The following is a 57,671-nucleotide window of genomic DNA, read 5'->3' as shown; positions in this document are numbered from 1 at the left end:
AAAATAACATCGCCTGTGCCGGTAAACCGTCGCGCCCTGCCCGCCCTGTTTCCTGGTAATAAGATTCGATATTTTTAGGGATCTCATAATGCACCACAAAGCGCACATTAGGTTTATCAATACCCATACCAAAGGCCACCGTGGCAACGACAATATCCACTTCATCCTTGATAAACAGATCCTGTACCGACTGGCGTTCCTGCAGAGGTAAACCGGCGTGATAACAACGTGCTTTTAAACCTTTAGCGCTTAACTTTTCACTTAATTCTTCAGTACGGCGGCGGCTGGTACAGTAAATAATGCCGCTTTCATTTTTGTGCTCAGACAAATAATTAAACAGCTGAGTCAACGGCCGGTACTTTTCAATCAATAGATATTCAATATTCGGTCGATCAAAACTGTGCACCGCAACCAGAGGATCGCGGAGCTGCAGACGCGCGAGAATATCTTTCTGGGTAGCATGATCCGCAGTTGCAGTTAATGCTGCCAGCGGAATATCAGGAAAACGTTCTTTTAACTGTCCGAGCAGCGCATATTCAGGGCGGAAATCATGCCCCCACTGAGAAATACAGTGCGCTTCATCAATAGCAAACAGATTAATCTCGAGGTTTTCCAGACGGTTCATAAAATCTGGACGAAGCAGACGTTCAGGGGCAACATAGACAATTTTCAGTTGTCCGTTATGCATATCATTGAGTATCTGATTTTGTTCCTGATAAGAAAGACTGGAGTTCAGATATGCGGCGGCCACACCACAGGAACGCAGCGTATCAACCTGATCTTTCATTAATGAAATAAGCGGTGAGATAACAAAACATATACCGGGACGGACCAGAGCCGGTATCTGAAAGCACAGACTTTTTCCGCCGCCCGTCGGCATCACTACCAGAGCATCATCTCCAGCACACAGCCGGCTGATAATATCTTCCTGGCCTTCTCGAAAGGTATTGTAACCAAACACATCAAACAGGATCTGTTTCGCGTTGGGGCAAGATTGTTGATTCACGATACTTCTGCCTGCATTAATACAAATATTGAAAGCATGCATTGTATGTCAGACGGTTAAAAAAATCAGCTTAATAAGCAATCTGGCTGCGTCCTGCCACTTTCGCTTATAAAGCAGAAAAATCTTTGCTGAACACTTCCACCTTCTCCCAGTCTGTTAACTCAATATCCCGGCTTTTATCTGTACTGCCGCCGGTTATTTTCATAATCAGCTGGATAAGCAGCGTCTGCCACCAGTTGTAACGGGAATATAATAATGCTCCCGCAAAGACCCCTTTTAATCTCGGATGCCATAAAGATAACTGGTCAAATTTAGCCATATAAGCATTATTTGCCGGATTCGCTTTTTCAGGTTTACGCGCAGTCAAACAAACCAGAAAAAAAGCATTCGGTAACAAATCTAGATGAGCTTTGTGTGCATTGACAAAATTAAGTAAATTTTTGCGAAAATTGCCATAGCGGACCGAGGCTCCAACCAGTACTTTGTCATACCGACTGAAATCAACCTGCGGATTTTCATCCACATTGCATAAAGTAATATCACCCTCAATTAAGTTAGTGATCCGTTCGATTATTTTCAGCGTCTGCCCGTCAACAGACGAATAGATAACCAGGGTTTTGCTTGCCATTTAATTTTTCCCAACATGCCAGTCTGAATATAGGACTGTTTTAATTATTATTAACAATTTGATTTTTATAGAATAAAAGCTGTGTGTTATGTCAATTTTTCCAAAATACAGGCGTAAACAGTACTAATAGCGTAAATATCTCCAGACGCCCGAACAGCATGGCGATAATCATAATCCACTTCGATGCATCACTCACTTCATCAAAGTGCAGTGCAACCTCTCCAAGCCCGGGACCAAGATTATTCAGCATAGCAACAACAGCCGAAAAAGCGCTTAATTCATCCATACCTGTCATTAACAGTGCCAGCATACAGACAATAAAGACCAGAGCATAAGTTGAAAAGAAGCCCCACACCGCTTCAATCACACGATCCGGCAGCGCTTTATTACCTAATTTAATTTTATATACGGCTTTCGGGTGCACCAGACGTTTTAATTCCCGCATGCCCTGTAAATTCAGTAATAACACCCGGATCACCTTTAAACCGCCTCCGGTGGAGCCCGCACAGCCCCCGATAAAACTAGATATAACTAACAAAACAGGTAAAAACAGAGGCCAGTCAGAGAAAGAGGTAGTAGTAAAACCGGCAGTCGTAGAAATGGAAACCGCTTGAAACAGCGCCTGGGAAAACGACTGTTCAATCGAATCGTAAACATCATTACCGATCAGCCCGAGAAAGCAAACCGCTGTTAACAGCAGTTGAATAAAAATAAATGCACGTACTTCCGGATCCTGCCGGTAGATATTAAAAGAAAATTTTCTCGCTGAAAATGCACTGAAGTGCAGTGCGTAATTCACTCCGGAAATAATCAGAAAAACTACGGTTATCAGATTAATAACATTACTGTCAAAGTACCCCATGCTGGCATCATGGGTTGAGAAACCGCCGATAGAAACGGTCGAAAAACTATGCCCCAGTGCATCAAACAAACTCATACCGGCCAGCCAGAATGCCATCATACAGGCGACCGTCAGACACAAATAAACATACCACAGCGCTTTTGCTGTTTCCGCTATTCTCGGGGTCATTTTAGAGTCTTTTACCGGGCCGGGAGTTTCTGCTCTATATAACTGCATACCACCTATACCCAGCATAGGCAGCACAGCAACAGCTAAAACAATGATCCCCATGCCGCCGAACCACTGCAGCATCTGCCGGTAGAAGAGAATAGATTTCGGCAGAGTGTCCAGATTTTGAATAACCGTCGCGCCGGTAGTAGTCAGCCCTGAGAATGATTCAAAAAATGCGGAAGCACTGTTCATTTCAATACTGGAGCTCATCAGAAACGGGATCGCTCCAACGCTGCCCAGGGCGGCCCAGAACAGCACAACAATTAAAAACCCCTCTCTGGCTTTTAAATCTTTTTTTATATGCCTGTTGGGCATCCATAAAACAAATCCGATTAACAGGGTAACCGAGAAGGCGGCGAGAAAATCATTACCGCCGCTGTCGTTATAAAATGACGCGATCAGCACAGGCGGCAGCATAGTCAGGCTGAATAACCCGATTAACATACCAACAATTCTAATTATTGAACGAAAAGCCACCTGTTTATCTCACTTTAACCGGCTTTGTTAGGGATTTTTTTCGCAAAAACTTTTCCTTGTGTCAGCGATTCCAGCTGCTGAGTAAATTCTTCGGTTAGCTGCAGATCGACTTCAACGACTGCAGATATAAACTGTAGATAATCAATCTGCACAATACGTCCAGATAATCTTACTAACAAGCTTTCTATCAGCGCCATTTGAGCATAGTCACAGTGCAGCTGATAGTGTTGATAAAAACGCTTTTCAATTGTCTGCATCTGTTTAACCAGCTGCTGTATGCCGTTTGAATAAGCACGTACTAATCCGCCGGTTCCAAGTTTAATGCCGCCGGAATAACGCACCACCACAGCCATAATTTCCCCAGCACCGCAGCCTTGTAAAACAGCCAGCATAGGTTTCCCCGCAGTACCTTTCGGTTCACCATCATCACTGCAGCCTATGTTAACACTATCTTTCGGGCTGCCGCCTATATAAGCCCAGCAATGATGCCGAGCTTCTTTATGCTGCTCTCGAATTCTGTGCAGATAAGCCAGTGCCTGCTCTTTTCCTGTGACCGGCTGCAGATAGGTAATAAAACGGCTTTTTTTAATATCTTCTTGAAAGATCAGCGCTTCCTGTAAAACAGGGTAAGGTTCAGTCACACACATTCCACAAACAATAAAAAAAAGAGTGTAGCAAAATAAATTCTCGCATATCGTTTTATTATACCATTTAGTGCAGGCAAACCAGGCTGCCTGTCAGGTTAAAATCCACCAGCAGTCAAATATAACCGTTATCAGAGCGAATGTTCAAACAGAACCAGCAGTGTTTGTGCCTGATCAGTTTTTATAAAATCCGGATACAATCTCTGCAGTGTATCGCGATAAACCTTAATAACTTTCATATCAAAGGGTTCAATACTATGGTTTTGTAAATCAGCTTTGGTCTGCAGCGCAGTTTCTTCAAAATCCACATCCTGCCAGGCACTGTTATTACTGCTCACTAACAACAGAAAGTGATAATAGCGGCAGTAGCTTTCCTGCATATGTCCAACAAAAACACTCAGCAAAGCATCGTCAGCAACGATATAGATTTCCTGGTGCTTTGTTAAAACAGCCAGGCTTTGTAACTCGTCCAGTCCTTGTTCTAACAGGGCTTTTATATCCTGAGGTTCATTCAAAAAATATTCAGCCTGCACAAACGGATAAACCTTTGATGCATAAAAAACAATCTCTGCAGCTGTTAACAGCTTGTTCTGTCGCCGCAGATAACAAACCGTATTACATAACAGGCTTGGAAGAGCAAACAGGTGAACAATATTATTACGGTAATAGGTCAACTCTGCAGCCTGCGGCAAAGAACACAACACTGAAGTGCCGCACTGCTCGAATTTATTCATGATTAGGGCCTGCTGATAGACATCAGCAGCACTCTGCTGTTTATAGGTCACCAGACTACCTGAATTGTTTAAAGTCAGCAGCTGCAGATGTTTGTTTATATATTCAAACAACTGCGGTTTCTCTACCTGGTAGTTATTACAGGTCAATAAAATTGATGCACACAGAGGCAGAGCATTAACAGAGGCAGCCTGATTAATGCCGGCCATCACTTTCTGCGCAACTTGATCTACCTGTTCTTTAAACTGCTGCTGATCAATACCCATGTCTCTCCAGTTTGGAATCTGTTGATCAAAGTGCTGCTTAATATTGACAGGCTCACCAAAATTAACAAAGGCCCGGCCGAAATTACCGAGCTTTTTAACTATGCCTAATACCTGCCAGATACTCTCTTTCTCTTTTTTCTGCCCCGTCAGCTCTTTTGTGTAAGTGCTCACTTCCATAATATGATCATAACCAATATAGACAGGTATAATTAAAACATTACGTTCAGGCTGATTTATATAAGTTTGTAAAGACATGGCAAGTAAACCCGTTTTTGGCGGTAATAAACGCCCTGTCCGGCTTCGTCCGCCTTCGCTAAAAAATTCAATGGGGTAACCCTGTTTAAAAAGCATCGCAAAGTAGGCTTTAAAAACCTCGGCATAAAGCGGCGAGTCTTTAAAAGTACGTCGTAAGAAGAAAGCGCCGCTGCGCCTAAAAACACCTCCAGCAGGAAAAAAGTTAAGATTTACTCCGGCGGCAACATGAGGAGGAACAAGCCCCTGTTCAAATAACAGATAGGAAAGCAGCAGATAATCCATATGACTTCGGTGACAGGGCATATAGATAATTTCAGCTCCGCTTTGGCAGGCCTGCCGGACTGCCTGCGCATGATTCACTTCAATGCCCTGATAAATATAATTCCATACCCAGCCTAATACACAGCGAAAAACACGTAAAAAAGGATAGGAAAAATCAGCACTGATCTCCTGCAGGTATTCGCGGCACTGCTGCTCAATTTGTGATTCACTTGACTGTCTCTGTTCCGCAGTCTGCTGTATAACTTTGCGCAAAGCCGGCTGCTGGAGCACAGTTTCAACCATCTCTTTTCGGCCCGGCAGCTTAGGCCCGATACTGGTGCGCTTCTGCTGACTGAAATAGGTCATCGCAATTTTTGCAAGCTTATGCGCTAACTGCGAGTCAAAATGACTGTCTCCGCCTGTCTGATTTTTTTCCCTTTCACAAAGAGAGGCAATTGAAATCGGGCGGTTAAATCGAACCAGGTGATCTTTGCCGTTTTTCAATACAACTAAAGATTTATGCAGGATGCCGATCTGACGCTGTTCAGACAGATCAAACTTTGCTGTTTTTCCCTTTTTTCCCGGATTTCTCCCCCAGTAAAAAGACACTGGAAGCAGCTGAATATCTAACTCACTGTTTCTCTTATGCAGATTTAATAACTGCTGGTACTGCGCTAAATAAGGCGTTTCCTGAAGCTGCGGTAGCCGAGGTGAAAACCAGGACCAGTTATGAATAAATATAATCGCGTTTAAACTTTGTCCTGCGGCCTCTATCGGCAGAAAAGGATCCGGCAAACCAGCCTGCAGACAGGCCGTCTGTAGACCAAGCAGATCACTCGCACTATTCTGCTCCACAACATAAATAATCGGGCGATGCAGATCCAGCTGTAATTCAGAAATCGGGTGTAGAGGCACATAAGCACTGCAGACCCAGTATCTATTAATAAAATGAGAAAAAGCAGAGCCTTTTGCTAACACAGAAACCCCTTAAATAAAAACCAGAGACACTAAAATGGGAAGTGTTTTAGAAGCAGTAATATTAGCATGAATAGACTTATGCAAACAGCAGTGTCAATTTAACCAGGCAAAAAGCACATAAACTGGCTGTACGGCGCGAAGGATGCTCTTTCTTACAGGGTGATTATAAGCAGGCACTCATAGCGAAACGACTTTATTATCAAAATTCAGGTCACTTGCTGTTAAAGAGCAAGTGACCTTGCTCCTGCCTTTTGCTAAAATAGCCCTCCGATACAGTGCAGCAGGTTTGTCATTTCATGAAAAAAAACACCGGATTAAAACGCATTATTTTAGCAGGCGGTTTTTCGCTTCAAGGGCTGAAAAGCGCCTTTAAACATGAAGCGGCATTTCGTCAGGAAACATTTCTCGCTTTAGTTTTAATTCCGCTGGCCTGGATCCTGGATGTTTCTCAAATTGAACGCATTTTATTAATCGCCCCGGTTGTACTGGTGATGATCATTGAAATCATTAATTCTGCAGTTGAAGCTGTTGTTGATCGCATCGGCAGTGAGCATCATGAACTTTCAGGCAGGGCAAAAGATATGGGGTCAGCGGCTGTATTAATAGCTCTGCTTTTAACCGCGTATATTTGGCTTGAAATCCTCTTTTTATAAGTTCAATTAACAAATTCTGGATTTAAATATGGCAGATAAAGCACCTTTCCCAGCTAAAAAAAATAAAACGATATCTCCGATTAAAAGTGTCCCGCACTCATTTGAAGCCGAGCAGGCGATAATCGGTGGTTTATTACTTAATAACGAAGCCTGGAACGATGTTGCAGAACGGGTGGTTGAACGTGACTTTTATCATCGTGCCCATCGTCAGATATTCTCAACCATTGAACACCTCAGCAGTGAAGATATACCGGTTGATTTAGTTACCCTTTCAGAGCATCTGGAAAATAATCAAGAGCTGGAAGGGGTTGGCGGTATTGCTTACCTTGCAGAGCTTTTACAAAATACCCCAAGTGCCGCTAATATCAATAACTACTCGGATATCGTGCGTGAACGCGCCATTGTCCGCGAATTGATCGGTGTTGCCAATGAAATTGCTGAAGCAGGTTATGAAACAGAAGGTCGTGACAGTTCCGAGCTGCTCGATTTTGCAGAAACTAAAGTATTCCAAATAGCTGAAGCACGCAGTGATAAAAGCGAAGGCCCGCAGGCGATTAAAGATATTTTAAAAGAAACTGTCGCCAGAATTGATGATTTATGTAAAAACCCGCGCGATGGTATTACCGGTTTATCTTCGGGTTATAACGATTTAGACCAGATGACTACCGGTTTCCAGCCGGGTGATTTAATCATCGTCGCTGCACGTCCGTCCATGGGTAAAACAACCTTTGCCATGAATCTTGCCGAGCATGCAGCATTAAATTCAGATAAACCAACGATTATATTTTCTCTGGAGATGCCTGCCGATCAGATCATGAACCGTATGCTGGCATCACTTGGGCGAATTGATCAGGGTAAAATCCGTACCGGTCAGCTTGATGAGAACGACTGGGCTTCTCTATCGTCAACTATGTCGATTCTATTAAACCAGGGTAAGATGTTTATCGATGACAGCTCGGGTCTTACACCGACGGAATTACGTTCCCGAGCCCGTCGTATCGCCCGGGATAACGGCGGTATCAGCATGATCATGGTCGATTACCTGCAGCTGATGCGCGTACCTTCATTAAGTGAAAACCGTACTCTGGAAATCTCGGAAATATCGCGCTCATTAAAAGCATTAGCAAAAGAGCTTCGCTGCCCGGTGATTGCACTTTCTCAGTTAAACCGTGGTCTTGAGCAGCGTGCCGATAAACGCCCGATTAACTCGGATTTACGTGAATCAGGCGCGATTGAGCAGGATGCCGATCTAATTATGTTTATCTATCGAGATGAAGTTTATAACGAAGACAGTAACGATAAAGGTATTGCGGAAATAATTATCGGTAAACAGCGTAATGGTCCAATTGGTAAGGTACGTTTAACCTTCCAGGGGCGTTACTCGCGCTTTGATGACTATACCGGTGCTGCATATCACGGTGATGAGTAAAATGAGACACAACTTAATAAAAATAAATAGAGTCTGCTAATGGATATCACACGTGCGGTTATTAACCTGAAAGCGCTGCAGCAGAACCTTCAAGTATTACAGAAGACAGCTCCTCACAGCAAAGTACTGGCAGTGGTAAAGGCGGATGCCTACGGGCACGGCATGGTCAGAGTTGCACAAAGTCTTCCGGGTATTTTTGCCTGTGGTGTTGCGCGTCTCAATGAGGCATTAATTCTGCGTGAATCGGGTTTTAAAAAACCGGTGGTATTACTGGAGGGTTTTTTCCAGAGAGCTGACCTGCCGATTCTGATAGAAAAAGATCTGCACTGTGTGGTGCATTCGCAGGAGCAGGTTGATGCGATTATACAAGCGGATCTGGACAAACCGCTGCCGGTCTGGCTGAAGCTTGACTGCGGCATGCATCGTTTAGGTTTTCATAGTGAGCAGTTTGACGATATTTATCAGCAGCTGCTGCAGAGTAAAAACGTCCTGAAGCCGATCAACCTGATCACCCATTTTAACTGTGCCGATGAACTAGATAACCCGATAACCACAACACAGATAGCACTGTTTAAAAAACATATAAAACCGCATAGCGGTTTAAACTCTTTAGCAAATTCAGCGGCCGCGCTTGCCTGGCCGGAAGCCCGCCAGGATGTTATTCGCCCAGGGATCGCTTTATACGGGGTATCTCCCTTTGAAAATCAAAGCGCACAGGATTTTCAGTTAACAGCGGTTATGACCTTGAAATCGCAGTTAATCGCAGTGCGCAGGCACCAGGCGGGAGAAAGTGTCGGTTACGGAGCAAACTGGACAGCTTCAAAAGACACTATGCTGGGAGTCGTTGCCGTAGGTTATGGTGATGGTTACCCGCGTATGGCGCCTGAAGGAACACCAGTACTGGTAAATGGACGGCAGGTACCGATTGTCGGCCGGGTCTCTATGGATATGTTAACCGTTGATTTAGGGGCTGATGCACTGGACCAGGTAGGTGATGATGTTACTCTGTGGGGCGAAGGCCTGCCGGCTGAGCAGGTTGCTTTGCATATCGGCACCATTGCTTATGAGCTAGTCACTAAATTAACTTCACGTGTTGCACTGCAGTACATCAACTAAGAGACAAACAGATGGAGACTCACCTGTATCCTGAAGCCATTAGACTCTTTACTTATAAAATCCCTTTCTTAAAACCTTTAAACTTTAAAGGTTTTAAACTGGAATATCGTGAAGGCCTCATTTTACAGTTGTATGAAAATGGAAAGTTCAGCCTTGCTGAAATAGCGCCACTGCCTGGTTTCAGCCGCGAAACTCTAACGCAGGCTAAAGAGCAGATTATCGCCCTGCTTGAGCGAGGATTAGAAAACTTAAGCGAAGAGAGTGAGTTATACCCGAGTGTGCAGTTTGCTTTAGATTGTGTGACACAGAAAATCCCCTGTTCACAGCAGGCTGTAAATATGGATAAGGTTCCATTACTGCAGGGGGATAATCAGGCAGTTATCACACAGTATATTGCTCTAAAGTCTCCTAATCTGATTAAACTCAAAACAGCAAGGCAGACCCCTGAAGTAGATATTCTATTATTCAATGAATTAACTGCTCTTAATCCGCTGTTATTGATCCGCTGTGATGCCAATCAAGCCTGGACAATCGATCAGGCAGACCTTTTTCTCAGCAAAATAAACAGGGCACAGCTGGATTATATAGAAGAACCAACGGCTGATTATGACAAGAATTTACAATTAGCAGGACATTACCAGGTGGGCCTGGCGCTTGATGAAACCCTGCAGAACCCTGATTTTTGCTACCAGTATAAAAGCTGTATTAAAGCCTTAGTTATCAAACCAAGCTTGATCGGATCATTACAGCGCATGCAGGCCTTAATAAATAATGCTCAGCAGGATCAGCTAAAGGTGAGTATCAGCTCCTCTTTTGAGTCAGTCGTAGGTCTGCAGCAGCTGGCTTGTTTAGGTTTATATTGGCAGAAAAGTGCAGATATTTCATTAGGCTTAGATACACTTAAATATTTTGCTGCCGGGCCGCTAACTAAACAGGAAAATCTGTTTGAAGATATCTCTCAGCTGAAGTGTTTATGGAGCAGTCTTTGAATTCCAACCCGTTTCACTTACATACGGCACAGCCAGAAAATATCACCATACAGCCGGAGTATTTATGGACCAGCAGTTAAATTATTGTCCACTTCGTTTACAGGCTATTGCACAGCCTGAAAATACAGCCATACAGTTAGACAGTCAAACAGTGAGCTTCAGGGATCTGGATATACGGGTCTCGAGCATAGTAAAGCAGCTGGTTTTATTAAAACTGCAGAGAGGTGATCGTTTAGCCTGCATTGCCCCAAATTCACTTAAGCTTATTTTACTGCAGCTGGCCTGTATCCGTAATGGTGTTATTTTCAGTCCGATCAATCCACGCTTCAGCAAGCAGGAAATAGAATCACGCCTTAAGGTGCTTAACACTGAATATGTCTGGGTGGATCAAAGGCCTGATTCCTGTACTTTAACCGGCCTGACTCTTAGTTTTTCAGCAGATGAACAGCAGTCTAGTACTTTAAAACCACTCAGTATAGAAGCATCGCAAGTCTGCAATATCATTTTTACTTCCGGCAGCAGCGGCCTGGCAAAAGCGGTTATGCACAGTTTCAGTAATCATTATTACAGCGCAGCTGCTTCACAACAGGTCATACCGCTGCACAAAGGCGACAGAAACTTACTGTCATTACCGCTCTTTCATATCAGCGGCTATGCTGCGGTTATGCGCACTATGCTGGCCGGCGGGACTTTAGTTATCAGCGCAGAAAAATTAACTCTTGATTTACTTCAGAAGCAGCAGATCACCCACCTTTCATTAGTGGCGGCCCAGCTTTTTCGTTTATTAGAAACAGCACAATTCAGGCAGAACAAGCTGAATATAAAACACCTGCTGCTTGGTGGAAGCGCTTTTCCAGAACGTCTATTAAATCAGACCAGAGAACGGGGTTTTACCTATCATTTAAGTTATGGTTTGAGCGAAATGAGCTCTCAAGTCGCGACTTCAACAAACAGCCAGAGCCTAAAAATATTAGCAGATAAGCAGATAAAGATAATCAATGGGGAAATTAACCTGCGTGGTAAAAGTCGTTTTTTAGGTTATTTTAATAACACCTTAACTGACAGCCTGATACCTGAAGAACAGTGGTTTGCCAGTCGAGATTTAGGCATTCTTAGAGATAACACCCTGCAGATAACCGGCCGTAAAGATCGTTTATTTATCTCCGGCGGTGAAAATATCCAGCCGGAGGAGATTGAAAGTCTCTTATTAAGCTTTCAGGGAGTCAGACAGGCTTATATTGTTGCTGTTGAAGATCCGTTATTCGGTCAGCGCCCCGTGGCATTTATCGACTGGGTTAATGATCACCAGCAGGAAGAACAGCTGAATAATTACATTAAAAACAAATTAAGTGCATTTAAACGCCCCGTTCATTACTTCCTGTTAACTCAGCACAACGGCCTTAAGGTATCCTTAAAAGAGTTACAAAAGACTGCCGAAGCATCGCTACAGCCTTAGGCTCAACTAAGACTTCGTTTCAGTTTTTTTTCGTAAACCAATTTTTCACTTGCGCTGATTAACTCCTGCAGATCAACATGCAGCATTGGTGAATATTCAATAATGCCGGTATCCAAAATCAGTTTATATTCATTACTGCTGTGCTGATTGTATTTCTGCACATTATGATCCAGTCGGGCAAAGTGTCCGCGATCACTAATCCGATAATCACTTTCATTTAACAACACCGCAAATTCATCCCCTCCGACACGCGCAATTAAATCCGTATCGCGGAAGGTATCCTTAAGAATAGTTGTTACATCCCTTAAAAGCTGATCACCAGCTCTCTCGCCATACTGGTAATTTAACTTTTTCATGCCGAAGATATCAAAATAAAGAGCAAAAAATGGTTTTTTAGTACGCTCTGATAAGCGAAAGTAATTTGCACCTATATTCAAAAGGCCGCGCATATTCAATAAACCGGTTAATTCATCGTTAATAATTAATTCACGAGTTTTATCTAATAAACTTTTTTTATCACTGATATCTGTGGTTATTTCGATAATCCCGTTAAATTCTCCTGACTTAAGCAGAAGCGGCGCGTAAGAAACAACAAAAGTACCCACTTCGCCGTTAGCTTTATATTTAATCGTCTCAATCTGGTGATGAAGTCTATCATTTTTGGTTTTCCGCAGCGGGCATTCTTCAGGATTACACTGCAGACAGGTAAACATACTTTCACAATCGGCGCCCGACATCTGTTTTTGACTAAATCCACTAAGCAGTTCAAAAGCCTGATTAACCTCTGAAATTTGTTTCTCTGCATTAAATAAACGTACCCCCATCGGCACAAGGTTTAATAACTGCTGCTGGAAAAAAAGTGACTCAGTCAGCGTATTTTTAAGCGACTTTTTCTCTGTATTCTCGTTAATAAAACCTAGCAGCCCGGTAATACTCTGGTGCTGATTTTGTAAAACAAATAATGAGGTAACAAAATTAGAAGTATGCAGCCCTTCTATAACTTCATTCTCAGTTTTACTGCTTCCACCGGTTTCCATCAGTTCCTGTGCAGATATCTGTATACACTCAGGCTCTTTTTCAAAAGCATCACCGCCATCATAAAAATTTGTATCAGGCGGCAGATTAAAGTGCTGCAGAAAAGCGCTGTTAACATACTGGTAATGATTTTTTTTATCTTTAGAGAAAACAGGAAAAGGCAGTGTATCAATCATGCCTTTATAAAAAGAAGCAATATACTGATCATGTCCTGACTTTCGATAATAAAAAACAGCACTCAGGAGCAGGGATAGAAACAAGGTGATAAATAATAGAATACGATTGTTATTAATAGAAGTCGTCACTAAGTTCGGAGTATAAATCAGCAGCAGCCCGACAAGATCGCCGTTAATATTTTTTAGCGGTAAAAAACTGACAAAACCGTCTGTACTGTTTATTTCAGCTTCAAAAGACAATGCCTGCATTTTAAATAAAGAAATTAACTGGCTGTCTGTAAAAACACTTTTTATCTGCAAAGACTGCTGCTTATCTAAATACATATTATATTTTTTGGTTTTACGTGTTTGTTTGTGCACATAATAGTCAGCAGATAAGATTGATTCCTGATACAGGCTCCATTTGTTACTCACATCGGACAGCGGCCGTTTTGCAAAAAGATAGCGGCTGCGGCTCCCGTGCTCAGCCAGAAGAAAACTTTGTACACTCTTTAACGGCAGGCTAACTTCAGCGACGGCTATCAGATCATGATAATCATTAAAAACAGGAAAGAAGAAACGATAAACATAAACACCATCCAGCAGTGCAAGTCCGAAATAAGCACTTTTTTCCGTTATTACTTTCTGCAGACCAGCATTATACTCAGGATCGCTGAGCATCGCTTTAGAAGGTGAATCCAAGCTTAACAGAGAGCGTCCATCGGGCAGGTAAAGGTGCTGATTGGGAAAATACTGACGGCTTGTTTGAAACTTTAAATGTAGAATATTGCGCAGCTGCTGGCGATAATGTTTCAGCATCTTCGGATCATTTAATGAGAACTCAATCTTTTCCAGTAAAAGAATCACTTCAGGATTGTTATATTGAAGCTCAAATAACAACACTGCATCCTTTTTGCTCTGCTGCAGAATCGTTGCATATGAGCTGCTGATCTGTTTCTGATTCTGCTTTATCTGTACTGCCTTACCATTCTTATCAAGTATTAAAACAGCTAAGCTGAATAACAAAATCAGCCCAAAAAAACCGCTAATATAATCAAAAACAGCAGACCGTTCAGCATTTACCATAAATGACACCTATGAAAATCAAAAAGTAATGGTTGTATTTAATTTGTTGAAATGCGGGATCAAAAAAACTTTACCCGCTAAGTGTAGTTAAATCAAAAAAAGAATCCGCGACAAAATAGGCATTTATTCGATAATTCGGTAGAATAATTCATTGTTTATCTGCAGGTTTTACCTTTATGAATCCTTACAAACTGAAAATTAGCTTCTGTCATCCAAAATACTGGCTTGCCTGGTCAGGTATTCTGGCACTATTTTTGAGCTCTCTACTACCCTATAGCGCTATACTCTGGCTAGGCAGACAACTTGGCAGGCTCTCCTCTTTTATCGTCAAATCTAGAGGGAAAATAGCACGTCGGAATATTCAGTTATGTTTTCCTGAACTGTCAGAAGCTGAAGTTGAACAAAAAGTACGCCTTAACTTTGAAAATACCGGTATCGCATTACTGGAGATGGGCATGGCCTGGTTCTGGCCTTCCTGGCGTGTTAAAGGTCTACTGAAAGTAACAGGTTTAGAGCATGTCGAACAGGCAAATAGTAACGGCAAGGGCATTATTTTTCTTGGCGCACATTTTTTGACATTAGAGATAGGTGCCCGCGCTCTCGGTCTAGCACAGCCCTGCTCTGCGGTTTATCGCAAACACAGCAACCCGGTGTTAGATTTCTGGTTTTACTGGGGAAGAATGCGTGAGCATAACGCGATGTTAGACCGTACTGATTTTAAATCTATGCTGCGTACGCTGAAAAAAGGCGAAGCATTATGGTATGCACCGGATCATGATTACGGCCCGCATAAAAGCTGTGTATTTGCACCTTTCTTTGCCGTAGAAAATACCAATACCGTCGCAGGAACCAGTAACCTCGCACGCACAAAAAACAGCTGCGTGATCCCGGTATTCTTAAAGCGCCTGCCGGGAGAAGCGGGATATGAGCTTATTTTCTATCCGCAGCTCCAGGATTTTCCAAGTAAAGATCTTGAACAGGATACCAAACGAACCAACCAGCAGATTGAAAAAATGGTCAGTGAGTGTGACGATCAGTATATGTGGATGCACAGCCGCTTTAAAACCCGCCCACAGGGCGAGCCGTCGCTTTATCAATAAATATATCAGCAGAAAGGTGATAAGCACCTTTCTGCTCAATTAATTAAGCAAAAAACTTATCCCAGATATGCACGATATCCCGCCTTTCCTGCTTAAATAATTTACCATCCACGATACGGGTCTGTTTATTAAGCGATAACCTATGGGCTGCATCACGAATATGACAGTAGGCTTCTGTTAATAGTTTTTCCTGGGCTTCGCTTAATAGTCCCAGCTCTTTACAGGTTTCAAAAATTCGCAGATTATCCGACCACTTACATAACTCCTGTGGAAAATGGTATGCATTTGCCAACACTAAATACTGAGCAATAAACTCGATATCAACCATGCCGCCAGGCGACTGTTTTAAATCAAACTGATTCTCGTCTGCCCGGTTTAAATGTCTGCGCATTTTTGCCCGCATATCACTGACCTCAGTTGCCAGCTCGGTATTATTTCGAATCTGAGAAAGCACTGACTGACGAACCTGATTAAATTCAGTCAGCAGTTTCTGATCAGAAAATACCGCTCGGGAACGAACCAGCGCCTGATGCTCCCAAGTCCATGCATCCTTTTCTAAATACCTCTTATAGCCGTCGATACTTGCCACCAGCAGTCCAGACTCTCCCGACGGCCGTAAACGCATATCAATTTCATATAAAGTACCGGAATTAGTACGCGCACTGAACAGGTGAATAATCCGCTGTGCTAGACGAAAATAAAAGAGCTGATTATTAATCACTCTTGGACCATTTGTTTCGCCTTGAATATCCTGGTCATGCAGGAATACAACATCAAGGTCAGAACTGTAGCTAAGCTCAAAACCACCCATTTTTCCATAACCAATAACCGCAAAACCTTTGCGCTCCTGACCTGCGACATTGCTCGGCAATCCGTACTTTTCAACCATATGATGCCATGCAGTCTGCACCACATAATCCATTAATGCTTCACTCAAACAGGTCAGGTGATCGCTTACCTGCGGCAGCTGAATACCCCCGGCAATATCAGCAGCAGCAATATACAAAAACTGCATCTGCTGAAACTGACGCAGTGCTTCCATCTGCTGTTCCATATCCTCTTCCGGAACACGCAGCATAAACTGGCGTAAATCACGTTTGTAATTATGCAGCTCAGTCGGGTTATAAAGATGCTGCGGATCGATCAATTCATCTAACAAAATCGGGTGTCGGGCAAGCTGTGAGGCAACACGCGGACTGGCGCTGCATAACTTTAATAACTGCTTAAGCGCGCCCAGATTCTCATTCAACAGCTCTAAGTAGGCGGTTCGGCGCATAATATTTAATAACAGATTACTGACTCTGTTCATCAGAGCGCCTGGATCTGGATAAGCACAGATTAATTTAATGATCCGCGGTACTAATTTATCCAGTGTTTCCTGACCACGAGGACCGATCGGCCTCTTGTTGAGATCTTCTTTAAAACCCAGCAGCTCCCGGGCAAACTTCTCCGCAGCAGGTACTTCTAGACCTTTTTCCTGCAGCAGACGCACAGCTTCCTGCTGGTCTAGGTTTAATGCCCATAATTCACATAAATCTTGTTCAGGAGCCTCATTTTCATCTCTTTTGTCTCCTGCTACCCAGTTAAATTCCTGATGCACATCAAACATCACCTGCTTTAATTTCTGGTAAAAACTCTGCCAGTCAGCAAAACCCAGTACAGAAATTAAACGTAATTTGTCCAGTTCATTTTCCGGCAGGGTCTGCGTCTGTTTATCTCCAATCTGCTGCAGTACATTTTCCACTGAACGTAAAAAATGATAGGAATCAAGCAGTTTTTTTACCCGCTCCGGCGGCAGGGCGCCAATCTCACCAATCACTTTAAGCGTCTGCTGCAGCCCGCGGCACTGCAGTTCAACCGTTCGCCCGCCGCGTATCAGCTGAAATGCCTGCGCAACAAATTCTATTTCTCGAATCCCGCCCATGCCTAATTTAATATTATCTTTAAGACCTTTACGGCGTACTTCAGCACTGATCATAGCTTTCATTTTACGTAATGATTCAACCGCACTGAAATCGATATAGCGACGATAAACAAAAGGTTTAAGCAGATCCTGCAGCGCTTTTTTATAGGGGCCCTCTTCGCCTATTACACGTGCTTTGACCATGGCATAACGTTCCCATTCACGGCCGTGGCTCTGATAGTAATCTTCAATTGCATTAAAGCTGCTGACCAGAGGCCCGGAATCACCAAAGGGCCTTAAGCGCATATCTACCCGATAAACAAAACCATCAACCGTTATCTGATGCAGTGCAGCAATGATCCGCTGGCCCAGCTTGATAAAAAAGACCTGATTATCAATACTGCGCCGACCGCCCAGTGTTTGTCCGCGATCAGGATAAGCAAAGATCAAATCAATATCCGATGAAAAGTTTAACTCCCGCCCGCCTAGTTTGCCCATCGCAAAAATATACAGAGTCTGCCTTACTCCATCAGCGTTCATTGGAGTCCCCTGCTCACTGCACTGTTTTTCATATAACCAGTTCATACACTGCAAAATCAGCTGATCCGCAAGATAAGAGGTATGTTCAAAACTTTCCTCTAAACTCGCTTTGCCAAGCAGTTCCCGCCAGGCAATAATCACCATATGCCTGCGCCGGAATACACGCAGTGTTTTATGTAAGGCAGTTTCATCAGCACTATTAAACAGGGCCTCTCGTAGTTCCGCCTTGATCTGCGCACAGCGCTGATCAAGCTCAAGCTGGCCGCTGTTTAATAGTTCCAGAAGTAATTCAGGCTGCCGGGAGAATGCATCAACAATAAAATCACTAAGACCTAATACAGTTTTTAAATCACTAATCTGCAGATCGTTCAAAGACGTTAAATCAAGCTGCTGCCTGATATTCTCAAAATGAGACAATGCGTTATCACTTAACAAAGACATAAAAAAATACCTGCATAATACAAAAAATAGAAAGGGTGCTTAAACTTATCAGTTGTGTGAAGGATGATCAGTAATAAATCAAATTAGGTATTGAAAAACAGCGCCTCATCCGCAATATATATATAAGCACAAATAAATAAAATGAACAGGTAAAAGAAATAAAACCAAATCACTTGACATATAATGACAAGAGAACTAAATTAACAGGCAACAAGACATTAAATGTCTTATGCTATTAAGGAGTGTTATGAATATTCATAAAATTGCGACTCATTTAAATCAGCTTGCTGATGATACTGAAACAGGTTTTAACTTTGACTGTACCCCTATTAATGGTGACATTGATGTACTGCAGGTTGAAATTATAGGGCGCGAAGAAATTCCTATTTTCCTTTCTTTAAGCGATAACCAGATACTGTGTATTGCTTATTTATGGGGCGAAGATGAGGTAATAACAGACCTGAGAAGCAATATGATGGAAGCGATGCTGGAAATGAATGTTCCTATGCCTCTTTCTTCATTTGCAAAAGTAGAAGACAAATATGTGGTATACGGCGCCTTATCGGTCAACTCAAGCCTTGATGATATTGAGCTGGAGATTGTGACTTTAAGTGATAACAGCCTTGAAGTGATCAATGAAATGGACAGTTACCTAAACTAATTTGGAGTTATTATGAGCATATTTAGAAAAATTATTACGGCAGTACGCGGTGGAGCAAGAGAAGCTGGCGAAGCGGTTGTAGATGCAAATTCAACACGTATTTTCGAACAGGAAATTCGTGACTCAGAAAAACATATCACTATTGCTAAGCGCGACTTAACAGAAGTGATGGCGAAACAGATGCAGGCGGCACGTGAGTTAGGCCAGCTTCAGGCAAGCATTAAAGAGCATGAAGGTTATGCAATGCAGGCCCTTAACCAGAATAATGAAGCACTGGCGATTGAAGTAGCAGAAAAAATTGCAGAGCTCGAAAGCAGCGCGGCAGATCAGCAGCAGGCTAACGAAAGCTACCTTAAAAGTGCAGATCGCCTGAAAGAACTTATTAAAAAGAGTGAACGTCAATTAACTGATTATAAACGCCAGTTAAGCATGGTAAAAACAACTGAGAGTGTGCAGAAAGCAACATCAGCAATTACCGACAACTTCACAGCAAGCAACTCTAAGCTGTTAAATGCAAAAGACTCTTTAGAACGCATTAAACAGAAGCAGGCGATGTTTGATGATAAATTAAAAGCAGCCGAAGTACTTGAGTCAGAAAACGGCGACAGTTCACTGCAGAGCAAATTACAGGAAGCCGGGATCGGTGCACAGCAGTCAAGTGCCCAGTCAATCTTAGACCGCCTGAAAAGTAAATAACAAAGACTAACACGAAATTAATAACCCGGGGCACTGCTAGTGCTCCGGGTTATCTGCATTTAACGAGGGTAAAATTATGAGCTTTTTTAAATCACTGTTTGCAAAAAAACAGCCTGTACCAACTCGAGTATTAACACACCCGAATGAACTACAGGAAAATGATATTTTCACTTTTGGTGACAGCTTTTCTTTACCCCTGGCAATGCGAAAACAACAGCTTCAGGTAACGGACATTCAGACCATTGAGTTCAAACATGAGCACTATGCGAAAATAACAGCGCAAGGCGGCGGCCCGCAGCAAATTTACTTAAGCTTTCCGAGAAACCCGCAAAAACTGGTAAAATTCAGCCTGCTTCTAAATAGAAATGACGTCGAAACCCTGTTTGATTTAGATGATTTTTCTGAAATTTTTGAACAGCCGGGCAATGCTCGCTTAAAACCCATCATTACAAAACATGATTACGCTGATATGGTTGCTGATGAGTATATACAGCAGGACTTTATGACCACAGGTTATCTACATCAGGAAGACTACCGTACTACAGTTCCGCCACAGTATAATGAAGATAAACACGGCCAGGAGTTTGAGTTTTATTCCCTGGAAGGTGGTCAGGGGCAGCGCTTTATTGACATATTTATTTTCGAAAATGGTGATACCGATGTATATTTGTCTTTTTTAAGGTCGGCCAATGAAATTGCTGAGTTATGGATAAAAGGAGAGTAAACATGTCTAAGAAAGAACTGCCTGAAAAGTGGCAGCAGTCAGCAAAGGTCATTAAAGCAGTACAAATTGCATTTGATATGGATACTAAACTGCAGTACAGCATTAGGCGCAGTGCATTAGACAAAGGCATCAGCCCGTCAGAGCAGATTCGTCATTTATTAGAATTACCAACTCATAAAAAACCTAAACGTCCGCGTTTAACAGTCAGTTTAAGCAGTGATGACTATCAACAGTTAGGTGAACGTTACCAGATACCGGCAGATCAGCAGCTGGAAATAAAAAAATCTGTGATTGAAGAGTTAACTCAGTTTGCACTAAAAAGTGAATTTAATAAATCAGAATAGTTTTTAGTAGCCCTCAAAAAAAAAGCACTTCAATTGAAGTGCTTTTTTATCGCCGATAAACTCTGTACTGTTATCCGTTTACCCCGTTATTTAAATCCTGCGCATGCTTAGTAATTGTTTCCGTCATTTCAGTCACCTCTTTCAGTACGGTCACCGAACCTTCAACCACCTCTTTTACCTGATCTAGGCTTTCGTTAATATTCGCCGCCACTGTAGTCTGCTCGTCGGCAGCCGATGCAATCTGATAATTCATATCAGATATATGGTGGATCTTATCAACAATACCAGATAATTTTGTGCCGGCCTGAGTAACCTGATCCACGCCGACATCCGCTTCATGGACACTTTTCCCCATCAGACCAACTGCATCCTGAGCGCTAGTCTGCAGCTGTTCAATCATACTTTGAATTTCAACCGTCGCATCCTGCGTACGTTTGGCCAAGTTACGAACTTCATCGGCAACAACAGCAAAACCGCGTCCAGCCTCACCTGCACGGGCAGCTTCAATAGCCGCATTTAATGCTAATAGATTGGTCTGTTCTGAAATACTGCGGATCGTATCAACAACACTGCCGATCCCTTCAACTTTTAATTCTACATTATTCACTGCATCTGCTGAGGCACCGATATTGCCCGATAATGAATTAATGGTAGAAATAGTGGCATCAACAAACTGATTACCTTCCTGAGCCACTTCCGAGGCTTCTGCTGTAGAAGATGATGCACTGCCGGCATTAGCCGCCACTTCTTTAACCGTCGCGGTCATTTCATTCATTGCGGTGGCAAGCTGCTCTATCTGAGCAAACTCCTCCTCCATCGAATCATTAATGATTTCCATACAGATTGATAGTTGTTCACTAACTTCGGTCAGCTCACCGGCACCTTTTGCATGAGTTTGAAAAACAGCCTGTAACTTTCCAGATTCCTGACAGACTAGTGCCGCAACACTGCCGATTTCATCTTTTGGAAGCTGTTGAGCATAATTGTCCAGAGTCCCCTGCTCGATAGCGAGGGACAGGTTCTGCTTCATCACTTCAATCTGTTTTTTTATTATCATTACCATCCAATATAAAACCCCGAGGAAAATCAAACTAAAAATCAGACCTGACCAGAAGTTGTAGGTATTAACAAGTGCGACAGGATCCTGTGCCTTAGAAATCGCCTGGTCACTTAATATCAGGCCGGCAGTTAAACTTTTTGTGATAAATAAGAAACCGCCGATCAGCAGCATAATAAGCCATTTCCTGGTCAGAGAAATATTCGCAAATCGGTTTTCAATTCCATTTAATTTTAAGATTGCCATTTTTATACCCACATAGTGATTTATTTTTACCCGGATCCAGGCTTAGGCTGAAAGATCAGCTAAGCTGCTGTAGATTTGGTCGGCTGAATATCAACAAAGTTTAGAGCTAATATCCAAAAACCGTATTACAAAACAATAAATACCTCCGTTCTGTGATCTTCAGTTAGATCAGTTAATTATCTTCATAAAATCAGGAAAAACAATACAACTGTTATTCCTCAGTACTATGCCAGTAGATCTCTTTCAAGACAGCCTGCTGTTTAGACTGTTCTACGGCGTGCAGTAAAGATTCTTCTTTGCGTTTTATCCATTTGAAATATTCACTCTGCAGCTCACTGCTATCTTCCTGCTCGGCAATATCCACAATAACATTGAGCATTGCTAACCCCTCTATGCCCTGTTTTATATCCAGCCAGGGAGAGCGGAAGACCATGCTTCTTTCCCGTGAAAAAACATTACCGACGCTTAAACCAGTCAATAAAGTACCTTCTAACAGCCCCTGACAGGATAATATATGAGAGGTTGAGCTGACTTCCTGTTCATTCAGAGCAAGCATTAATTCTCCCCAGACTGTATCTAAGCAATTACTGGAAAAGGCTTTTATAGTATTTGCATTGTCATTTGAAAAAGTACTTTTTTCAAACTGAATTAACCAGTTGGTAAACTTAAGAACGAATTGACAATATCTTGTTGAACAAAGTAACTCTACGACAGACTGCTGACTCGGCAGCTGTTCATTCTGAGCCTGCAGTTTTTTTACCAGTGATTTGTATTTCGGAAGTTTGCGCAGGTAAAAACCTTTATCTTCCAAAAGACTTTGATTAATAAAACGTTCATCCAGCCAGGAAAAAGTACGGGCTAACCAGTGCAGGTCTTCAATCCAGTTTGCTTCAAGTAAAACAGGCTGTGCATTTTTAAACAGTTTTAAGTTTTGATGCAGAAATTTAATACCGTGCAGAAGCTCTTTTAAAGCATCATCATTAAACTGCTCACAGTAACTATGTTCATGGTACTGGATATGACGTAAGCCGTGCTGCATATTAGTAAGCAGAGCTTGTTCAACCGACATTGACGGGGTTAACGGCGAGTGTACAAGCGGCTTTATTTCAAAGCGGCTCCCATCTGCAAGCATGTAGCCACGCTGTGCTTTACTGACATTTCCTAAGCGCGCCTGAGGTAATAAAGCAATATCACCACCTAATATAAACAGTTGTTTTTCATCACCTTTAACTAATTCAAGTTCAATTTCGCAGATTTCTATCTTGCCCTGATTGGTTTCAATAAAACCTTTATCATAGGCAACTTCAATTAAGGTATCATCCGGCATTTCCACCAGCCAGGTCTGACGTTCAAAATCAGTACTAAAAATAGGAATTAACTCATTCTCTAATTCTTTAATACTGCAGTTTTCCGGCCATATTTTACTGTTAAAACGAGCAAGCTCAGGACGAAGCCCCTCGATCACTTCATTATATTCCGGTCGCTGATGTAATCCGCCTATTACTCGACCGGCGGTTTTCACAGTTTGTACCGATTTATCATCACAGGTGCGGACACGCAGACACATCGCCATTTTACGTAACGAGCGCCCTGCAGTATCAAAATAAACATTATGCAGAAGCTGTTTTTTATTGGCGATATAACGATGGGTATTAATCGCTTCATATAGTTCAAGCTCAAATTCAGTGCTGAAAAAAAACTTAATCTCTATCTCTGTTTCCATATTTTATTTACCAAAAACCTATACAAAGTGGATGCTGCGATCAATTTAGATCGTAATAATTTATGAATTATACTAAATTCATGTTCAATTGTGTGCAAAAGAAAGATAACATGCGCCGCATATTTGTTGTTCATTTTGATCATTTATACGGTATCAAACCTCAAAAATAGGATGAATCATGCCAGTTAACTCAATATTTGGAGTCTTTGCAAAGTCTCCAATTAAACCCATTCAGGCGCATATTGACAAAGTTGCTGCCTGCAGTGAATTATTAGTACCTTTTTTTAAAGCTAGTCATGACCAGAACTGGGCAGAAGCAGACAAAGTAAGAAAAAAGATATCAAAACTTGAAAAGCAAGCTGATGAACTAAAGCGTGAATTACGTTTAACGCTGCCGAAGGGGCTGTTTATGCCTATCGCGCGTGGTGATTTACTCGAACTTGTAAATCGTCAGGATAAAATCGCCAATGCAGCTAAAGATATTGCAGGCCGTGTTTTCGGTCGACAGCTGCAGCTGCCGAGTGAAATATCCGGTGACTTTATGACTTATCTGCAGCGCTGTTTAGATGCTGTTCAACAAGCCAGAAAAGCAATCAATGAGCTTGATGAATTATTAGAAACAGGCTTTAAAGGTCGCGAAGTTGATGTCGTGACTAAAATGATATCAGAACTTGAAATGATTGAAGATGATACTGATTCATTGCAGATCAAACTACGCCGCGGCCTGTTAGCCGTAGAACAGCATTACAATCCTGTGGATGTAATGTTCCTTTACCAAATTTTAGAATGGGTGGGCGGCCTTGCCGATCACTCAGAATTAATCGGCACACAGCTTGAACTTATTCTTGCTCGCTCGTAACGTTCATTAGGATTTATCATGGATATTTTAACTACATATGGCAGCACGCTGGTAATATTTGCAGCGGCAGTGGGTTTTCTTATGGCCTGGGGCATTGGTGCAAATGATGTTGCCAATGCAATGGGTACCTCTGTAGGTTCAAAAGCCTTAACTATTAAACAGGCGATCATTATTGCAATGATTTTCGAATTTGCCGGTGCATATTTAGCGGGTGGAGAAGTAACCTCTACTATACGTAAAGGTATTATCGACGCCAGTTTTTATGTTGACCAACCGGAATTATTAGCATTTGGCATGACGGCGGCGCTACTGGCAGCCGGCTGCTGGTTAATTATTGCTTCATATTTCGGCTGGCCGGTATCAACAACGCATTCAATTGTTGGTGCTATTGTTGGTTTCTCCGCTGTCGGCGTTGGTGTTGACAGTGTTACCTGGAGTCAGGTCGGCGGCATTGTCGGCAGCTGGATTGTTACCCCGCTGATATCCGGTATTATTGCCTATATGATCTTCATGAGCTCGCAGAAGTTAATCTTTGATACCAGCGATCCGATCAATAACGCTAAACGCTATGTTCCAGGCTACATGTTTTTAGCTGGTTTTATGCTCTCTTTAGTGACCATTACCAAAGGTTTAAAACACGTTGGGCTGCACTTCTCTACCGGTCAGGCATTTATGCTAGCAGCACTTATCGGTATAGCTGTTGCCGTTATCGGTAAGGTATTCATTAACCGTGTTAAAATCGATCCTAAAGCTGACAAAGATATGCACTTTGCCAATGTTGAAAAGATCTTTGCGATATTAATGATAGTAACAGCCTGTGCAATGGCATTTGCACATGGTTCAAACGATGTAGCCAATGCAATAGGTCCGCTGGCAGCTGTTGTTAGTATCGTTGAAAGCAATGGAGAAATTGCCGCCAAAGCAACTCTGGCATGGTGGATTTTACCACTTGGTGCCGTTGGTATCGTACTCGGTCTAGCTATTTTCGGTAAACGTGTAATGGCAACCATAGGGACTGGTATTACTCATTTAACACCGAGCCGTGGTTTTGCCGCTGAGCTGGCAGCTGCATCAACGGTGGTAATTGCATCGGGCACCGGTTTACCTATTTCAACAACACAAACTCTTGTTGGTGCGGTATTAGGTGTCGGTATGGCACGAGGAATCGCAGCTCTTAACCTTGGAGTTGTCCGTAATATCGTTATTTCATGGGTAGTAACACTACCGATCGGCGCCTGCCTGTCTATTGTATTCTTCTATATTTTAAAAGCAGTTTTCAGCTAAGCGGAAGTCTACCCTGATAATAGAAAAAGAGAGCTTCGGCTCTCTTTTTTGTATCAAATGCTTTTCCTTGCCGGAAATTACTTTTAGAATAAACCTTCATTCACTCCAGCTAACAGGATTTTTTCCTTGAAAATAATAAAATTTGCGATAACACTGCTTTCTCTAACGCTTTCTTTGAATGTATCGGCAGCAACACGTTATGTCAGCGACGATGTATTTATTTACCTGCATTCAGGGCCAAGCTTAGATTACCGTATTATCGGTACTATCAAAGTCGGCGCATCTGTTACGACTTTAAAATACGATGACAGCACTAAATTTATGCAGGTAAAAACGCAAGCCGGAAAAACCGGCTGGGTTAATAATAAAGAATTACAAAAGTCATTACCTGCCAAAACGATGCTGCCGGCTGTACAGAAAGAACTTAAACAAGCACAAGCTAAATTAAGCAGTATTGCAGCAGAAAATGACAAAACTCTCGCTGACAAAATACAATCAATTTCAGACAAAGAAGGCTTAATCACAGCACTGGAGAGTGAAAAAATTGTGCTTCAAAAGACAATTGACGAGCTAAAAGCGCGCAACTTAGAGCTGGACCTGCTCCAGGATACTAAAGATGAACGAGTAAAAATGGAATGGCTGCTGAACGGCGGCGGTGTACTGTTATTTGGCTTATTACTTGGTTTACTTATTCCTTTTATACCTCGTCGTAAAAAGCGTCAGAATAACTGGTAAAATTAGGGCCTTAAAGTCAAACGCACACAGCAGTGCGTTTGACTTAATAAGCTAATAACCTTTCCAGTCCGTCAATGACTCAAGGCTGAAGCTCTGTCTTCCTATACGGAATATACTGCGCTGCGGCTGGATTTCAATAAGTTTAATTTTCCCGGCGGCGTCAAACTGCCCTTCACGTAAATCTTCACCATTAATGCGGATCCAGCGATCTTCAACAATCGTAGAGTACACATGGAAGTCATAGCTCATGGCTGGAACTTTCTCCTGAAATGCATAACCCATCTGATTGATATCACTCCCGTCTCCTGTTTCCTCTTCCTCAATTGCAGGACTCTTAGCAGCGGCTTGGCTCTCTAATACGGCCAGTTTAAAACGCTTCTGTAAATCATCGGATACCTCACTGTAATCCAGTTCCTGCGGTATTTTTTCAGACCCAGGTTCTGCCGGCGCTACATTACTACTGTTTTTCTGTTCCGCTGTTACTTGTTTTTTTGATTTCGGCAGTGCCGACACTAGGATTTGCTCAGGCTCCTGCACTTTGACCTCAGGCAGCGGTTTTGTAACAAAAGTTAATTTTTCAACCGTCCCGACAGCTGGTTTTTCACTTCTGCTGACAGGCTGCTCAGCAGTTACTTTCTCTGTTTTCTGCACGCTGTTATTTTGAACAATAACAGGCTGCTGGCTGTTTACCCCGCTAAACGGATGAAACTGCATGTAAATCAATACGCCTAATAAGCAGATAATGACTAACAATGCCGTTAATAATGCGGCTTTCCATTTTAAATTATCGTTTTCTAAGAGCATGTTATCGTGAATTTGAGTATTCTGACTCGCCTGCTGTTTCTGTAATGCTTGTAAAATTGTCGACATTAGTTACTGCTCTCCATCAAACGAGGCAGCTCAGGGTTAGCTAACTGCATCAACGGCATCATAGTCCGAAAACCAACGAGACCATCATCTGATAACCCCTGCGCTCTTTGAAAAGCGCTGACCTGCTGCAGTAGTTGTAAATCAAAACGATCTTTATCCTCTCTAGCCAGTCCCTGCACCTTATTAAGTTGTGTTACTAACCAGGCCACCTGCTCATTCTGCTGACCAAATTTAAGTACTTTCTGCTCTGCAAACGGAGCCTGCCATAGAATAGTTAAATTACCTGTCCAATATTGATTAAACCAGGTTTCAGAAACCCTTATCACCTGCCCGTCAATCAAAAGCTGATATTTATCACTGACTTTATAAAGAACTGCATACAAGCTATCCTGAGCATTGTTTTCTAACTTAATGATACTGGGATAATTTAATTTTTTTAGTTTTTTTAAACTACTGTTTATCGAGTAACAGGACAACAACGCCCCTTCACCCTGCCCGCAGTCCACATTGTCAATATCAGCCTGATACCCCCACACCGCATATAAATTCAGCAGCGCATTATCAAAAGATGCGTTGGATAATTGTAAATCAGGATAAGCATCAAACCACTGCGGCGCCTCTTCAACGGACGGCGCCTGAATTACCGGTTCACTCACCTGCTTTACCTCTTCTAACTGCGGAACTTCCTGCAGTACTGCGGCTCCTGGCTGTGCATCGTTAAAACGAGCAAGTATTTGTGGTGCCTGTATTCCAGTTAACATACATAAAACAATCAGCGTGGTTATTCGCCAGTTATTGATGATAAAAGAGCCGTTATTTTCGCTTAATTCCATTTCAACACCGGCTTTCTTCACCACAGCTACGGTTACTTTCGGCACGTTCTGCGTATAGGCACATAATAAGCAGCGGTCACAGAGCAGGTTAATTAAACGCGGAATGCCCTGGCTAGCTTTATAGATGTGCTTCAAAGCATTACGCTCAAAAATAGGGAAACACGCACCTGCGACATTGAGGCGGTGCAGAATATAATACTCACTTTCCTGACGGCTTAAAGGCAGCAGGTGATAACGAGCAGTAATTCGCTGTGCAAGCTGACGAAGTTCTGTTTGTTTTAACTTCTGCTGCAGTTCAGTCTGGCCGATTAAAATAACCTGCAGGGGTTTTTTATTATTAGATTCGATATTAGTTAATAAACGCAGCTGCTCTAATACAGAAAAGCTTAAATGCTGTGCTTCATCGATTAATACAATGGCACTTCGTCCCTGCAGATGATTATTCATCATCCAGACGGTTAGTGCATCAAATAGCAGTTTTAAGCTGATTTTGTCTTGGTCGTATTCAATCTTAAATTCATCACAAACCGTCGCTAATAACTCTATTTCAGTTAATGCCGGATTAAGAATAAATGCAATATCCGTATCTATAGACAGGTTCTGCAGTAAAGAACGGCATACAGTTGTTTTGCCGGTTCCAACTTCACCGGTTAATAATACAAAACCACCATTACCCTGCAGGCCGTACTGTAAATGTGCAAGCGCTTCTTTGTGACGTTCGCTTAAAAACAGAAAATCAGGATCTGGAGAAATCGAAAAGGGTTGTTCTTTTAAAGAGAAAAATTCTTGATACATTACAAAGCCTAAAGAAAATAGCGGCAACGAAATTAACTGCCTGTCAGCCCCTGACACTAATAGCGCAGGAAAACAATGCAGCTATTTTAGTCGACAATACAGTTCAAGAGCAATTTATTCAGTCAATAATCAACCAGGGAAGGGAGATAGCTCAAGAAGGAACTCCCTTCCTTAACTAATCAAAGCTGTTGTTATTATCTTATTGTTCATTTAAATGCACCTGCTTGTGAACATCCCGGTATGTTTTTATCCAGAAAGGCATACCAAACAGCGATCCCGGTAAGTGCTCAGCAGCCTCTTTAGCTACTTTAAAACCATGATACTGACCGGAAATAACAACATACCAGGGTTTATTATTGCGCAGTGTCTGATAAATATAAATGTCCTGCCGAGGCAGGTTATGCTGTACAAAAAAACGACGCAGAACAACTGGAGAGGCAAAACCAGACAACTGCACAGTATATGCTGCAGGGGATACAGCCAACAACTGCTCACTTGGCGTAAACATCTGCTCTACTGATTGGTTTTCAGCTGGTTTCTGCAGCTGAACAATATCTTGTGTCTTCTGTTCTAGGCTCGGTTCAGGCCGCAGTTTTATTTCACTGTCTACTGTTTTAATGGCTTCCACAGCATTAACCTGCTTTGATACCGGCGGGGCTTTCGTTTTATTTATTACTGGCGGCGGGATATCTGCCGGCTCACTGTTATTTATGACAGCTGTCGACTTGGCACTAAACGGCTCAGCTGTATTTCCCTCAACTAGCGGCGGCACACTAAGTAACTCTGTTTTATTGATCTCAATTTCCGGCTGGAGAGTATAGAATTCTGCTTTATCAGCAGTCGCGGCAGTCTCTACGCTAAAGTAATTCATGATATAAACCAGCTGTGCAGCATTCAATCGCCTCAAGGACAAGATTTCACTGCTCGTACTTTTTTCAAAATTTTCGATATGCTCAGGTGCAGGTACAGGGCTTGATTCAGTCTTTACTGCAGCGGCTTCGAAGCGGGCAAAAACTTTTGGGGCCAGCATTACCGTCAATAGACATATACAACCTAATATAATGACCGTAGGCACATATTTAAGAGAAGGAAGAAGAAAAGGCTGCTTAATTAATAATTCAGTCTCAAATCCCGCTTTTTTTACCAGAGCCGCGGTTACTGCTGAGCAGTTTTGTACATATGCACATAGCAGACTGCGATCACACAGCAGGTTAATTATTCGCGGGATCCCCCCGCTGACTTCAAAAACAAGTGACAAAGCCTGCTTATCAAAAACGGGGCCGTATACACCAGCCACATTTAAGCGGTGTCGAATATAGTCCTCGCTTTCTTGGCGGGTCAAAGCTAATAGATGATAACGAGCAGTAATCTGTTGTGCTAACTGGCTAAATTCACTCCGTTTCAGCAGCTGCTGCAGTTCAGTCTGACCAATCAAAATGACCTGTAATACCTTTTTATTATCTGCTTCAATATTTGCTAATACAGATAACAGCTGTAAATCAAGAAAACTCAAATGCTGCGCTTCATCAATTAAAATAATAGCTCGATGCCCCTGCTGATGATTCTCGAGCAGCCATGCTGTTAGTAGCTCTAACAATGTTTTCAAACAGATATTGTTAGAATCATAGGCAATTTTAAACTGATCACAGACAGATTCTATTAACTCAACTTCAGTTAATGCCGGGTTTAAAATAAAAGCAATATCTATATTTTCTGCATGATCCTGCAATAGCGAGCGGCAGACTGTTGTTTTTCCGGTACCTACCTCTCCCGTAAGCAGAACTAGCCCGCCCCTGCCTTCTAACCCATGCCTTAAATGTGCAAGCGCTTCTTTGTGGCGCTCACTCAAAAACAAAAAAAATGGGTCTGGAGAGAGCAAAAAAGGGGGTGTTTGTAATGAAAAAAATTCCTGGTACATAGCAAAGTCCCAAAAAATAGTGACAACACAGTTAATTATAGATAGCCAAACCAGTTGAAGATTCCTGCATCTTGCAGCGCCTTGCGTATATAATAGCTAAAGAAATAATAAAGAGGGAAAACAATGCAGGTATTTTTAGTCGGCGGCGCAGTTCGGGATAAACTATTACAACTTACAGTTAAAGACCGCGATTATGTGGTAATCGGCACTACCCCGGAAAACATGCTGCAGCAGGGCTACCAACAGGTTGGTAAAGACTTTCCGGTATTTTTACACCCGCAGACCGGTGAAGAATACGCCCTTGCCCGTACTGAGCGCAAGCAGGGTTGTGGTTATACCGGTTTTGAGTGTTACGCCGGGCAGGATGTCTCACTTGAAGATGATTTATTGCGCCGGGATCTAACCATTAATGCCATAGCTTTATCCGAACAAGATGAGTTGTTTGACCCCTACCAGGGCTTAGAAGATTTACAGACAAAAACATTACGTCATATATCCCCTGCATTCAGCGAAGATCCACTCAGGGTTCTACGGGTCGCACGTTTTGCAGCCCGCTTTTTTAAACTTGGATTTAAAATCGCCCCGGAAACACTACTGCTGATGCAGACACTAAGCAGCAGCGGTGAACTGGATCATTTAACGGCCGAGCGCACCTGGCTTGAAACAGCAAAAGCACTGCAGACAGACAGCCCGCAGATCTATTTTCAGGTCTTACGTGACTGCGGTGCGCTGGGTGTATTATTTCCTGAACTGGATTGTTTATTCGGCGTTCCAGCACCGAAACAGTGGCATCCTGAAATTGATACCGGTATCCATACACTAATGGTTGTTGAGCAGTCAGTAAAACTTTCAGACTGCTTGGCTTTTCGTTTTGCCTGTTTAGTGCACGACCTTGGAAAAGCACTGACCCCTAAAGAAAACTGGCCAAGTCATAAGGGCCATGGTGTTTTAGGTCTGCAGACAATTAGAGATTTATGTCTGCGCCTCAAAATTCCCAATGAATGTCGTGATTTAGCATTATTAGTGAGTGAGCACCATACCCTGGTACACAGTGCATTTGAGTTAAAAGCGTCAACACTGGTTAAGTTAATGGATAAAAGTGATGCCTGGAGAAAACCGCAGCGGTTTTTACAAATGCTGGAATGCTGTATTGCAGATACCAAAGGCCGTACTGGTTTTGAAGATAAAGATTACCCCAATGCGCACTATATCTGGCAGGCTTTCCAAACCGCAACAACTGTAAATGTACAAGATATAATCAAAAAAGGTTATGCCGGAGCGCAGATTAAAATGCAGCTCCAGCAGGCGCGTATTGATGCAGTTAACCTTTATAAACAGAAAATATTAACCCCTTAATATTCATCTTATAAAACTTTAGAAGATATATATTCATGGAAAATACACTTTCAATCATCGCACTGGATAAGCTGGCAATTGCTTTTCTTCCTGTTTTAATCGTGCTGGCTATTTTATTTAAATGGTCATTAAACGGGAAATTTGCCTTATATGCATTGTCGCGCATGCTCATTCAGCTGCTGTTAGTCGGTTATTTTCTCAGTTATATTTTTGATAATTCGAGTGCTTGGATAGTTGTCACCATGCTGCTGATCATGGTGCTGTTTTCCAGCTGGATAGCCCTGGGTAATATCAAAGAACTGCGGTTGATATTATTAAAACGAGCCCTGTTTTCTATAACGCTGGGCGGCTGCTTTACCCTGCTGGTGATCAGCCAGGGGGTGCTTGGATTAGACCCCTGGTATCAGGCACAGTCAATAATTCCCCTGGCAGGTATGATTTTCGCCAGCTGCATGAATAGTGTCAGCCTTTCTGGAGAGCGCTTTTATGCAGAGTTAGAACGGGGTTGTGACTATATCAGCGCCCGGAAAACAGCCTTTCAAGCCTCAATTATTCCTAATACCAATGCTTTGTTTGCTGTCGGTTTAGTTTCCCTGCCAGGCATGATGACCGGACAGATCCTCTCCGGTACCTCTCCGTTTATTGCCGCCAGATATCAAATAGTGGTGATGTGTATGGTATTTGCATCAGCAGGCATGGCATCAGCTTTATTTTTAATACTGAGCAGACATAGCAGCAAAAGCGCTAGATAAAATCATAGCAGGTAATAGAAACCTAGATTCCGGCAAGTACATAAAACAGAGTCGCGCCAAGAATTAAACGATAAATAACAAAGGGCAGCATGCCGACTCTATTAAGCAGTATCAAAAATGCATGGATACATAAAATCGCACTGATAAATGAGATGCCGGCTCCTAAAAACAAAGCACTCCAGTCTACATACTCGTCAGATAATATAAATTTAAGCATGTCATAACCAGAAGCCATTGCAATAATCGGAATTGACATAAGAAATGAGAAACGCGCGGCTGCATTACGTGTTAACCCCAGCATTAAACCTGCGGTTATCGTGATGCCAGATCGGGATGTTCCAGGGATCAGGGCCAGTACTTGAGCAAAGCCGATAATAAGCGCACCTTTTAAGCCCGTCTGGTATTCAGTTTTTACCTGCTTAGCCTTCGCATCCGCCCACCACAATAATAGACCAAAAATAATAGTGGTCACAGCAATCACATAACCGCTGCGCAGATAGGTTTCAACCAGTGACTTACCAAAAAAACCCACTAAAGCCGCTGGAATAGTAGACCAGATAATCCACCAGGCCAGCTTACTGTCCCGGGTCTGCTGCTTAGTACGCAGAGAATTAACCCAGGCCCGCAGCATTTTTATTACCTCATAACGGAAGTAAATTAATACCGCGGATAATGTGCCGATATTCAGTATCAGATCAAAGGCTAACCCCTGGTCCTGCCAGCCTAGCAGCTGTGACGGTAGAATCAGGTGCGCGGAGCTGGAAATGGGTAAAAATTCAGTTAAACCTTGAATCAAGGCTAGTACTACAATCTCAAGCAGTGACATTTTTATTCTCTTTTCTTATTTCAGGCAGTAAAAAGTTAAAGTATATCTTCAACTCGCCATAATTTTTGTTTGTCTTTGGGGTAATCCTGCCAAAGTTTCTGGTAAGTTTTTCCTAAAGCGGGATGTATCAGCAGCGGTGCTAATTCTGCTAACGGTTTTAATACAAATGCATTGCGGGTTATTTCACCGCGCGGTAAATCGATCTCAACATCAATCTGCTGATCATATAAAAGCAGATCCAGATCTAAGGTTCGAGGGGCAAACTTGATCGCATTATCGATCCGGCCGTGTTTTCGTTCGATTGCTTTTAATTTAACAATCAAGCTATGAACATCCAGATCGCTTTGTAGTTCAACCACCAGATTATAAAAATTAACCCCGGAAAAACCCACGGCTTCACTTTCATAAAGCGGCGAAACCTTTAAATCACCAAACTCAGCCTGAAGAGACTCCAGCCCTAAGCAGACATTGATGCGTTTATTAATGCTTGAGCCAATACCGATAAAAACCTGTGCCACTAGCGGGTACCACGCTCGATCTGCACACCTAATGACTGTGCCTTTGGCAGTGCGCCCGGCTTATGCAGGGTTACTTTTATCCAGGGTACCGGATACTGCTCCATAATAAGTGAAGCGACTCGCTCAGCCATCGTTTCAAGCAGTTCAAACTGATGGGTCTGGGCAAACTTATTTACCGTTTCAGATACGCTGAAATAATTAAGCGCTAAATCTATATCATCATCAGCGGCTGCCGGTCTGTTATCAAACGCCATCTCTAAATCAAAGTAGAGTTTCTGCTGCAGTGATTTTTCCCAGTCATAAACACCAATGGTGCTGATAACTTCTAACTGTTTAATAAAAACAATATCCATCGAAGAACCTATTTGTTATTTTAAAACGCTATCTCTTATACCTAAATCCACGTACTATCAGGTTGTAATCAATGACCTTTTTTGCAGTAGATTGTTAAAGTGCGGTATTTTACCTGATCGAGAAGAAATAAATACAAATGATTATCCTGACCACTTTATTATTTATCAGCGCAGCTTATCTGATCGGCGGGCTTAACGGTGCAATATTACTGTGCAGGGTTAAAGGCTGGCCTGATCCCCGCGGACGCGGCTCAAAAAATCCGGGCGCAACTAATATTCTGCGCTTACACCACGCACAGGCTGCCAGCACGGTTCTTATTTTTGATCTGTTAAAAGGCACTATCCCCGTATACCTTGCTTATTTTATCGGCTATTCGCCGTTTGCAATAGGTTTAATAGGCATCGCCGCCTGTCTTGGCCATATTTTCCCTCCCTATTTCCAGTTTAAAGGCGGTAAAGCTGTCGCCACCGGCCTCGGTACTCTTCTCCCTCTAGGTATGGATATGACCGGCCTGCTGCTTTTAACCTGGCTGTTTACCATCGCCGTCAGCGGTTATGCTTCATTAGCCGCGATTGTTACCGCAATTCTGGCCCCCGTTTTTGTTGAGTTTATAAAACCGGAGTTTACTACCCCGGTAATTATGCTTTCGGTATTAATTATTCTTCGTCATATCAGCAACATTCGACGCTTATTAACAGGTAAAGAGAAAAAAATAGTGAACTGGAAACAATAATGCCCACAAAGAGATTGGTTGTTATAAACAACCTCGTTATAATTAACATTTTTACAACATAGATAATCACCAACATAAAACTGGAGTTTCTAGTGCATCTTATTAAACGTATTACCCTGCTAATCGGCTTAACAATCAGTTTGTTCAGTACAGCAAGTTTTGCTCAGGATCTTTCTGAAGGTGCCATTGCCGATCGCATTGCGCCGGTAGGTGATGTTTATTTAGATGGTGAAATTGCAGTAGCAGGTCAAAGTTCAGATTCAGACGAACCTGCAGGTCCGCGTGACGGTGAAAAAATTTATAATACTTACTGCGTTGCCTGTCACGCAACGGGAGCAGCCGGCGCACCGAAAAAAGGTGATGCTGCGGCATGGGAGCCCCGCATAGCACAGGGTCAGGAAACCTTATTAAAACATTCACTCGAAGGTCTGAACGCAATGCCGGCTAAAGGAACCTGTGCAGACTGTAGTGATGATGAAATGGCTGCTACGGTTGAATTCTTAACTAAAGGCCTGTTTTAAAACAAAGCCCTTATCGGCATTTTCAAGCCACCTTTGCGGTGGTTTTTTTGTTTCTGAACTATTTAATTTTAATAATATCTAGAGGTTAATATGCGCTTATTACATACCATGTTACGTGTTGCTGACTTACAAAAATCGATCGATTTTTACACTAACGTTTTAAATATGAATTTAATCCGTCAGTCTGAAAACAGTGAATACCGATATACACTGGCGTTTTTAGGTTATGGTGATGAAAAAGACACAACGGTTCTTGAATTAACCCATAACTGGGACACCGATGAATATGACTTAGGTAATGCTTACGGTCATATTGCTATTGAAAGCAATGATATATATGCAGCCTGTGAAACAATAAAAAACATGGGTGGAGAGATAACACGTGAAGCGGGCCCGGTAAAAGGGGGAGCTACGGTTATTGCTTTTGTAAAAGATCCGGACGGTTATATGATTGAATTGATCAGTGCAAAAGATGCAGGTAAAGGCTTAGGTTAAAAGCAACCAACATAAAAAGGCTGAATAAAATCAGCCTTTTTATTAAACAAACATAGACTATTTCGGCAGAAAACCGATTTTGTCGTACACTTCAGCTAAAGTCACAGCAGCACGTTCACGCGCTTTTGTCGCCCCTACACGAGCAATCGCCTGTAATGCAGTTTCATCTTCGCGCAGCTCTTTATAACGCGCCTGAATAGGCTCCAATAAAGATACAACGGCTTCAGCTGTATCTTTCTTTAAATGCCCGTACATTTTATCTTCGTATTCAGGAATTAAGCTGTCAATTGGTTTACCCGTTGAACAGGAAAGCAGGGTTAATAAATTTGAAACCCCCGGTTTTTCAAGTGTGTCAAAATAGATACGCGCCTGTTCGTCTGAATCTGTTTCCGCACTTTTGATTTTCTTTAATATTTTTTTCGGGTCTTCCAGCAAACCGATAAAGTTTTTAACATTATCATCTGATTTCGACATTTTTTTAGTTGGTTCCTGCAGGCTCATAATACGTGCACCGTGCTCCGGAATAGCCGGTTCAGGAACAACAAATGTATCGCCGTAGGCATTATTAAAACGTGTTGCAATATCACGAGCCAGCTCAAGATGCTGCTTCTGATCGCTGCCTACCGGCACGCGGTTCGGGCCGTAAAGTAAAATGTCAGAAGCCATCAGTACCGGGTAGCTGAACAGGCCGACATTGATATTAGTCACATTCTTCTGCGATTTATCCTTAAACTGCGTCATGCGGTTTAACTCACCCATCTGGGTATAACAGTTTAAAATCCACGAAAGTTCAGCATGCTCAGGTACTTGAGACTGGATAAACATAGTACTTTTCTGCGGATCGATACCCACAGCCTGGTACATTGCTAAACCGTCATAAATTGCATTACGTAATGCTTTTGGATCCTGGCGTACCGTAATAGCATGTAAATCAACTAAGCAGTACAGGCAGTCATGGCTTTCCTGCATTTCTACCCACTGGCGTAATGCGCCCATGTAGTTACCAATGGTCAGTGAACCCGACGGCTGACAGCCGCTTAATACAATTGGTTTAGTCATTTATCTTTCCTTGCTGCACTTTTACAGCAGCTCTAATAATTCTTAAATTGAACAATAATGTAATCTGAATTGAGCCCTAATACAGACTCAATATAGTTATAAGCATAAATTAGTACGATAGCTTTCTATCAGGACTAACTTTCAGCCGCGGCTAATTCACTACGCATTTCATCAATAACAGTTTTGTAGTCTGGCTGACTGAAAATAGCAGAGCCTGCTACAAACATATCTGCACCGGCTTCAGCAATCTCTTTAATATTGTCAGCTTTAACGCCGCCGTCCACTTGTAAACGGATATCACGGCCGCTTGCTTTGATTAATGCTTTTACTTGGCGCAGTTTTTTCAAGGTATGAGGAATAAATGACTGCCCTCCGAAACCAGGGTTTACAGACATTAATAAAATGACATCCAGTTTATCCATCACATGTGTTAATACTTCAAGCGACGTAGCTGGATTTAAAACCAGACCTGCTTTACAGCCATGGTCTTTAATTAGCTGCAGTGAACGGTCAATATGTTCACAGGCTTCGGGATGGAAGGTGATAATTGACGCACCGGCTTTAGCAAATTCAACAATCATAGTATCAACTGACTTAACCATTAAGTGCACATCGATAGGTGCCGAAATACCGTATTCACGCAGCGCTTTACAAACCATAGGACCAATCGTCAAGTTTGGTACGTATTGGTTATCCATTACGTCAAAATGCACCACATCGGCACCATCGTTCAGAACTTGTTCAACATCTTCCCCTAAACGGGCAAAATCAGCAGAAAGAATTGAAGGGGCAATTAAATAATCAGTCATGGTTTGCTTCCAGTATGTAAAGTGAGTGCTTATTCTACCGAAGCAAAAGCCAACAGACTATTTTTTATTTTCAGGAGTTTGCGCAGCAAACAGCGCAAATAACTCTCCGACAGGCTGGCGAGTGGATGATTTACTGCTGATGGTACGCGAAACCTGCACTTTGTCACAAAGCGCATCCCGATATAACTCCTGAGTCAGCGTCGTATCATGATTACTCAACAGTACACTGCATTTTGACTCCCTTGCTAATTTAGCAAGATTAGCCTGATCATCTAAAGTAAAACCACTACTTGCATAGCTGGTGAATGAAGCACTTTTACTCAGCGGTACGTAAGGGGGATCACAATACAAAACATCATCATCACGTAAATACTGGAATAACTTCTGATAAGGTTTGCAGATAAAAGTCGCTTTTTTGGCTTTTTCAGCAAAAAACAGCAGCTCCTTTTCTGGAAAGTAAGGTTTTTTATAACGTCCGAACGGGACATTAAAACCACCACTTTTGTTATAACGGCATAAACCGTTATAACCATGACGGTTCATATACAAAAACAATAAAGATCGCTGATAGACATCACTGCAGGCATTAAACTCCGTCCGCAGCTGATAATAGATAGCCTCATCATTAAACTTATCTTGGAAATAGTATTTAGCATCATGGATAAACTGTTTAGGTTTACGTTTGATAATTTTATACATTTCAATCAAGTCAGGGTTAATATCATTAAGCAGATATTCATCAAAATCACTATTTAAAAAAACCGATCCCGCACCGACAAAAGGTTCAATTAAACGCCCTCCTTTAGGTAAACGCTGATTGATCTGTTCTGTCAGGGTAAATTTTCCGCCAGCCCATTTCAGAAATGCTCTATTCTTTTTATTCATTATTTAAACGTAAATCCTGTTGTACAGATTGATATTTTTTGGCCCAGCTGTCCATATCAGCCAGTGACCCCGGCAGCTTTTTACCTGCCGTTCTAGCTGCTTCCAAGCTTTTATACTGTCCGAAAATCACTACATACCAAGGCTTTTTATTACGTATCGTCTGATACAGATAAACACCTTCTAGCGGCAGCTGATGCTTAGATATAAAGCGCTGCAGAGTTAATTCTGAGCTCATACCTGAGAGCTGCAAGGTGTATAAAGACGGCTTTACAGCAAATAATATCTCTTTAGCAGTAAAAAACGAGTGTTCATCTGGCTTCTTGACTGCATCACGTTTCTTTACCGGAGCAGTCTCGGCAGCCACAGGAACTAACGCTTCCACCTTAATCTTTATAGCTTCTTCTACAACAGCTTCACTATTGAACTGCATGTCAATGGGCTCATTTGCATCGGTCGTGGCGACTGCACTGCTTAAAACACTTTGCTCTTCTACAGGGGCGGCGACTGGCAGTATAAGCTCAGCATCTTGTTCTACCGTGCTTAATCCGTTGTTTTCACTAACTGCCTGCTCCTTTTGTTGAGTTATTTCAAGCTGTTCTATGCTGAAATCCTCCTGTTTATTTACAGAAGAGGCGGCTTTAACATCAGGCAGGGCTGATATCTGCTGCTCTGATATGACCACCCGTTTATCTGTTTGATCACTCTCACCCACCAGCAGACGACTGCCTTCTATCTGTTTTTTTTCAGAGCCCTGCCAGCTGCCTGCCAGCACCTCAGCTTCAGCAGCTGGTGCTGATACTTCCTGACCAGCGGTAATGCCTGAATCAGTAATTTCATCCAGCAGCTCACTCTCAATTTCGATAACCACTTCAAGATCAACTTCCGGAGAGGTTGAAGTTATAAAAGACGGATATAGATAGGTGCCAAGAGCGCCGACAATAAGGAGCATCAACAGCATTAATAAAACAGCTGGTAATCGTGCTTTCAGCCAGGAGGGTTCACTATTTTCTAATGTCCCTGCAATTATTTTTTCCGCTAATTGAATTATTTTCTGAGGAGAGCCTAAACAGGCGCCTAACTGCTTTGATAAAGCATCCTGGTGTTCAATTTGCGGTTTATAGCTGGACTGTTTAAAGATATGGTTTAATAAGGCGGTTGACTCACCTCTACCTAGAGGCTCTAATTTAAACTCCAGACAGGCGGACTTTTGTAATTGTTTCTGCTCAGCCTGGTTGATTAAGGTCATCATCTGCTGATTGCTAAAAGCATCAGCAAGAAATAAGATATTAACCTCATTTTCGCCAAACTGCTCTTTTTGTGAAATAACCTGTAACAACTCAGTTAACAGTTCAAAAGAAACTAAATGCGCATTGTCCAGCATAATTAAACGCGCAGCATCACTATTATGTTTTTCCTGCAGTAACGACATGGAGGTGAACAGGTCATCCAAAGGATTAAATAGCGGCTGTTCGTATAATTGCGATAATATCTGCTGTCTGATTTGTGAATCTGACAGTGACTCAGCTAACTGCACATAAACTTGCTGAATATTATTCGGAAGCTTATTTGAAAGCAGTTGGGCAAGCGTACTTTTACCGCTTCCTTTTTCTCCGGAAACAAAGATTAAAGAAGAAGACAAATAAATGAGATGCTGCAGTCGGTCGAGCAGCTGCAATTGAGAAATAATAGATATTTGTGTGCGCTCGACCATGACTTTAGTGTTCTATAACACTACGAAGCACTGCTTCACTGACATTACTAATTAATTCGCTTGTGCCAATCGAAGTTGGTAATACCAGGCGGAGTTTTCCATCCTGTACTTTCTTATCCAGCTGCATATGTTCAGCAAAATGTTCGTAGTCCATGCTTTCTGGTGCACTTAACGGTAAATCAAACTGCTTAATCAAGCGCATAATCTGTTCAACTTGGGGACGATCAATTAGACCAAGTATTAATGCTGTTTTGCCAGCCAAAACCATACCGGCAGCAACCGCTTCGCCATGCAGCCAGTTGCCATACCCCTGCTCAGCTTCGATAGCATGACCGAATGTATGACCAAGATTAAGTAACGCGCGAATACCGTGCTCTTTTTCATCCTGAGCAACAACTTCCGCTTTAATTTCACAACAGCGTTTAATCATATAAATAAGAGCCTGCGGCTGCTGCGCTTTAATCGCTTCGACATTTGTTTCTAACCAGGAAAAAAAGGCGGAATCGTAGATAATGCCGTATTTAATGACTTCAGCCATACCAGCGGCAAACTCACGCTCAGGTAGTGTTTTAATACAGTTAATATCAATAATAACTGCTTTTGGCTGGTAAAAGGCACCGATCATATTTTTACCAAGGGGGTGGTTGACCGCTGTTTTTCCACCAACCGAAGAATCAACCTGTGATAAAACAGTTGTAGGCACCTGGATAAACGGAACTCCACGCTGATAACAGGCGGCTGCAAACCCAGCCATATCTCCGATAACACCACCACCAAGCGCAACAATGGTTGTATCGCGAGCGTGTTTTTTAGCCAGTAAAGCACTTAAAATTGATTCAAAGGTCTCTATATTCTTAAACTTTTCACCGTCAGGTAAAATTATTTCATCTATCTGGAAATCTTTTAATGTCTCTTTACATGCCTGCAGATAAAGCGGCGCAACGACATCATTGCTTACAATCATTACTTTTTTACCGCTAATAGCACTGCTAAACAGCTCAGGCTGCTCAAGCAGGTTTTCTCCGATAGAGATCGGGTAACTACGCTCACCTAAATCAACAATTAATTTATCCATTAGAAATCCAATAGTGCAATAATCTGACTTGCAACGACTTTAGCACTTTGCTCATCAGTTTCGATAGTATAATCTGCAACTTCGTCATACAGCTCATTGCGTTTTTCAGCTAAAGCTTCAAGTACAGTTCGGGGATCTTCCGTTTGTAATAACGGACGACGCTTGTCTTTCAGAGTACGCGCTAACTGTTTGTTAACACTTGTTTTTAAGTAGACAACAATGCCTCGTGCAGACAAATGTGTTCTATTTTCGGAACGCAGCACCGCGCCGCCGCCGGTAGCTAAAACAATACCGTGATTCTGTGTTAACTCGTCAATCATATCCCGTTCACGATTACGGAACCCCTCTTCACCTTCAACATCAAAAACCCATGCGATATCCGCACCGGTTTTTTTCTCTATTTCAGCATCTGAATCATGAAAGTTAAGGTGCAGCATTTGTGCTAAATGACGACCGATTGTGCTCTTACCAGCCCCCATAGGGCCAATTAAGAAAATATTACGTTGTTCTGCCATGGTGAATTACTACTCAAGTGATTGATTAATGGAAAACCCTTTTATAAAAAAAGAAGTGCCGTACATTATCGCAATTGTTAATAAGTTATTGCAAGCGTATAAAAAAAAATAAGCCCGAAGATTAGCTTCGAGCTTATTTTCCTATGTATATAAGCAGCTGAGTTTAAGCTGATTAATATTTAGTCTGCATCACTATCCGTGGTGTTACAAATATAAGCAGCTCGGATTTTGCATTTTCTTCAAGAGTATTCCTGAAGAGAAATCCTACATATGGAATATCACCTAAAACAGGTACTTTGCTGACCGTATTAGTGATACGCTGCTGATAAATACCACCTAAAACTAGTGTTTCGCCATTTTCAACTAAGACCTGCGTACCAATCTCCTGGGTATTAATTGAAACGGCCTGCCCGATTCCGGTAGGAATAACCTCGCCCTTTGAATCCTGAGTAATAACCAGATCCAGAATCACTTTATTGTCAGGTGTTATCTGCGGTGTTACATTTAAACTTAATACTGCTTTTTTAAAGCTCACCGAAGTCGCACCTGACGATGCAGACTCTACGTAAGGAATTTCAGTACCCTGTTCAATATACGCGGTCTGCTGGTTTGCCGTAGTGATACGCGGACTAGCAATAATTTCAGCTTTATTCTCTTTCTCTAATGCTGAAAGCTCCAAGTCCAGTATTTGACCGTTGGCTAATTTTGCAACCTGGAAAGCAATCGAAGGAGCGCCTGCGACCGGCAAATTTACATTAAGGCGATCTGCAGCAGTTCCGCTGTTTCCGATACCATCAATAGTACCCGAAGTTCCAATCGAAGTGCCGCCATCAGTAGTAGTTGATCTTGTCACACCCCATTTGATCCCTAGTTCTTCACCAACACTGTCATTCACGGTTACCATACGGGCTTCAATCACAACCTGGCGCACCGGAATATCTAAGACTTCAATCATATCTTTTACCGCATCGATGACACTAACGGTATCTTTTACCAGCAGGGTATTTGTTCTAGAGTCTATGCTTACCGAGCCTCGTGCAGACAACAGACTTGCGTTACCACTTGATAACATTGCAGAAATATCAGCTGCTTTGGCATAATTAATTTGAATAAACTCAGCATAAAGCGGCGACAATTCAGCAACTTCTTTTTCTGTTTCTAACTGCTCTCGTTCCTTGGCCGCTAATTCAACCGCTGGAGCAATCATCAGAACGTTACCATCCATGCGCTTACCAAGTCCTTTTACCTTTAGGATAATATCCAGAGCCTGCTCCCAGGGAACATCATCTAAACGTAATGTGATGTTACCGCTTACAGAGTCTGTGATAACCAGGTTAAAACCGTTAAAATCAGCAATTAACTGTAGAACAGTACGCACAGGAATATCCTGAAAATTTAAAGATATAGCTTTCCCCTGATACACACTTTCTTTTTGATCTTGCGGTTTCTCCGATACCTCAATCATAAACAGGGTATCCAGCTGATCATAGCGATAGTTATATTCATCTTTTATATCAAAAACAAAACGTGTTTTTCCGTCTTCTTTAAAGGTTTCAACTTTTTCCACTACTGTAGCAAAATCAACGACATCCATAATGTACAGGAAATCACTAGGGATATGGGTACTTTGGAATTCAGCAATCAGCTGTTGATCTCTACGGCGGATATCGACAGCAACACTGGAATTGTCAAGATATACAAGCAGCTTGCCCTGACCTTCAGAGCCACGTTTAAAATCAATTGATTTAATACTGTTTACATAACCTTTCGGAGTTTCTTCAGATACCACTGATGCAGCTTTCTGTTCAGCTATCTGATTAACTAGAGAGACAGCGGCTGCCTGACTGCCTCCATCCTGCTTCAACGCCTCAGCAATAGCTGTTTCAGTGTCGCTTTCATCCATAATTGGTGAAGATGCATCACCGAAACGCACTAACAGGTGCTTGTCTTCCTGAACAACCCGGTAGGGCATTAAGGTATCCAGTGCAATAATCAACCGCAGGCCGTCGGTTGTACGCTTAGCCTCAACATTGTTAACTCCATTTTTATCAATCTGAATCGGGTTTAACTTCAAAACAGAGCTGGCCTCTTCAACGTCGATAACCAGCTGGTTAGGCCGGTAATGAAGCTTATCCTCATAGCGACTGACTGCTTCATTAAATTCAAACTTCAGTTCAAATTTTCCATCAATGAGTGGATTCACATTCAACTTAATGAGCTGTGATTCAGCCTGCGCCACTGGTGCACTTAACAATATAAATAACAACCAAAGTGGACTTAGTAATGCTTTTAAGTTTTGTATTTTCATGATTTTATTTCATCCCTGCTTTAAGATCATTCAGACTGCAGCGTAATCTGTGTAATCCGCTCCTGCCAACAGCCGTCTCTGTCTGAGGCTAACTCTAATAATTCAATTTCATTTTTGGTTATTTTTAACACTTTACCGTGATTTAGCCCTAGGTAATATCCAGGCCTGACTTTATGTATTTCACCACCGGAAACCTGTACCAGAGCCCATAATTCATCATTCATAAACAATGTACCGCGCATCACTAAATTACCAAGTGAATACATCTCCAGCGCTTGTTTCTTGCGCTTAAAATTAGGCTGCGGACAACTTTTAGGAGCATTTTTGGTTGGGGCGGCAACTTCTGCTTTAGGTTCAACAAACGGATTACGCCCTTTTTCCTGGGTAAACTCTAACGCTTCAATTTTCTTTAATGCCGGCACTTTATCATTAATTGGATACACTTTTGATTTTGCCTCAACAACAAAGGCACTTAAATCATTAACATCAGCTTCCACGCATGATAAAAGAGGAAAACTCATAAGTAAGATAATAACAATTCTCATTATTTGCCTCCCTTATAACGATATGTTTTAGCAACAACATTTAATACTAAAGAGTCATTATTGCCTTTTGTTAAACGCATATTGTCCAGTATTACAATACGTGGTAAAGCAGCAATATCAGCAGCAAAGCGTCCAAGTTCCTGATAAGAACCTACAACCTGAATACTGATGGGTACTTCAACAGAAAGCTTCTGGTTTTTTACAACTCCCCAGTTAATACTCTTAAACTGCAAACCATTATCAGCACCGATAAAACTAATATCATCAAGCAGGCTGGCAACTTCTTTTTTACTCGGCAGTTTATTTAACAACCCTTCAAAAATGATATTTATTTCAACCATTTGAGCACGGTATGCCTCTAAATTAGCAGACAATGCGGCTTTCACTTTAAACTCATTTTTAAGGGTAACTTCCTTGGCTTTGACAACCTCTAATTTATCTAACTGCGGGATAGTCACATAGTAGAAGAAAGCGCCGCTTATTATTGCGCAAACAATAACAATAAAAATTCCGCGATAAAGTTTCGGCCAGCTGCCTAAATTCTCAAAATCTAACTCATTTAAATCCATTATTTTTCCCCTTTAGTTTCAGGAACAACAACAAATTTCATTGCAAAATTACTTAACTTAATCGGCTTGCTTGGCCCGGCAACAATAGAGCTGATATATGAATCCCCCAGCCACCCTGAACCGTCGATATTCCTCATCATTTTTGCTAAACGGTTATTTGATTCACTCATGCCTTTTACGTCAACCTGTTCATTAGCAAATGAAGCGGACTTTAAATAAATGCCCGCAGGAACTACATCCACTAATGTATTAAACAGACGAGTTGCTGAATTACGCTTTTCTTCTAATTTCTGAATGACGTTAATACGGCTCTCCAGTTCCGCTTTTTCTTTTTTTATTTTATTAATCTCAGCAATTCGGCGGTCTAAAATAATGGTCTGAGTCTGCAGAAACTGGTTACGCTCATTTTGTGCCCCGATTAATTCGTCAACATACATTTTTCCGGCATAAGAAAGCGCCAGTACAACAATCGAAGTAATAATTAAAATGACAAAAAAGGCATGTTTCTTTTTCTTTTTAAAATCATCACGCCAGGGTAATAAGTTAATATTAGACATTATTGAACCCCTCTTAATGCCAGACCTAATGCCAGCATATATTTGGCACCAGCTTTCTGAAGCAGCACCTTATCCGATTCATTTTTATATTCAAAACCAGGAAATGGACTCGCTATTTCAACTTTTAAGTCCAATTCTTCTTCTAACTGCTTTACCAGCTCCGGCATTAACTGGCAGCCCCCGGTCAGTATAATTTTATCAATCTGAATATTGTTGGGCGTATTGGTAAACATGCGCAGATCAAAACGTAAATGATTAACCGTCATATTGATAAACGGGGCAACAACATCAATATCGCAGTCAACAGGCCAGCTATGCTCAACTTTTACTTTTTCAGCTTCACTAAAACTCATTCCGTAATGATCCGCCATCATCTGCGTACAGACAGCACCGCCATGATTCTTAGAACGAGAAAAAATAACATTACCCTGATGCATAATATTCAGCATCATTTGTGACGCACCGATATCAATGAATGCAATGCCTTTATCAAAATCATCCCGTTCAAACAAAAGCTCGCACGCTCTTGCCTGAGCATGGCTGGCCACATCCACAACTTTTACCTTTAAGCCGGCATCTTCCACACAATCAACCTGTGATATAACCGTTTCCCGACGAGCAGCGCTTACCAGCACATCATTCAATTCTTTATTCGATGCATTCGGCCCCAAAACTTCAAAATCTAGAAAGATTTCATCAAGCGGAAACGGAATACTGTTTTCAGCTTCAAGCTCAACCTGGGCTTCTAAGTCAATCTCACTTAAATCAGCATTCATCGACATAACTTTAGTAATAACGTCGGCGCCGGTTACCGCGATGGCGACATTTTGATATGAAGTGGGGAAGTTTTTCCGTAACTGCTTAATAACCTGGCTTAACTTTGTAATATCTTCAAAGTGATTATCAACAATTAGACCCTTTGCAATTGGCGCTTCAGCGACAGCATCAATTTGAAAAGTTCCCCTGCCCTTAGAAAGAGCAATCGCTTTAATTGAATTTGAACCGAAATCAATGCCGATCAGCGCATTCTGATTTGTTTTTTTAAGACCTGAAAACATAACATCCTTGCCATAATTATTTGAAAAGAGAGAACACTTTATGGATTAATAATAAGACTAAAATCGCTAACTACAAGGCGATAAGTCACACTTCCCTCTTTAACTCCCTAAATATCACTATATACTATGGCATGACAAACAATAATATCAATTTAAATCAACTATTTGTAAGAAATGTTTAAGGTATATCTAAAATGATAAAATGGATGAAACGATTTTTCTTGGTTTCTGCTTTTTTTACCCTGACGGGCATTGGAGCAATAGTTGTTATTTATTATCATGTTAAAGCAGACTTACCGGATGTTGCGTCGATTCAGGATATCCAGCTGCAGGTACCAATGCAGGTGTTCAGCCTTGACGGCGAACTGCTCTCTCAGTACGGTGAAAAGAAACGTATTCCCCTGACCAGAAAAGACCTACCAGAGCAGTTGATCCATGCCTTTTTAGCAACCGAAGACAGCCGCTATTATCAGCATTTCGGTATTGATCCGATCGGTATCGTCCGTGCAGCTATGGTTTACGCTTCAACAGGTCAGGCCAGACAGGGAGCAAGTACTATTACACAGCAGGTGGCACGTAATTTCTTTTTAACCCGGGAAAAAACGTTCATCCGCAAAATTAAAGAGATATTTATCGCAATTCAGATTGAACAAATTCTGACTAAAGACGAAATTCTGATGCTTTATCTCAATAAAATATCCTTAGGACAGCGTTCATACGGCGTTGGTGCAGCCGCTCAAGTCTATTATGGAAAATCAGTATCGGAATTAACCCTGCCGCAAATGGCAGTACTTGCTGGTTTACCAAAAGCCCCGTCCCGCTTAAATCCGATCTATTCTCCTGACAATGCCAGAAAACGCCGTAATATCGTTTTGTCGCGCATGCTCGATGAAAAATATATAACCCAGGCAGAATTTGATCAAGCGGCGCAGAGCCCGATTACAGGAAAATATCATGGTGCAAAGATCACCCTGTCTGCTCATTATGTTGCAGAGGTAGCGCGTAATAAACTGGTAGAACTATACGGCGAGCAGCGAAGCTATAACGACGGCTTTCGCGTTTACACAACCATTAACAAAAAAACTCAGGAAGCCGCCAACCAAGCGGTAATAAAAAACCTGCTAGAATATGATAAACGCCATGGTTATCGAGGTGCCAAAAAGGTGTTATGGCAGGCACAGGATGAAAACTGGTCAGTTGAAGATATTGCAGCGCGCCTGAAAAAGGAACCTAGTTTTTCCGACCTGCAGCCGGCAGTTGTTATGCAGGTTGATGATAAATCGATTCAAGTGATCAGTAAAGATTCCGGCACTGAAATACAGACCATCGGCTGGGACGGCCTGAAATGGGCGCGCCCGTTCAAAACAGATTCCAGGCAGGGAAAGCCGCCTAAGACTGCCGCGGAAATTGTTTCTGCAGGAGAGCAGATATGGGTGCGTCAGGTCGAGCAAATTTTAGAATTATCTCAATACCCTGATGCAAGCGCGGCATTCGTGTCCTTGAATCCGCAGGATGGAGCCATCACATCAATGGTTGGAGGTTTTAGTTTTGTACAGAGTAAATTTAACCGTGTTACTCAAGCAAAACGGCAGGTCGGATCAAATATTAAACCCTTTATTTATTCAGCGGCACTAGATAATGGTTACACGCTGGCAACACTGGTTAATGATGCACCAATTAATCAATGGAGCGGCAGTGCTGCATGGCGCCCCAAAAATTCACCACCGGTCTATGACGGTCCAATCCGATTAAGACGAGCACTCGGGCAGTCTAAAAATGTTGTATCAGTGCGTTTAGTGCAGGATCTTGGTTTCTCTAAAATTATCAACCAGCTTGAAAAATTTGGTTTTAATAAAGAGGATATACCGAGAAATAATACAATCGCCTTAGGCTCTGCATCAGCTTCACCATTAGAAGTAGCGACTGGATATGCCGTCATCGCTAACGGCGGTTATAAAATAGAACCTTATCTTATTGAACGCATTGAAGACTCCTACGGAACCGTAATATATCAGGCGGCGCCGAAAACTGTCTGTCGAGACTGTAAAAAACTTTATGAGCAGCAGGCACAATCCGAGCAGCTTATCCCATCGACATCAGCGGAGAGCGGGCTGGGAGAAGTCTGTTCAATTTCACCGATTAGTGAAGAGCAGATTGCAGTTCCTGCAATCAGTGAAGAAACCGCATTTTTAACCCGAGAATTACTCTACACTGCAGTTTGGGGAGGCGGCAGCTGGCAGCATAAAACAGGCTGGAACGGTACCGGCTGGCGTGCGGCCAATGCACTGAAGCGAAGAGATATTGGAGGGAAAACAGGAACAACTAATGATTCAAAAGACGCTTGGTTCTCGGGTTATGTGGGCAATACCGCGGCCACATTCTGGCTTGGATTTGACAATTTTAACCGTAATCTAGGTAAAGCAAGCTGGAATTCAAACCTGGGTAAAGAACAGGTTTCCGGCGGTGAATTTGGAGGAAGGACTGCATTACCTGGATGGATCGACTTTATGAAAGAAACAGCCCTCTCACAACCAGTGCAGAAACCAGCTAGACCGAATAAAATTTCTACCGCCAGAATCGACCGTACAACGGGCTTATTAACCTACAAAACAGATTACACAACCCGTTTTGAATACTTTAATACAGGCTCAACACCGACTGAATACACCGATCAGGCAGGCAGCGTTGAACCACCGTTATTTGAACTGGATGACCAGGAAAAAACAGATAATAAACCCGCCTCAGCTGACGAGATTTTTTAGCTATATCTGCAGGTAATCTTACAAAAATAAACTACTGCCGTTTTACAGTGGTAGTTTATCTTTCTTCCTAATACCCTACAACAGCTCGGAAAACAGTTTAATAACCTTAAAATCCCGCATATTCTGTGCTGCCTTAGTGCTGTCTGGTGTGGCAATACCGCACAGGTAAGCAACACCAGCCTGCTCTGCCGCTTTTAATATTTTTTCACTGTCATCAATAAATAGACAGCGTGACAGATCCAGCTTAAGCTCGGATTCAACCGACGACCAGAAATGCGGGGCTTCTTTTGCAGCCTGATAGTCATGGCTGGAAACTATTTCATCAAAGTAACGGCTTATACCCGTTTCCTGCATTTTTACATCAATACCGCTGCGGTGTGCATTAGTTAGTATCACAACCCGTTTATTAAGCTGACGAAGACGCTCTAAAAACCATAATGTATCACTGCGAACCTGAATTTTATGCTTAGTTTTATGCTGCAGCTCATGGATATCTAAGCCGAAAGTCTTACTCCAGTGATCATAGCAGTACCAGTCTAATTGCCCAGATACCTTCGCATACTGAGCGAATACATGGCTCTCTGCTTCAGCTAAGGGGATCTGTAATTTCTGAGCATACTGACTGGGAACAAACTCCAACCAGAAATGATTGTCGTAATGTAAATCCAGCAGGGTGCCGTCCATATCCAGCAGGACAGTATCAACTTCACTGAGCAGATGCATAAAAAACCTCGATAAATTATAATTAATGAACAGTTGCTTGTAAGATAACATGATAAACAACTTAGAAAGAGATACTTCAGTTCTCTGGTTGTTTCAGTGTGGAGAAAAATTCATGAGCCAGTCATCACCAACATTACCGCAAATTTTAAAGCGCAGCCTGATTGCCAGCAGCCGCTTTTTTAGTATTGAAGCTATTCAGCTGAAGTTCAGCAACGGTCAGCAGCGCGAATTTGAACGGATGCAGGGCAGCCATCCGGGAGCGGTATTAATTGTTCCGTTTTACGATAAAGATACCCTTCTGCTTATTCGCGAGTATGCAGCCGGCACACACAGCTACGAACTAGGTTTTCCCAAAGGTCTTATAGACCCGGGCGAAACACCCGAGACAGCCGCTAACCGAGAATTGAAAGAAGAAGTGGGGTTTGGCGCACAGCGCTTAACCAAGCTGAAAAAAGTAAGCATGGCCCCTAGTTATTTTAATAGTGAAATGACGCTGTTTATGGCTTTTGACCTTTATCCAGAAAAGTTAGAAGGTGATGAACCGGAGCCTCTTGAGGTTATAAAGTGGCCTTTAAATAAGGTTGATGAATTATTAGCAAGAGAAGATTTTCAGGAAGCACGGGGAATTTCCGCATTATTATTAACACTTAAAGCATTAAACAATGGACAGCTTTAACGGCAGGGGATAAATAATTTATCCCCTGCCTGATGGTTTAAAACAAACGGTTCAAACCATTCAAGGCGGCCACGCGATAAGCCTCAGCCATGGTGGGATAGTTAAAAGTGGTATTTACAAAATACTCAATAGTATTAGCCTGCCCCTTCTGCTCCATAATCGCCTGACCGATATGAATAATTTCAGCCGCACGCTCACCAAAACAGTGAATACCTAATATCTCTTTTGTTTCTCTATGGAATAAAATCTTCAGACTGCCTACTTCAGAGCCTAAAATCTGTGAACGAGCCAGATCTTTAAACTGCGCACGCCCGACCTCATAGGGTACCTGCTGCTGCGTCAGCATCTGCTCAGTTTTCCCCACAGAACTGATTTCTGGAATAGTAAAAATCCCTGTTGGAATGTCTTTGATTAATTTTTTCTTACCTTCACGGGTTAGAATGACATGCGCGGCAATTCGTCCCTGATCATAAGCGGCACTTGCAAGACTTGGATAACCAATAACATCACCAATAGCATAAATATTCTTTACATCGGTCTGATAATGCGGATTTACCGCCAGCTGTCCACGCCCGTCAGGACTTAAACCTACAGACTGCAGGTTTAGTTTATCGGTATTTCCGGTTCGCCCGTTTGCAAATAACAAGCAGTCAGCTTTCATTTTTTTACCCGACTTAAAATGAATGACAACTCCGTTTTTAACGGCTTCAATTTTCTTATAAGCCTCGTCATGACGAAGAATGATGCCTGAATTTCTAAAATGATAAGATATCGCATCGGACATTTCATCATCCAGAAATGACAGCAGACGGTTCTGCGTATTAATTAAATCAGTTTTAACGCCTAAGCCTCTAAAAATAGAAGCATACTCAGAGCCGATAACGCCGGCTCCATAAATCACAATATGCTGCGGCTGATAATCCAATGACAGAATAGTATCGCTGTCGTATATATTTGCATCTGAAAAATCAATATCCTCAGGATGATAAGGCCGGGACCCGGTTGCAATAATCACATTTTCTGCAGTAAACTTCTCAGTGTTGCCGTCTTTATTTTTAACGGCTATAGTGTGATTATCGACAAAAGAAGCTTCACCAAAATGTAATGAACAGTTATTACGATTATAAAAACCGCTGCGCATACTTACCTGCTTGCTGATAACCTGCTCCGTATGGCGCAGCACATCAGCAAAAGTGAATGACTGTTTTTGCGGGTAATTATTAGTAAACAGGGCATTGTGTTTAAGCTCGATAAGCTGGCTGACACTATGGCGAAGCGCTTTTGAGGGAATTGTTCCCCAGTGCGTACAGCCGCCGCCGATATCATGATATTTTTCGACTACTGCAACACGCAGGCCGCCTTTTGCCAGCTTCATTGCGGCCCCTTCCCCTCCCGGTCCGGAGCCGATAACAACCGCATCGTAATCATAAGTTTCAGGTTTAATATTCTTACTTTTCTGCTCGGACATGACTACCTCTAATGAAGAAACATACACTCAACTACCGGAATATAAAAACAAAAGAAATAGTAACAATACATTAGCATTTGTCACACACCCTGCTAACAAATCGTGCGCTAGGCAAGACTAATCTCACAGCAGTAATTTAAGCTTCGGGTAAAGTTATAAATAAAATAGGAAAAATATCAATTATCATGTTATTTTTAAGGTTAAATATTAACAAAATTCACCCTCTAACATTCTTTAAGGAAGCATTTCATGAATCAAAACCGCATTTCTTTAAAATGGCTTGCTTATACGTTTTTGATCGGACTTTCAGTTAACGCCTGTTTTTCGATATTAACAATCTCCCTTTTGCCGTTTTCTATTTTTCCGTTTCTTACCCTGTATTTTGCTGTAAACCATTTTTATAGTATTTATATAAAAGAAACGCAAAATGAACTAAGTATTCGTCCAGCCTGGGCAGCCTTCTTTATTGGGATATTCTCCTATACGGCTGTGAACGGCGCGTTATACCCCGAGCTTGGTTCCAACATTATTTCAATTACATTAACCCTGCTGCTAAGCATCTGGTTAATGTACAAACTGATGTTCGGTGATAAACATTATTCCGCTTAATGCGTATCTGCTATAAACAAAAAGGGCGTATTAATTATTATTAATACGCCCTTTTTATTAAGCTTGATATAGCAGACAGATATCAGTAAACACTTAGATACCTATTCTGACTGTTGTTCTACTTTTAAACGCAGCTCCAGACCAGAAAGCAGTGTAACTGACTTATTTTCAAGCACTTGTAACTCCTGAGCAGAAGCATCCCGGTCAAACTCGCCCAGTTCCGGAAATAATTTACAGAACATAGGCTGCGGATACATATTTACCGTATCCATGGTCACTGAACGAGGAATCTTGAAAAATACAAAAGAGCCGATGTCATCAAAACGCTGTAATTTTTCAATTAAACGCTCTGCTGTTAATGCCTCTAGAAAAAACTCTTCTTCTTCACTTTTACTGTTCCACTCGGCAATAGTAATCAAAGCTCGAAAAGGCAGCTCATCCGAAACATCTTCTTTTTCAATATAAATCGAATGCAGGGCAGTTTGATTTTCTTCCCGATTGATTTTTAAGCCGATAAACTTAAAAGTAGGGTGAGCAATCAATAATGTTGGTAATTGATCCGCAAAATAAAGAGATAACTGGTCACTGTTTTTCATAAAAACTCCGGACAAAATATATTTGAGATTATCACTCAAATACAACAAGATAAAAGACTACTGACAGTAAAGCTTAACCGATACTGTTTACTTTACAAGTACTATAAGTCAAGCATATGAAAATGCCGAACTAAGCAGGGCGATCTGTAAACAGATATTAGAGTTCAAGCTGAAATAATGACCAGTTTATAACTCAACGTGTACTGATTTATGCAAATTTTATGACAACAATACTGCTTGCGATGAAGCTCTGGCAGAAAGCCTGTGTTTGGTCACATTACTTATTACTGCAATAATGCATATTATTGTGTCGTATGGCCGTCAGAACAGGCTGTGAGATTATTAAAGGGATAAGAATGAACTATACAACACGAGAATTACCTAAGCATAAACGTATTGCACTCGTTGCACACGATCATATGAAACAAGAGCTGCTTAACTGGTCAGAAAGACGCAGTGAAATTTTAAAACTACATCACCTTTATGCGACCGGAACAACGGGTTCATTATTATCTCAAAAAATAGGTTTACCTATCAAATGCCTGTATTCAGGTCCAATGGGAGGTGATCAGCAGCTTGGAGCAAAAATAGCGGAAGGTGAAATCGATTTACTTATTTTTTTCTGGGATCCGATGAACGCGGTGCCGCATGATCCAGATGTAAAAGCATTATTACGCTTAGCCGCCGTGTGGAATATTCCTGTGGCAACTAATATTGCTACCGCTGATTTCATTATGGATTCAGTGCATCTGGAAAACAGCTACCAGACCCGTATTCCTGATTATCAAGGATACTTAGCTGAACGCACTCAATAAGAATAACAGCAGGAAGGTAATAAGATTTGCAGACACTTAGCGATATATACATTTACCCGATCAAATCGATTAAAGCGATCAATCAACCGGCGGCTCAGGTTGAAGAAAAGGGATTAAGTTTTGACCGCCGCTATATGCTGGTTGATAAGCAGGGCAAATTTATTACCGGCCGTACCCAGCCGCAGTTAACGCAGATCGAGGTACAGTTTTCACAAAATACTCTACTGGTAAACGCCCCCGATATGCCGACACTCACTATCAATCCAGATAACTTTGGCCAAGAGATAAAAAAAACACAAGTCTGGTCAGATCAGGTAAATGCTTTGCATTGCCATCGTGATTACGATTTATGGTTTTCGGACTATCTGAAACTGGACTGCCAGTTAGTCTATTTCGCAGAACAAACAAAACGTTTAATAAAAAACAAACAGACACAGGTTTCATTCGCCGACGGTTATCCATTACTGCTGATCAATCAGGCCTCCGTTGACCTGCTTAACGCACGCTTAGAAACTCCGGTAACAGCTTTGCATTTTCGTCCCAACATTGTTATCAAGGGTGATTTTCCATTTGTTGAAGATACATGGTCACGCATAAAAATTGGAGAAGTTGAATTTGAGATCAGCAAGCCTTGTTCACGCTGCTTGTTTACCAATGTTGATCCCAAAACCGGTCTTGCTGAAAGTAATGAACCACTGGCAACTCTGGCAAAGTTCCGCTATCACCAGGGTAATGTAGATTTCGGGCAGAATCTGATCCCGCTGAATCAAGGTTTGATCCGTACGGGTGATGAAATCCAGGTCATAGCCGCTCAAAGTGCTCCTTTTTACAGCTCACAGCTTGAAGAACAGAGCAGCAGTAAAAAATCGGTAGAGATACATTATCAGGGAGCCGATATAACAATCAGTGGTGATAACCAGCAGCTGCTGTTAGATCAGGCCGAACAAGCCGGCATTGATATCCCCTATTCCTGCCGCGGCGGTAAATGCGGACGCTGTAAAGTCAAGCTGCTCGAAGGTGAAGTCATAACCCTCAATAATGAAGGTTTAAATGATTCAGAAATTGAGCAGGGTTATATTCTTGCCTGCAGCTGTATCCCGCTATCAGATATCAGCGTTGCACATTAATACATAATGGGAGAACCATGAATACAGCATCCAATAATACGCAGATCCCGGAAAACGATACAGATAAACTAATTGAAGTACTTGGTTTAACCAATAACATTAATGAGGCTGGTTATATACTGCCGGACGGACGTTTATTACATCTGGACCGCAGTAACTGTTTCAAACGTAAAAATCACCTCGACGTTCTGAAACTGCTGCCGGATTTTCTTGGTCAGGAACACTCAATCATTGATACCGATATGGTCGCGTTTATGGCTAGGGAACAGCTAGTGCGTTTCTGCATTGATGGGAAAATTCATACCGCCGTGAAGCCGACTTCGATTCAGTTACGTAAAATATATTCTGTGTTAGCTTACCGCTCGAATCCCTTTGAAATAATCATCTCCAATGCGGCAGGTATGACTTTAGCGCAGCATACGGTTTCAGGACCAAGCATGGCGAAACTGGTTGAGTTTTTTAAAGCCTATGCACCTGAAAAGCAGGGAATATTTTCAGAAGATGAGTTTTGTGTTGAGCAGGATGACAAGCACTTTAAGCTAATATTTCGCCCGTCTATGAAAACCGTAGGAAAAATGAGTAAAAAAAGTCAGATGATAAAAATGGAGCCTCAGTTTAAAGAGGCTACAAAGTTATTTCTAAAATTAATTAAAAATCCGGAATAACAATCAACATCAGCAGCTGAATAGCGCTCAAACAGTTTTCTTAAAACGCTGTTAGTTATTGACAGAGGATACAAATATCCTCATCACCATCACTAAATTAATAGCGCTCAAGCCGTTTTAATAAATAGCACTATCTGATGTTTACTGACGATGCAAACTTATTCATCACCGTCACAGTTTAATAACGTTCAAACAGTTTTAATAAATAGCACTATCTGATGTTTACTGCACGGCTAGCGCATTTTAATCCCTGATTCTAAAAGGGCTGAGCGATAGCCATCATCTAGTGACCTGGTCAACTGAATTCGGTCACCCTAGTTAAGTTCGTTAAGCTACTTCTTTTAACGGTCTATCCATACGTTCAAATTCATTGGGGCTTCGATAATCAAGGTATGAATGCATTCGTTGGCAGTTGTACCACATCGTGATGTAATTCATAACATCTTGCTGAGCTGCATAGCGCGTTTGATAATTGCGCCAATGAACACGCTCCTGTTTCAAACTGCCGAAAAAACTTTCTGCTACTGCGTTATCCCAGCAACATCCTTTTTTACTCATACTGCCTACAAATCCATGCAACCGCAGTATTCGTCTATATTGATGACTCGCATATTGAA

Annotated in this window: 54 protein-coding genes (1 of these 54 running past the window's edge); 24 read left to right on the top strand and 30 right to left on the bottom strand. The window is 42.0% G+C overall.

Features of this window, described 5'->3' with window-relative positions; translation table 11 throughout:
• The 5 genes from recQ to plsB all read right to left on the bottom strand — a co-directional run.
• Positions 1–1,048, bottom strand: partial view of a DNA helicase RecQ gene (gene recQ, locus G327_RS0104575; protein ID WP_019613587.1) — the 5' portion only. It extends 803 nt beyond the left edge of the window; the window shows 1,048 of its 1,851 coding nt (coding positions 1–1,048); it begins with the start codon at positions 1,046–1,048; its stop codon lies off the left edge, out of view.
• A 64-nt stretch (positions 1,049–1,112) separates the two neighbouring features.
• Positions 1,113–1,634, bottom strand: a complete 522-nt coding sequence (hemG, locus tag G327_RS0104570; protein ID WP_019613586.1) for a menaquinone-dependent protoporphyrinogen IX dehydrogenase — start codon at positions 1,632–1,634, stop codon at positions 1,113–1,115.
• A 91-nt stretch (positions 1,635–1,725) separates the two neighbouring features.
• Positions 1,726–3,183, bottom strand: a complete 1,458-nt coding sequence (locus G327_RS0104565) for a TrkH family potassium uptake protein (protein WP_026339185.1) — start codon at positions 3,181–3,183, stop codon at positions 1,726–1,728.
• Positions 3,184–3,197: 14 nt separating this feature from the next.
• A complete protein-coding gene (locus G327_RS0104560; protein ID WP_033297820.1) occupies positions 3,198–3,830 on the bottom strand; it encodes a YigZ family protein in 633 nt (210 codons plus the stop codon).
• Positions 3,831–3,958: 128 nt separating this feature from the next.
• Positions 3,959–6,319 carry a glycerol-3-phosphate 1-O-acyltransferase PlsB gene (plsB, locus tag G327_RS0104555; RefSeq protein ID WP_019613583.1) on the bottom strand — a complete coding sequence of 787 codons (2,361 nt, stop codon included), beginning with the start codon at positions 6,317–6,319 and terminating at the stop codon, positions 3,959–3,961.
• 296 nt (positions 6,320–6,615) lie between these two features.
• On the opposite strand from plsB, the gene G327_RS0104550 reads away from it, so the two are divergent.
• The 5 genes from G327_RS0104550 to menE all read left to right on the top strand — a co-directional run bounded on the left by G327_RS0104550 (position 6,616) and on the right by menE (position 11,962).
• Positions 6,616–6,972, top strand: a complete 357-nt coding sequence (locus G327_RS0104550; protein ID WP_019613582.1) for a diacylglycerol kinase — start codon at positions 6,616–6,618, stop codon at positions 6,970–6,972.
• Positions 6,973–7,000: 28 nt separating this feature from the next.
• Positions 7,001–8,401: a replicative DNA helicase gene (gene dnaB, locus G327_RS0104545; RefSeq protein WP_019613581.1), complete on the top strand. Its 1,401-nt coding sequence runs from the start codon at positions 7,001–7,003 to the stop codon at positions 8,399–8,401.
• Between the two features lie 39 nt (positions 8,402–8,440).
• Complete coding sequence (gene alr, locus G327_RS0104540; RefSeq protein ID WP_019613580.1) at positions 8,441–9,517, top strand: alanine racemase; 1,077 nt, start codon at positions 8,441–8,443, stop codon at positions 9,515–9,517.
• 11 nt (positions 9,518–9,528) lie between these two features.
• On the top strand, positions 9,529–10,506 hold the full coding sequence (gene menC / locus G327_RS0104535) for an o-succinylbenzoate synthase (protein ID WP_019613579.1): 978 nt from the start codon (positions 9,529–9,531) through the stop codon (positions 10,504–10,506).
• 64 nt (positions 10,507–10,570) lie between these two features.
• Entirely contained in the window at positions 10,571–11,962 is a 1,392-nt protein-coding gene (gene menE / locus G327_RS0104530) for an o-succinylbenzoate--CoA ligase (RefSeq protein WP_019613578.1), read from the top strand.
• Between the two features lie 2 nt (positions 11,963–11,964).
• Here the strand turns inward: menE and G327_RS0104525 are convergent, their stop codons facing one another.
• Entirely contained in the window at positions 11,965–14,238 is a 2,274-nt protein-coding gene (locus G327_RS0104525) for a sensor domain-containing diguanylate cyclase (protein WP_019613577.1), read from the bottom strand.
• 176 nt (positions 14,239–14,414) lie between these two features.
• On the opposite strand from G327_RS0104525, the gene lpxL reads away from it, so the two are divergent.
• Positions 14,415–15,338, top strand: coding sequence for an LpxL/LpxP family Kdo(2)-lipid IV(A) lauroyl/palmitoleoyl acyltransferase (gene lpxL / locus G327_RS0104520; RefSeq protein WP_019613576.1), 924 nt, complete (start codon positions 14,415–14,417; stop codon positions 15,336–15,338).
• A 43-nt stretch (positions 15,339–15,381) separates the two neighbouring features.
• Here the strand turns inward: lpxL and glnE are convergent, their stop codons facing one another.
• Positions 15,382–18,222: a bifunctional [glutamate--ammonia ligase]-adenylyl-L-tyrosine phosphorylase/[glutamate--ammonia-ligase] adenylyltransferase gene (gene glnE, locus G327_RS0104515; RefSeq protein WP_019613575.1), complete on the bottom strand. Its 2,841-nt coding sequence runs from the start codon at positions 18,220–18,222 to the stop codon at positions 15,382–15,384.
• A 247-nt stretch (positions 18,223–18,469) separates the two neighbouring features.
• Here glnE and G327_RS0104510 point away from each other — a divergent pair, with 247 nt between their 5' ends.
• From G327_RS0104510 to G327_RS0104495, 4 genes are all read left to right on the top strand, one after another.
• Positions 18,470–18,883: a YjfI family protein gene (locus G327_RS0104510; protein WP_019613574.1), complete on the top strand. Its 414-nt coding sequence runs from the start codon at positions 18,470–18,472 to the stop codon at positions 18,881–18,883.
• 12 nt (positions 18,884–18,895) lie between these two features.
• Positions 18,896–19,579 (top strand): PspA/IM30 family protein, encoded by a 684-nt coding sequence (locus G327_RS0104505; protein ID WP_019613573.1) that lies wholly within the window; start codon positions 18,896–18,898, stop codon positions 19,577–19,579.
• 76 nt (positions 19,580–19,655) lie between these two features.
• Positions 19,656–20,303 carry a hypothetical protein gene (locus G327_RS0104500; RefSeq protein WP_019613572.1) on the top strand — a complete coding sequence of 216 codons (648 nt, stop codon included), beginning with the start codon at positions 19,656–19,658 and terminating at the stop codon, positions 20,301–20,303.
• 2 nt (positions 20,304–20,305) lie between these two features.
• Positions 20,306–20,647 carry a hypothetical protein gene (locus G327_RS0104495; RefSeq protein ID WP_019613571.1) on the top strand — a complete coding sequence of 114 codons (342 nt, stop codon included), beginning with the start codon at positions 20,306–20,308 and terminating at the stop codon, positions 20,645–20,647.
• 70 nt (positions 20,648–20,717) lie between these two features.
• Here the strand turns inward: G327_RS0104495 and G327_RS0104490 are convergent, their stop codons facing one another.
• Positions 20,718–21,950, bottom strand: a complete 1,233-nt coding sequence (locus tag G327_RS0104490; RefSeq protein WP_019613570.1) for a methyl-accepting chemotaxis protein — start codon at positions 21,948–21,950, stop codon at positions 20,718–20,720.
• A 211-nt stretch (positions 21,951–22,161) separates the two neighbouring features.
• Positions 22,162–23,673, bottom strand: coding sequence for a CYTH and CHAD domain-containing protein (locus G327_RS0104485; protein WP_019613569.1), 1,512 nt, complete (start codon positions 23,671–23,673; stop codon positions 22,162–22,164).
• A 178-nt stretch (positions 23,674–23,851) separates the two neighbouring features.
• On the opposite strand from G327_RS0104485, the gene G327_RS0104480 reads away from it, so the two are divergent.
• The 3 genes from G327_RS0104480 (at position 23,852) to G327_RS0104465 (ending at position 26,551) form a co-directional block, all read left to right on the top strand.
• Positions 23,852–24,532 carry a TIGR00153 family protein gene (locus G327_RS0104480; RefSeq protein ID WP_019613568.1) on the top strand — a complete coding sequence of 227 codons (681 nt, stop codon included), beginning with the start codon at positions 23,852–23,854 and terminating at the stop codon, positions 24,530–24,532.
• A gap of 18 nt (positions 24,533–24,550) precedes the next feature.
• Entirely contained in the window at positions 24,551–25,816 is a 1,266-nt protein-coding gene (locus G327_RS0104475; protein WP_019613567.1) for an inorganic phosphate transporter, read from the top strand.
• Positions 25,817–25,942: 126 nt separating this feature from the next.
• Positions 25,943–26,551: a TIGR04211 family SH3 domain-containing protein gene (locus G327_RS0104465; RefSeq protein WP_019613565.1), complete on the top strand. Its 609-nt coding sequence runs from the start codon at positions 25,943–25,945 to the stop codon at positions 26,549–26,551.
• Between the two features lie 51 nt (positions 26,552–26,602).
• On the opposite strand, the gene G327_RS25915 is transcribed toward G327_RS0104465, so the two are convergent.
• From G327_RS25915 to G327_RS27025, 3 genes are all read right to left on the bottom strand, one after another.
• A complete protein-coding gene (locus tag G327_RS25915; RefSeq protein WP_019613564.1) occupies positions 26,603–27,421 on the bottom strand; it encodes a general secretion pathway protein GspB in 819 nt (272 codons plus the stop codon).
• Positions 27,421–29,049, bottom strand: coding sequence for an ExeA family protein (locus G327_RS0104455; protein WP_019613563.1), 1,629 nt, complete (start codon positions 29,047–29,049; stop codon positions 27,421–27,423). The genes G327_RS25915 and G327_RS0104455 overlap by 1 nt, the downstream gene beginning before the upstream one ends.
• 199 nt (positions 29,050–29,248) lie before the next feature.
• Complete coding sequence (locus tag G327_RS27025) at positions 29,249–30,967, bottom strand: AAA family ATPase (protein WP_019613562.1); 1,719 nt, start codon at positions 30,965–30,967, stop codon at positions 29,249–29,251.
• A 123-nt stretch (positions 30,968–31,090) separates the two neighbouring features.
• On the opposite strand from G327_RS27025, the gene G327_RS0104445 reads away from it, so the two are divergent.
• On the top strand, positions 31,091–32,323 hold the full coding sequence (locus G327_RS0104445) for a multifunctional CCA addition/repair protein (protein ID WP_019613561.1): 1,233 nt from the start codon (positions 31,091–31,093) through the stop codon (positions 32,321–32,323).
• A gap of 35 nt (positions 32,324–32,358) precedes the next feature.
• Entirely contained in the window at positions 32,359–33,075 is a 717-nt protein-coding gene (locus G327_RS0104440; protein ID WP_019613560.1) for an ABC transporter permease, read from the top strand.
• A gap of 22 nt (positions 33,076–33,097) precedes the next feature.
• On the opposite strand, the gene G327_RS0104435 is transcribed toward G327_RS0104440, so the two are convergent.
• The 3 genes from G327_RS0104435 to folB are packed head-to-tail and all read right to left on the bottom strand — an operon-like array spanning position 33,098 to position 34,772.
• Positions 33,098–33,901, bottom strand: coding sequence for an undecaprenyl-diphosphate phosphatase (locus G327_RS0104435; protein WP_019613559.1), 804 nt, complete (start codon positions 33,899–33,901; stop codon positions 33,098–33,100).
• A gap of 35 nt (positions 33,902–33,936) precedes the next feature.
• On the bottom strand, positions 33,937–34,419 hold the full coding sequence (gene folK / locus G327_RS0104430) for a 2-amino-4-hydroxy-6-hydroxymethyldihydropteridine diphosphokinase (protein ID WP_019613558.1): 483 nt from the start codon (positions 34,417–34,419) through the stop codon (positions 33,937–33,939).
• Positions 34,419–34,772, bottom strand: a complete 354-nt coding sequence (gene folB, locus G327_RS0104425) for a dihydroneopterin aldolase (RefSeq protein WP_019613557.1) — start codon at positions 34,770–34,772, stop codon at positions 34,419–34,421. The genes folK and folB overlap by 1 nt, the downstream gene beginning before the upstream one ends.
• Positions 34,773–34,909: 137 nt before the next feature.
• Here folB and plsY point away from each other — a divergent pair, with 137 nt between their 5' ends.
• From plsY to gloA, 3 genes are all read left to right on the top strand, one after another.
• Positions 34,910–35,506 carry a glycerol-3-phosphate 1-O-acyltransferase PlsY gene (gene plsY, locus G327_RS0104420; RefSeq protein WP_019613556.1) on the top strand — a complete coding sequence of 199 codons (597 nt, stop codon included), beginning with the start codon at positions 34,910–34,912 and terminating at the stop codon, positions 35,504–35,506.
• 92 nt (positions 35,507–35,598) lie between these two features.
• Positions 35,599–36,027 carry a c-type cytochrome gene (locus G327_RS0104415; protein WP_019613555.1) on the top strand — a complete coding sequence of 143 codons (429 nt, stop codon included), beginning with the start codon at positions 35,599–35,601 and terminating at the stop codon, positions 36,025–36,027.
• A 90-nt stretch (positions 36,028–36,117) separates the two neighbouring features.
• A complete protein-coding gene (gene gloA / locus G327_RS0104410; RefSeq protein ID WP_019613554.1) occupies positions 36,118–36,522 on the top strand; it encodes a lactoylglutathione lyase in 405 nt (134 codons plus the stop codon).
• Between the two features lie 57 nt (positions 36,523–36,579).
• Here gloA and trpS read toward each other — a convergent pair whose 3' ends face one another.
• From trpS to G327_RS0104350, 11 genes are all read right to left on the bottom strand, one after another.
• Positions 36,580–37,581: a tryptophan--tRNA ligase gene (trpS, locus tag G327_RS0104405; protein WP_019613553.1), complete on the bottom strand. Its 1,002-nt coding sequence runs from the start codon at positions 37,579–37,581 to the stop codon at positions 36,580–36,582.
• A gap of 134 nt (positions 37,582–37,715) precedes the next feature.
• Positions 37,716–38,390 (bottom strand): ribulose-phosphate 3-epimerase, encoded by a 675-nt coding sequence (gene rpe, locus G327_RS0104400; RefSeq protein WP_019613552.1) that lies wholly within the window; start codon positions 38,388–38,390, stop codon positions 37,716–37,718.
• Between the two features lie 57 nt (positions 38,391–38,447).
• Positions 38,448–39,275, bottom strand: coding sequence for a Dam family site-specific DNA-(adenine-N6)-methyltransferase (locus G327_RS0104395; protein WP_019613551.1), 828 nt, complete (start codon positions 39,273–39,275; stop codon positions 38,448–38,450).
• On the bottom strand, positions 39,268–40,914 hold the full coding sequence (locus tag G327_RS0104390) for an AAA family ATPase (protein ID WP_211217206.1): 1,647 nt from the start codon (positions 40,912–40,914) through the stop codon (positions 39,268–39,270). Before G327_RS0104390 ends, G327_RS0104395 begins: the two co-directional genes overlap by 8 nt.
• Positions 40,915–40,990: 76 nt before the next feature.
• On the bottom strand, positions 40,991–42,061 hold the full coding sequence (gene aroB / locus G327_RS0104385; protein WP_019613549.1) for a 3-dehydroquinate synthase: 1,071 nt from the start codon (positions 42,059–42,061) through the stop codon (positions 40,991–40,993).
• Positions 42,061–42,576 (bottom strand): shikimate kinase AroK, encoded by a 516-nt coding sequence (gene aroK, locus G327_RS0104380; RefSeq protein ID WP_019613548.1) that lies wholly within the window; start codon positions 42,574–42,576, stop codon positions 42,061–42,063. The genes aroB and aroK overlap by 1 nt, the downstream gene beginning before the upstream one ends.
• Positions 42,577–42,748: 172 nt before the next feature.
• Entirely contained in the window at positions 42,749–44,884 is a 2,136-nt protein-coding gene (locus G327_RS0104370; RefSeq protein ID WP_019613547.1) for a type IV pilus secretin PilQ, read from the bottom strand.
• Positions 44,885–44,910: 26 nt separating this feature from the next.
• Positions 44,911–45,429, bottom strand: coding sequence for a pilus assembly protein PilP (locus G327_RS0104365; protein WP_019613546.1), 519 nt, complete (start codon positions 45,427–45,429; stop codon positions 44,911–44,913).
• Positions 45,429–45,998 carry a type IV pilus inner membrane component PilO gene (locus G327_RS0104360; RefSeq protein ID WP_019613545.1) on the bottom strand — a complete coding sequence of 190 codons (570 nt, stop codon included), beginning with the start codon at positions 45,996–45,998 and terminating at the stop codon, positions 45,429–45,431. Before G327_RS0104360 ends, G327_RS0104365 begins: the two co-directional genes overlap by 1 nt.
• Positions 45,998–46,555 (bottom strand): PilN domain-containing protein, encoded by a 558-nt coding sequence (locus G327_RS0104355; RefSeq protein ID WP_019613544.1) that lies wholly within the window; start codon positions 46,553–46,555, stop codon positions 45,998–46,000. Before G327_RS0104355 ends, G327_RS0104360 begins: the two co-directional genes overlap by 1 nt.
• Complete coding sequence (locus G327_RS0104350) at positions 46,555–47,613, bottom strand: pilus assembly protein PilM (RefSeq protein ID WP_019613543.1); 1,059 nt, start codon at positions 47,611–47,613, stop codon at positions 46,555–46,557. Before G327_RS0104350 ends, G327_RS0104355 begins: the two co-directional genes overlap by 1 nt.
• A 194-nt stretch (positions 47,614–47,807) precedes the next feature.
• Between G327_RS0104350 and G327_RS0104345 the strand changes: the two genes are divergently transcribed.
• A complete protein-coding gene (locus tag G327_RS0104345) occupies positions 47,808–50,375 on the top strand; it encodes a penicillin-binding protein 1A (protein WP_019613542.1) in 2,568 nt (855 codons plus the stop codon).
• 75 nt (positions 50,376–50,450) lie between these two features.
• Here G327_RS0104345 and yrfG read toward each other — a convergent pair whose 3' ends face one another.
• Positions 50,451–51,098, bottom strand: a complete 648-nt coding sequence (yrfG, locus tag G327_RS0104340; RefSeq protein ID WP_019613541.1) for a GMP/IMP nucleotidase — start codon at positions 51,096–51,098, stop codon at positions 50,451–50,453.
• A 112-nt stretch (positions 51,099–51,210) separates the two neighbouring features.
• Between yrfG and nudE the strand changes: the two genes are divergently transcribed.
• Positions 51,211–51,774: an ADP compounds hydrolase NudE gene (gene nudE / locus G327_RS0104335; protein WP_019613540.1), complete on the top strand. Its 564-nt coding sequence runs from the start codon at positions 51,211–51,213 to the stop codon at positions 51,772–51,774.
• A gap of 37 nt (positions 51,775–51,811) precedes the next feature.
• Here the strand turns inward: nudE and sthA are convergent, their stop codons facing one another.
• The gene (gene sthA / locus G327_RS0104330) at positions 51,812–53,242 is read right to left on the bottom strand and encodes a Si-specific NAD(P)(+) transhydrogenase (protein ID WP_019613539.1); all 1,431 of its coding nucleotides are present in this window, start codon (positions 53,240–53,242) and stop codon (positions 51,812–51,814) included.
• A 249-nt stretch (positions 53,243–53,491) separates the two neighbouring features.
• Here sthA and G327_RS0104325 point away from each other — a divergent pair, with 249 nt between their 5' ends.
• The gene (locus G327_RS0104325; RefSeq protein ID WP_019613538.1) at positions 53,492–53,851 is read left to right on the top strand and encodes a DUF1422 family protein; all 360 of its coding nucleotides are present in this window, start codon (positions 53,492–53,494) and stop codon (positions 53,849–53,851) included.
• 101 nt (positions 53,852–53,952) lie between these two features.
• Here G327_RS0104325 and G327_RS0104320 read toward each other — a convergent pair whose 3' ends face one another.
• Entirely contained in the window at positions 53,953–54,447 is a 495-nt protein-coding gene (locus G327_RS0104320) for a hypothetical protein (RefSeq protein ID WP_019613537.1), read from the bottom strand.
• 356 nt (positions 54,448–54,803) lie between these two features.
• Here G327_RS0104320 and G327_RS0104315 point away from each other — a divergent pair, with 356 nt between their 5' ends.
• From G327_RS0104315 to G327_RS0104305, 3 genes are read left to right on the top strand one after another with little or no spacing between them, the layout of a single operon-like run.
• Positions 54,804–55,262, top strand: coding sequence for a methylglyoxal synthase (locus tag G327_RS0104315; protein ID WP_019613536.1), 459 nt, complete (start codon positions 54,804–54,806; stop codon positions 55,260–55,262).
• A gap of 26 nt (positions 55,263–55,288) precedes the next feature.
• On the top strand, positions 55,289–56,389 hold the full coding sequence (locus tag G327_RS0104310; RefSeq protein WP_019613535.1) for a YcbX family protein: 1,101 nt from the start codon (positions 55,289–55,291) through the stop codon (positions 56,387–56,389).
• Between the two features lie 17 nt (positions 56,390–56,406).
• Positions 56,407–57,054: a hypothetical protein gene (locus G327_RS0104305; protein ID WP_019613534.1), complete on the top strand. Its 648-nt coding sequence runs from the start codon at positions 56,407–56,409 to the stop codon at positions 57,052–57,054.
• Positions 57,055–57,381: 327 nt separating this feature from the next.
• On the opposite strand, the gene G327_RS0104300 is transcribed toward G327_RS0104305, so the two are convergent.
• On the bottom strand, positions 57,382–57,671 hold a 290-nt coding region (locus G327_RS0104300), incomplete at its 5' end, for an IS3 family transposase (protein ID WP_157600985.1).

It is taken from the genome of Psychromonas ossibalaenae ATCC BAA-1528 (assembly GCF_000381745.1).
In the GTDB taxonomy this organism is placed as follows: Bacteria; Pseudomonadota; Gammaproteobacteria; order Enterobacterales; family Psychromonadaceae; genus Psychromonas; species Psychromonas ossibalaenae.
Note: the sequence above shows the minus strand (reverse complement) of the source record. Positions and strands in the feature narration are given on the sequence as shown.

Bases quoted from the DNA above. Each gene is read 5' to 3' on its own strand.
- G327_RS0104455 (WP_019613563.1), bottom strand. From the start codon at position 29,049: ATGTATCAAGAATTTTTCTCTTTAAAAGAACAACCCTTTTCGATTTCT.
- G327_RS0104480 (WP_019613568.1), top strand. From the start codon at position 23,852: ATGCCAGTTAACTCAATATTTGGAGTCTTTGCAAAGTCTCCAATTAAA.
- alr (WP_019613580.1), top strand. From the start codon at position 8,441: ATGGATATCACACGTGCGGTTATTAACCTGAAAGCGCTGCAGCAGAAC.
- sthA (WP_019613539.1), bottom strand. From the start codon at position 53,242: ATGTCCGAGCAGAAAAGTAAGAATATTAAACCTGAAACTTATGATTAC.
- aroB (WP_019613549.1), bottom strand. From the start codon at position 42,061: ATGGATAAATTAATTGTTGATTTAGGTGAGCGTAGTTACCCGATCTCT.
- folB (WP_019613557.1), bottom strand. From the start codon at position 34,772: ATGGATATTGTTTTTATTAAACAGTTAGAAGTTATCAGCACCATTGGT.
- menC (WP_019613579.1), top strand. From the start codon at position 9,529: ATGGAGACTCACCTGTATCCTGAAGCCATTAGACTCTTTACTTATAAA.
- nudE (WP_019613540.1), top strand. From the start codon at position 51,211: ATGAGCCAGTCATCACCAACATTACCGCAAATTTTAAAGCGCAGCCTG.
- dnaB (WP_019613581.1), top strand. From the start codon at position 7,001: ATGGCAGATAAAGCACCTTTCCCAGCTAAAAAAAATAAAACGATATCT.
- G327_RS25915 (WP_019613564.1), bottom strand. From the start codon at position 27,421: ATGTCGACAATTTTACAAGCATTACAGAAACAGCAGGCGAGTCAGAAT.
- G327_RS0104445 (WP_019613561.1), top strand. From the start codon at position 31,091: ATGCAGGTATTTTTAGTCGGCGGCGCAGTTCGGGATAAACTATTACAA.
- G327_RS0104355 (WP_019613544.1), bottom strand. From the start codon at position 46,555: ATGTCTAATATTAACTTATTACCCTGGCGTGATGATTTTAAAAAGAAA.
- trpS (WP_019613553.1), bottom strand. From the start codon at position 37,581: ATGACTAAACCAATTGTATTAAGCGGCTGTCAGCCGTCGGGTTCACTG.
- G327_RS0104500 (WP_019613572.1), top strand. From the start codon at position 19,656: ATGAGCTTTTTTAAATCACTGTTTGCAAAAAAACAGCCTGTACCAACT.
- G327_RS0104485 (WP_019613569.1), bottom strand. From the start codon at position 23,673: ATGGAAACAGAGATAGAGATTAAGTTTTTTTTCAGCACTGAATTTGAG.
- G327_RS0104495 (WP_019613571.1), top strand. From the start codon at position 20,306: ATGTCTAAGAAAGAACTGCCTGAAAAGTGGCAGCAGTCAGCAAAGGTC.
- glnE (WP_019613575.1), bottom strand. From the start codon at position 18,222: ATGTCTTTGTTAAGTGATAACGCATTGTCTCATTTTGAGAATATCAGG.
- G327_RS0104550 (WP_019613582.1), top strand. From the start codon at position 6,616: ATGAAAAAAAACACCGGATTAAAACGCATTATTTTAGCAGGCGGTTTT.
- G327_RS27025 (WP_019613562.1), bottom strand. From the start codon at position 30,967: ATGTACCAGGAATTTTTTTCATTACAAACACCCCCTTTTTTGCTCTCT.
- G327_RS0104435 (WP_019613559.1), bottom strand. From the start codon at position 33,901: ATGTCACTGCTTGAGATTGTAGTACTAGCCTTGATTCAAGGTTTAACT.
- G327_RS0104510 (WP_019613574.1), top strand. From the start codon at position 18,470: ATGAATATTCATAAAATTGCGACTCATTTAAATCAGCTTGCTGATGAT.
- menE (WP_019613578.1), top strand. From the start codon at position 10,571: ATGGACCAGCAGTTAAATTATTGTCCACTTCGTTTACAGGCTATTGCA.
- G327_RS0104360 (WP_019613545.1), bottom strand. From the start codon at position 45,998: ATGGATTTAAATGAGTTAGATTTTGAGAATTTAGGCAGCTGGCCGAAA.
- G327_RS0104320 (WP_019613537.1), bottom strand. From the start codon at position 54,447: ATGAAAAACAGTGACCAGTTATCTCTTTATTTTGCGGATCAATTACCA.
- rpe (WP_019613552.1), bottom strand. From the start codon at position 38,390: ATGACTGATTATTTAATTGCCCCTTCAATTCTTTCTGCTGATTTTGCC.
- G327_RS0104395 (WP_019613551.1), bottom strand. From the start codon at position 39,275: ATGAATAAAAAGAATAGAGCATTTCTGAAATGGGCTGGCGGAAAATTT.
- G327_RS0104325 (WP_019613538.1), top strand. From the start codon at position 53,492: ATGAATCAAAACCGCATTTCTTTAAAATGGCTTGCTTATACGTTTTTG.
- G327_RS0104370 (WP_019613547.1), bottom strand. From the start codon at position 44,884: ATGAAAATACAAAACTTAAAAGCATTACTAAGTCCACTTTGGTTGTTA.
- gloA (WP_019613554.1), top strand. From the start codon at position 36,118: ATGCGCTTATTACATACCATGTTACGTGTTGCTGACTTACAAAAATCG.
- G327_RS0104365 (WP_019613546.1), bottom strand. From the start codon at position 45,429: ATGAGAATTGTTATTATCTTACTTATGAGTTTTCCTCTTTTATCATGC.
- G327_RS0104475 (WP_019613567.1), top strand. From the start codon at position 24,551: ATGGATATTTTAACTACATATGGCAGCACGCTGGTAATATTTGCAGCG.
- G327_RS0104345 (WP_019613542.1), top strand. From the start codon at position 47,808: ATGATAAAATGGATGAAACGATTTTTCTTGGTTTCTGCTTTTTTTACC.
- G327_RS0104560 (WP_033297820.1), bottom strand. From the start codon at position 3,830: ATGTGTGTGACTGAACCTTACCCTGTTTTACAGGAAGCGCTGATCTTT.
- G327_RS0104315 (WP_019613536.1), top strand. From the start codon at position 54,804: ATGAACTATACAACACGAGAATTACCTAAGCATAAACGTATTGCACTC.
- G327_RS0104305 (WP_019613534.1), top strand. From the start codon at position 56,407: ATGAATACAGCATCCAATAATACGCAGATCCCGGAAAACGATACAGAT.
- G327_RS0104440 (WP_019613560.1), top strand. From the start codon at position 32,359: ATGGAAAATACACTTTCAATCATCGCACTGGATAAGCTGGCAATTGCT.
- aroK (WP_019613548.1), bottom strand. From the start codon at position 42,576: ATGGCAGAACAACGTAATATTTTCTTAATTGGCCCTATGGGGGCTGGT.
- lpxL (WP_019613576.1), top strand. From the start codon at position 14,415: ATGAATCCTTACAAACTGAAAATTAGCTTCTGTCATCCAAAATACTGG.
- G327_RS0104525 (WP_019613577.1), bottom strand. From the start codon at position 14,238: ATGGTAAATGCTGAACGGTCTGCTGTTTTTGATTATATTAGCGGTTTT.
- G327_RS0104505 (WP_019613573.1), top strand. From the start codon at position 18,896: ATGAGCATATTTAGAAAAATTATTACGGCAGTACGCGGTGGAGCAAGA.
- plsY (WP_019613556.1), top strand. From the start codon at position 34,910: ATGATTATCCTGACCACTTTATTATTTATCAGCGCAGCTTATCTGATC.
- yrfG (WP_019613541.1), bottom strand. From the start codon at position 51,098: ATGCATCTGCTCAGTGAAGTTGATACTGTCCTGCTGGATATGGACGGC.
- G327_RS0104490 (WP_019613570.1), bottom strand. From the start codon at position 21,950: ATGGCAATCTTAAAATTAAATGGAATTGAAAACCGATTTGCGAATATT.
- hemG (WP_019613586.1), bottom strand. From the start codon at position 1,634: ATGGCAAGCAAAACCCTGGTTATCTATTCGTCTGTTGACGGGCAGACG.
- G327_RS0104350 (WP_019613543.1), bottom strand. From the start codon at position 47,613: ATGTTTTCAGGTCTTAAAAAAACAAATCAGAATGCGCTGATCGGCATT.